Consider the following 54,693-nt stretch of genomic DNA (forward strand, 5'->3'; position numbering starts at 1 on the left):
GTTCCGCTGTCCTGCGCGGCGTGTCTCAGCTCAGCGTCGGTCAGTGGTGGCGCATTATAGGGAGTTTTTCGGCCCTGACAATAGTTTTTTTGAAAAAAATTATCGTTTGCTGCATTACACAGCAAAACACCGACTTATACCAAGTTACACACAAGGTTATCAACAGAGCGATATTTTACTAAAAATTCTCGAGCATCGCGCAAACGTTTGCGTTACAATCTCAGCGGAAAAAATAGCCATGTGCTTTTTTCTGTTTGTTTTGAAATGTTATTGTGGAAAGCCATTTTTTATCCGAATGGCGTTTTTTTGGCCTAAAAGGTAACTATTTCTCTCAATAACACATTCTTGTTTGATGAAATCCAAGGGATCACACCAATGCAACAGCTTCGTCCAATCCGTCGTGCCCTGCTGAGTGTTTCTGACAAAGCGGGTATTGTTGAATTTGCTAATGCCTTATCTAATCGCGGTGTTGAACTGCTTTCAACGGGAGGAACCGCCCGCCTGTTGGCTGAGGCTGGCCTGAATGTCACTGAAGTTTCCGACCATACTGGTTTTCCTGAAATGATGGATGGCCGGGTGAAAACACTTCATCCTAAAGTACATGGCGGCATTCTTGGCAGGCGTGGGCAGGATGATGCAGTAATGGAGCAACATCAGATTGCACCTATTGATATGGTAGTCGTTAATCTTTATCCCTTTGCCCAGACCGTCGCAAAACCGGATTGCTCTCTGGAAGATGCTGTAGAGAATATTGATATTGGTGGCCCGACAATGGTTCGCTCTGCGGCCAAAAACCATAAAGATGTTGCGATTGTTGTCAACGCACAGGATTACAACAAGATTATTGAGGAAATGGACAACCATCAGAATTCCCTCACTCAACCCACTCGTTTCGATTTAGCTATCAAAGCATTTGAGCATACCGCTGCTTATGACAGTATGATTGCCAACTATTTTGGCAAACTGGTTCCGGCTTATCATGGCGATAACGATCAACCATCAGGGAAATTCCCACGCACATTAAATCTCAACTTCATTAAGAAGCAGGATATGCGCTACGGCGAGAACAGCCATCAGGATGCTGCTTTCTATATAGAAGAGAAGATCACAGAAGCCTCTGTCGCTACAGCAACACAATTACAGGGCAAAGCACTTTCCTATAATAATATCGCAGACACTGATGCCGCTCTGGAATGTGTAAAAACTTTCGCCGAACCAGCTTGTGTCATTGTCAAACATGCTAATCCTTGCGGAGTAGCGATCGGAGCGGATATTCGTACCGCTTATGATCGGGCATTCAAAACTGACCCAACATCCGCATTTGGCGGGATTATCGCGTTTAACCGTGAGCTGGATGCTGACACGGCTAAAATCATTATTGAGCGCCAGTTTGTCGAAGTTATTATTGCTCCTTCTATTAATAAAGAAGCACTGCCTATTCTGGCAACCAAGCAAAATGTCCGCGTTCTGTCATGTGGTGAATGGAATTCAGCGGTTGCCGGTCTGGATTTTAAGCGCGTTAATGGTGGTTTATTGGTACAGGATCGCGATTTAGGCATGGTAACAGAAGCAGAATTGCAGGTGGTTTCCAAACGACAGCCAACAGAGCAGGAAATGCAGGCTGCCTTATTTTGCTGGAAAGTGGCTAAATTCGTTAAATCTAATGCTATCGTTTATGCCAAAGATAATATGACTATTGGCATTGGTGCAGGCCAGATGAGCCGGGTTTACTCCGCTAAAATTGCAGGTATTAAGGCCGGGGATGAAGGTCTGGAAGTTCAGGGATGTGCGATGGCTTCTGACGCTTTCTTCCCATTCCGCGATGGTATTGATGCCGCGGCTTCTGTCGGCGTGACTTGCGTGATCCAGCCGGGTGGCTCTATTCGCGATGATGAGGTCATTGCGGCTGCTGATGAACATGGTATTGCCATGATTTTCACCGGAATGCGTCATTTCCGCCACTAATCCCCCTAACACTTATACCCAATGGATTTCAAGTTGCATCGCGACGGCAAGGGAACTAATCCCCGGGAGCATAGATAACTATGTGACTGGGGTGAGTGAGAGCAGCCAACAAAGAGGCAACTTGAAAGACGAAGGGTATATAATGAGAGATAATAATGAATATACTAATCATCGGTAATGGTGGACGGGAACACGCACTTGCATGGAAAGCCGCACAATCTCCACTGGCAGAGCTGGTTTACGTTGCTCCGGGAAATGCTGGAACGGCTCTGGAACCTAATTTGAAAAATGTGGATATTGCCGCAACAGATATCGAGGGGTTAGTGGCATTTGCTCAAAGCCACCATATTGATCTCACAATTGTAGGGCCAGAAACACCGCTGGTTATTGGCGTGGTTGATGCTTTCCAACAGGCTGGGCTGACAATTTTTGGCCCGACTAAAGCCGCCGCGCAATTGGAAGGATCTAAAGCCTTCACTAAAGATTTCCTTGCTCGCCATCATATTCCAACAGCGACTTACCAGAATTTCACCGAAATAGACCCCGCGCTCGCTTATCTGGAAAAAACAGGTGCTCCGGTTGTCATTAAGGCCGATGGGCTAGCGGCAGGTAAAGGCGTCGTTGTCGCCATGACAATGGAAGAAGCACAGAATGCAGTTAAAGATATGCTGGCGGGTAATGCGTTTGGCGATGCCGGTCACAGGATTGTTATTGAAGAGTTTCTGGATGGAGAGGAAGCCAGTTTTATTGTCATGGTGGATGGTAAAAATGTGGTTCCTATGGCAACCAGTCAGGATCATAAGCGGGTAGGTGATGGCGATACCGGGCCAAATACTGGTGGAATGGGCGCGTATTCTCCTGCTCCTATAGTCACGGATGAGGTTCACCAGCGGGTCATGGAAAAAGTCATTTATCCGACCATTAAAGGCATGGCTGCTGAAGGAAATACTTATGTCGGTTTTCTGTATGCCGGTTTGATGATTGATAAACAGGGTGAACCGAAAGTCATCGAATTTAACTGCCGCTTTGGTGATCCTGAAACGCAGCCTATTATGATGCGCCTGCGTTCCGACTTAGTGGAGCTGTGTCTTGCCGGGGCAAAAGGCCAGTTAGATGGAAAAACCTCTGAGTGGGATAACCGTTCTGCTCTGGGTATCGTGTTAGCTTCAAGCGGTTATCCGGCTGATTATTCTAAAGGCGATATCATTAGTGGCCTGAATCAAGAACCGCAAGCAGGGGAAAAAGTTTTCCATGCCGGAACGGCTTTGAAAGATAAAGACGTGGTCACTGCCGGTGGCCGTGTGTTGTGTGTTACAGCATTGGGAGACAATATCGCTGAAGCTCAGACAAAAGCCTACCTGAGAGCAGAAAAGATTAACTGGAAAGGCTGCTTTTATCGCAAAGACATTGGCTACCGTGCTATTGCTCGTCTGAAATAACAATATTCAGAAAAAAAGCCAGAAATAAAAAGTCGGCGAAAGTAACTGGATTACAGCTTATCTTTCGTCGGCTCCCAAAGACAAAAATCGTCATTGGCAACTAATAATAACTGTTTACCTTCTGGTGCTTCCAGCCAGGCAATAGTGAGTATGCCATAACTGTTTTTACTTCTTTCTTCGAGCCATGCCTGTGACTGAGGGTCAAACTCAATCGATATTTTCGCGCCTGAACAGGTAGTCACTTCACTGTTCTGCCAGTGCCCCTGCATCAGTTTTACCTTCCCGGCAATGAGAACATCGCTGGTTTCTTTTATTCGGCTGGCCTCAAACAATGACCTGATGATGTCATCGTTGGAAAGTTGCTCGCGATGCCCATCAAACTCGCGTTGCATAAAAACAACGTTGTCGTTTTTATCTAACCGCAGGATTTCCTCTGTTGGATTATCATTAAATACATTGCGGCGCATCTGCCATAAATGACCCTGACGGTATTCGTAGAAAGTAACAGTGGTGTTTTTGTGTTGGTAAGGGCTGTAAACGCTCATGATAACCTGAGGTTTACTGTTTTGATCATTCAGACGCCATAAGCGGATAACGCCGCCATCGGTAATGAAGCCACTGGCACTGAAAGTGGGTTCTTTCGGTTTGACTGAGCAGGCGCTGAGCAATGAGATTAACCCCAATGCTAACAGCCCCTGTATCATCAACAAAAGGGGCGTTGACTTCCCCTCTTTTTTCTTTTTTCGCAATACGATTACTTGACTGCGTCTTTCAGAGCTTTACCAGCAGAGAAAGCAGGTACGTTTGCAGCTGCAATTTTGATTTCTTTACCAGTCTGTGGGTTACGACCAGTACGCTCTGCACGATGATTAACTTTGAAAGTACCAAAGCCAACCAGTTGTACTGCATCACCGCTTTTCAGAGATTCGGTGATTGCAGCCAAAGTTGATTCCAGGGCAGCTTTAGCCTGAGTTTTGGTCAGATCAGCACCTGCTGCGATTGCATCAACTAATTCAGTCTTATTCATAGATTATCCTTACAGTGTGTTTATCGTTTGCAAAGCATCGAGTGCGACGGATATGCCGATTTGACAGCACCCCTGCATACACGCACCGATAGCCACTTCTTTTCGCCCTCAATTTAGAACAGAGTGAGGGCAAATGTGAAGTCTTTAAATCCGGCAAATCAAGCACTAAGTCACGTTTTATAACTTATTGCTCTAAATTTATGCCGATATTGCTGACTCCGCACTCACGGAGGTCAGCCTTTAATCCTTTAATTAATTCTATGTCCCGTTCTTCGCAGTTCGCCAATAAACGGTAAATCTCCCATTGAATATCCCATTCCTCTTCAATGGCAGGCAATGCCTTTAATTCATCCTCTGTCATTTCGTGACCAGCCTGCGTCATTTCCAGCATGGCGACAGTACGGATGGATATTTCACTGACGGCTATTGCATGCTCTAACGTTGAACCACTCAAACGCGAATGAATGACTTCACCTAATGCAATACACGCATCAATTGCTGGATACACACCATAAATATCATAGCTATCTGCTGATGGGATAATGGCTTCCAATTTTTCCAGCTGGTTATCAAAATTTACTTTTGCATCTTTGACAACTAATGTCTCCCACACCAGATCAAGAATTCGGCGATATTGTGCAGGATCAGCAAACTCAGTCTGATGGCAAAACGTGTGATAATTCGGATACATCCGCTCACATAGACTAGCCATAAAAGTCAGATGTTGCCAACTTTCAAGCTTCTCCAACCTCAGGTGAATCGGGTTCTTTAACATTAGTCGTTACTCATGATGCCTAATTTGCGCCGAAGTTTACCTGAAAATCAAGAATATCCACATATTTCCGCCTCAATTAAAGACTTTTCTGCATTGTTTGCCTAAAAAATACTCTATTTGAGGCTATTCCATCAGCCCAACGGGTCGGTTCAGGTAACCTATATCCTTTCATACAGTGTTCAACCCAACCAATGGCGCTGTCAATACTGACCTTATGACCAATGGAAATATAGAGTGGATTACACCTTTTTTTGCTCCGCCAGACCAAACCTATCTGTTCACCATGATCGATCAGTGGCTGACGGCTTCCCACTACATCTCCGACAGGAGCATGTTCACCACACAGACGACTTTTAGCTACCCCGATTGTCGGAACATCCACCAGCAAACCAAAATGGCTGGCAATGCCGAAACGTCTTGGGTGAGCTATCCCCTGACCATCAACCATCACCAGATCAGGACGTAAGTTTAACTTACTCCATGCTTCGAGCAATGCCGGATATTCACGAAATGAGAGTAAACCGGGAATATAGGGAAGTACAGTCGCCGTTCTCGCGATTTGGTATTCTGCCAGCTCAAGAGTGGGATAACGTAAAACAGCGATGGCGGCACGGGTTATCGTGCCGTTTTCTTCAAACCCAACGTCAGCCCCTGCAATGAATTCCGGGATAAAAGAAGCTGGAAGCACATCATGGCGAATCACCAATTGTGCTTTCTCTGTCTGTTCCTGACGTAGTGCTTTAGTGTTGTACATAGATTTTATTGATGGTATTTCGCTGATAACCGGTGCACTGCTTCGACAAAAGCCCCTGCATGCTCTGGCGGAACGTCCTGATGAATACCATGCCCCAGATTGAAAACATGCCCATTACCTGTACCAAAGTCTTGCAGGATGGTCGAAACTTCCTGTTCAATCCGTGCTGGCTGAGCATACAGCATAGATGGATCCATATTCCCCTGTAGGGCGACTTTATCTCCGACACGACGACGAGCATCAGCAATATTCGTTGTCCAGTCCAGCCCAAGAGCATCACAGCCAGTTGCAGCCATCGCCTCAAGCCATTGCCCCCCCCCTTTTGTAAATAGGGTGACAGGTACTCGGCGGCCTTCATTCTCGCGGATCAGCCCATCGACAATCTTATGCATATATCGCAGGGAAAACTCCTGATAATCGCGCTGGGACAAAACTCCTCCCCATGTATCGAAAATCATGACAGATTGTGCGCCTGCTTTAATCTGGGCGTTCAGATATAGAATAACGCTATCAGCCAATTTATCCAGCAACAGATGAAGTGTCGCCGGCTCAGCATACATCATGGCTTTGATCTTAGTAAACGCCTTACTGCTTCCGCCTTCGACCATATAGGTTGCCAGTGTCCACGGGCTGCCGGAAAAACCAATCAGAGGAACCTGCCCTGCCAGTGCCTTGCGTATCGCACGGACAGCATCCATGACATAACCCAGCTCCATCTCCGGATCAGGAACAGGTAACTTTTCTACATCGGCATGGTTAAGGATTGGCGACTGAAAACGCGGGCCTTCACCAGCTTCGAAATACAGCCCTAACCCCATTGCATCAGGAATGGTCAAAATATCGGAAAACAGAATGGCCGCATCCAGTGGAAAACGTCGCAAAGGCTGAAGTGTCACTTCACAGGCCAGTTCAGTATTTTTGCACAACGAGATGAAATCCCCCGCCTCCTGCCGTGTTGCTTTATATTCAGGTAAATATCGTCCTGCCTGCCGCATCATCCATACCGGAGTGATATCAACTGGCTGACGTAATAAGGCACGCAGATAACGGTCGTTTTTCAACTCATTCATGACAGGCTCCCTTGATTATCGACAAAAAGCGCCCGCATGATAACACGTCAAAAGCCTAACTTCCGTTGTGACTGCCAATAAATAAACGTTCGGTCATCAATCACCAACCTAAGATGAAAAAAATTTATGTATGGGTTCACAAAACCAGGAACAAGAACTAGGCACTCCGGTCTATTGCTCTCATTATGTTAACCTTGTGTTACAGGTATGTAGCGCGCAGGCAATCTGATATCTCACATTGCCATAATCCTTCACCGTTCGCGCTTTTCAGTTAATCGTTGGATGAATTGGTTTACGTTAGTTAATTGACGGTCGTTCATGGACTTTAGTTAAGCGACCATCGTCAATCGACTGTCTCAAAGCTCTTATAAAGTCATTTTCATTGATAAATAACCTATAAAATTTACATGGAGGAGTTTCGACTGATGCGTTTATCCATTTTAGTACTGGCTATTGGCTTAGCATTAGGCACTCAGGCGCAAGCCGAAGAAAATAAACGGGGCTCTGACCACACTAACGTATCAGGTGGCCAGATAAAGGAGGTAAGTGTGACCGATGAAGTTGACCAACAACAAGATAAGAATAATCCTTTCTTCTATACCAGCGTACTCCCCTTTCAGGCACCTCCGTTTGATAAAATAAAAGAAACAGATTACTCACCTGCAATCACGGCCGGTATTAAACAGAAGCTGCAAGAAGTGGGGAAGATCGCCAATAATCCCGTACCGCCTGACTTTGAAAATACCTTTATCGCACTGGAGAAAACCGGTACGACGCTGGATCGGGTAACAAACGTATTTTGGGCGATGACCTCAGCAAATACGACAGACGGGTTACAAAAACTCAGTGAGGAAATGTCACCAAAACTGGCAGCAATGAATGATGAGATTATGCTGAACAGTAAACTGTTCAACCGCATCAAAACCGTTTACCAACAGCGTGAAACACTGAATCTGGACTCCGAATCGCTCCGTCTGGTAGAAGTCATTTATAAGCAATTCGAATTAGCGGGTGCCAATTTATCTGATGCCGACAAAATAAAAATGAAAGCATTAAATCAGGAAGCGGCAACCCTGCGTACTCAATTTACCAATAAATTGCTAGCAGCAACCAAAGATGGCGCTTTGACGATTAAGGATAAAACTCTGCTGGCCGGGTTGTCCGATGGCGAAATGGCTGCAGCAGCACAGGCTGCCAGTGAACGTAAGCTGGATAACCAATGGCTGTTCGTATTACAGAACACGACCCAGCAACCGATTCTGCAAGATCTGAAAGATCGCGATACACGTAAGGCGCTATTCGAAGCATCGTGGAACCGGGCTGAAAAAGGGGATGATAACGACACACGCCAAACGCTGGCCCGATTAGCAAAAATCCGTGCTGAGCAGGCTAAGCTACTAGGTTTCAAAGATTACGCATCATGGAAGCTGCAAAGCCAGATGGCAAAAACTCCGGAAGTCGCATTGAAGTTTTTACGTGATATTGTTCCTGCTGCAACTGCACGCGCTGAACGTGAAGCAAAAGATATTCAGGCCGTGATTGACCAGCAAAAAGGCGGCTTCAAAGTGGAAGCATGGGATTGGCCGTTCTATGCCGAACAGGTACGCAAGGCAAGGTATGATTTGGACGAGTCCCAGATTAAGCCCTATTTCGAACTGAATAATGTCCTGAATAACGGCGTGTTCTACGCCGCCAACCTGCTATATGGCATTACCTTTAAAGAGCGCAAAGACATTCCGGTTTATCATCCCGATGTCCACGTGTATGAAGTTTTCGATAAGGACGGGCAACAACTGGCGTTGTTCTATTCCGATTACTTTAAGCGTGACAATAAAGCCGGTGGCGCCTGGATGAGTAATTTTGTCGATCAGTCCAGACTCTTCGGAACCAAACCGGTAATTTACAACGTTGCCAACTTTACTAAACCGGCTCCGGGCCAGCCAGCACTGTTATCGTATGATGACGTGATCACAATATTCCATGAATTTGGACATGCGTTACACGGCATGTTTGCCGATCAGGAATACCCGACTCTGTCAGGAACCAGTACTGCTCGTGACTTTGTGGAGTTCCCATCACAAATTAATGAATACTGGGCCCGTGATCCCAAGGTATTTGCGAATTACGCCAGACATTACCAAACCGGTGAAGTCATGCCGCAGGCACTGATGGATAAAATCAATCAGGCGGATAAATTTAACAAAGGTTATCAAATGACCGAGTTACTGTCAGCCGCACTACTGGATATGCACTGGCATATGCTGGCCGCAGATAAGCCGCAGCAGGACGTGAATAAATTTGAAGCCGCATCTTTGCAAGAAGATAAGATCCATCTCAACTACGTGCCGCCACGCTACCGTTCCAGTTACTTCAAACACATTTGGGGCGGTGGTTATGCTGCCGGTTATTATGCCTATCTGTGGACAGAAATGCTGGCGGACGATGCGTTTGCATGGTTTACCGAGCATGGCGGTCTGACAAGAGAAAATGGTCAGATTTTCCGCGATAAGATATTGTCACGCGGCAATAGTACAGATTTGGAAAAACTGTATATAGACTGGCGAGGTAAGCCACCAAGTACTGAATCTATGCTGAAAAACCGGGGTCTTACGGAACAAGAATAACTAAGTATAGCTAAAGGCTGAGAGTTACCTGATATAAAACACCGGGTAACTCTCATGAATTTTAAGTATTCACTATCAATACTGACGACATAGTGCGACCGTTTCCTCAATCAGACGACGGGCAATCGTATCAGGCCCGGGGATCAGGGGAAGATCATCATATCGATACCAATCCGCACTGATTAGCTCAACGGGGTCGTGCTCAATATCTCCACTCTCATAATCAGCCAGAAATCCCATCATCAGTGAATGCGGAAAAGGCCACGGCTGAGAAGTAACATACCGCAGGTTACGGATTTTTATCCCACTCTCTTCCATCACTTCGCGGTGTACTGTCTCTTCCAGTGTTTCCCCCACTTCCACAAACCCAGCCAGCACCGTATGCATACCATTGCGATGGCGCTGATGTTGTGCCAGTAAAATGTGATCTTCACGGCGGATACCGACAATAATGCAGGGAGCAATTTGCGGATAATAGCGTTCATCGCAATGGTGACACAGGCAGGCCCACTCGTGCTCAGTCTGCTGCATTTCATGACCGCAATACCCACAGTAACGATGTGAGCGGTAAAACTCAGCCAACTGGACTCCGCGCCCTACCAACTGAAATAATTGAGGATCCTGCTCTGCAATCCGGCGGGGAGAATACATATCTGATGCCATCTTATGACGGACAAGCCACACTACTTCCCCCAACCACTCGCCGATAGCGTAGGCGACAAGGCCCTGCAATGACCAGCTCTCGGCAGTTCCCAGTGGTAAGTCTCCCTGCGGAAGCCAAACTCTGTTTTCAAGACTGACAATCCACCAGCCTCGTTCTATACCTGTCAGTTTTTTTTGCATCATTGGTTCCATCATGTGTTGTGTCATATGCTGTGCTCATTAAGAATATCTTAACCAAGTCAGTGTTAATTAAATGTTAACCAGCATTCATATACAGGATCTATATGAACGCATACAATATTTTTTTGCACGACTTTCTTTGTCGTGTTTTGAACGCATTCTGACATAGACCTCGTCCTGATATGCGTTGACATTTATTAATGCCTGACGATGTACTTCATCAGAGGCCGATATTTCTTATATATTTCATAAGATCACATTAGTAGGTGACATTTTACAAATAACCATCCCTGATACATTGCATTCACTAATAGGAATGATTTTAGTTTAATAAAGACACCTGAGTTAACCCCGGTTTTTGTGATTGCAGATTAAGGATTACGATAGCAAATGTTTCAGGGAAATAGTCAAACAAGAAAGAGCAACACTGGTTATTCCTACCGGAAAAACAAGCGAAAATCGGATAAGAAGATTGATAACGGTTTATACCATCACCGTCATTGAGTGGAAAATACGATTAATCAACACAAAATTACGCCAGCATACTGGCACTGGCGTTTATCATTGTCTGGCGACCCATGTGAACGGAATAAGCCATGAATACAAAACGACGTTGTAATAGCTATTGGCTAACAAGAGACTGGCTGTAAATGATGAGCGCAAGCACTCCCTGTTGTTCCACAACCCAGACTCAGTATTTTCATATCAATTTACCTTACACAGCCAAACGTAGCTATTATCAACCTCCAGTACTATTTCTTCTATTACATTTAGGCAACTTCTTTCGAAAATTTCCATATAATCTGCACGAGTTCGTGGTACAAGCCCTTGTAGTCGATGAATATAATCAAACCCTCTAGCGAAAATATTATTGATGCTATTCCCTTTCTCATTAGTAACAGTATCAAATAAAATAATAAACTTCAGGTTAGGGAATAAATTCCGATAATCATTAAATAGTTTTTCTAATCTTTCATTTGGCTCAATATGATGTGTAAAGAAAGTAAATAATATAGCTTCAACGGATGGGTTAATCTCATTAATTATAGTAACATCCTGTTGTTTAAATTTTATCTCACTTGCTCCAGAATATGTTTCTCTCAGATTTTTATTTGCAAGCTCAATGGCATTAGCATTAATATCCATACCAATACCATTAAAACCAAATTGGCGACAAATATTAATCAACCTCAAACCTGCGCCACATCCCATATCACACAAGGTGCCACTAATATCAAGTTGACTAAAAATATTTTCCATATGTTTATCAATAAAATACCCGCCTATCTCGGCTGAGTATTTGGCTACACTAGCGCCATCATAAGGGAGAACATTGTAATTCCCATCAAATATCTCTTCTTGTTTAGATAATAAATCTCTATATGCATATAACCATAATTTGAAAATAGGTAATTTCTTTTTTATCTCCTCAACACTTATTTGTAATTGGCATATACCATCGACCACAGTCAATATACCACCGTCTTTTAAAGACGTAATTACAGCATCAACATAAGAAAGTTTTTTCTTATAATGTTCTCTAAGTTCGGATTCAACTATTCGGCCATTTTTATCAAAGTGGTCAAATAAATTCATATGTTCTGCTAACATAACTGCTTTACTTATTATATTACCAGAAAATGCGACATCTAGATTATCCTGTTTATTCATTTTCAATCACTTCCAAATAATTTAACATGATCAATCTCTTGCTCAAACAAGATGATAATTACAATGTTTATTTGAGCTGGAATAAGATATTTTTGTGAACAGCATTCCGGATTACCTATTATGTAATAGTGTTTATTGTGTAGTTCAGAAATCATTTCTTGGTTACTTTTGAAATATCGGATATTAAAATATTATATTTCAAACTTTCCAATAAGTAAGTATATCCATCAGTAAATTTGAATTTACAATTAAAACCTTCAGCTTCAGTTATTATATTTTTCAGTTAAAATTTTCATTACCACATTAATTAATTATAATTATTCCATTCTTCTACCATGGAATATTATTATTTTTTAAAACACCATTCCACTGGTAAATTGTTAAACTTTTATTATGGGCATGTAATTACATAACGATACGTTACTTCGTGATAACGTATTTCACGGAAAATCTAAGTTAAAATAACTTTATCGTGTATTTTTAACTCAGTCAATATGGCTATTTCTTAAAACCATTAATGTATATATTAAATATAAAATGCGTAATATATTTTTTGATAAAATATCACACCTATTACATGATAATCAGGAAAGAAACTCAGTAGAGTAAGTCCGCCATTCGCTTACAATCCACCCTCTTTATCGTATTCTGCCTGCAATCTGTTATATTAACGACGTTTCTGGATGTTCACTAAATGCTTGATTCTCTTTCAGCCAACCAACCCTATCGATTTTGGGTTTGAGGAATAGCGACTATGTCACAGCAAATTGCCATATTTGATCTGGACGACACCCTGATCCGTGGGGATTCCAGTCTACTCTGGACGAATTATTTATGGGAAAAGCAGATCATTACTGACCCCCGCTTTATAGAAGCAGATCAGAAAATGATATCGGATTACAGTGCGGGGAAACTGAATATGCAGGAATATCTGTCAGTCAGTTTACAGGCTCTTTGCCAAATACCCCATGAACAAGTTGATATCTGGCTGACAGATTTTGTGGAAACAACAATCAAGCCTCTCTTCTATCCCGCTGCGAAAACACAATTAGATATTTACCGCCAACAAAATATTCCCGTCATTATCATTTCTGCTACTGTTTCTTTCGTGGTGAAAAAAATCGCGGCTGCATTTGGCGTAAATAACGCAATGGGGATTGATATGGTCATGAAAGAGGGTTGTTATACCGGTGATATTGACGGTATCCCGACTTTCCGTGAAGGGAAAGTTACCCGCTTACAGCAATGGCTGGCAGAACAGAACTTATCGCCACAACATATCTCTTTTTACACAGACTCAGCAAACGACTTACCGATGTGTTTCTTTGCCAGTGAAGTATTTACCGTGAATCCGGATATGAAATTGCAGTCAGCAGCAGAAAAACATGGCTGGAAGCAATTGAGCTGGGCGTTAGCGCCACGGAGTTAATACCTGACATCTGGCCAATACAAAAGGCTCAGTTTTCCGGTTGCAGTTTCCATAATCCCCTTTATACTCTGGGGTGTTTTCTTGTCGGAGTGCCTAGCGTTCAGCGTATATCACGATGGACACAGGCTGAGACCGTTTATTCGGGATCCGCAGAACCTGATCGGGCTAATACCCGCGAAGGGAACAAGAGTAATCCCTCTGCTGATGTGACTTATTATTTCTGTACAGACCTTCTGCCAGATAACACCGTTCAGCAATCATCATTACTCCCTGCGAGCTCCAGACAAGCAATTTTCTCAACTTAAGCCTGATACAGGCGATTACACAGTCAGGAATTTGCTATGTCTAATGCTATTACTAACGAAACCGTTACCTCCACCGCTGATATTATCCCAACAACCGATATCTCCCCTAAATCCCATCCGGCACGTCCACGTAAAGCCCAACGGGATGCTGCACAGGAATTTATCAATTCAATTCAGGGTGTCACCTTCCCCAATTCACGTCGTATCTATCTGGAAGGTTCACGCGAGGATATTCAGGTTCCGATGCGTGAAATTCAGGTCTCTCCTACGCTGGTTGGCGGCACAAAAGAAGAGCCTCAGTTTGAGGAAAATGAACCCGTACCTGTTTATGATACTTCCGGCCCTTATGGCGACCCTGAAGCCGTACTGGACGTACACGCCGGTTTGCAGAAAATCCGCCAGCCGTGGATTGAAGAGCGCAAAGACACAGAGCCAGTCACAACCCTCAGTTCTGATTTTACCCAACAGCGCCTTGCTGATGCCGGGCTGGATCACCTGCGTTTTCACCGTCGTCCCCACCCTTTGAAAGCAAAAGTGGGCGAATGCGTTACCCAGTTACACTACGCTCGTAAAGGCATTATCACGCCGGAGATGGAATTTATTGCTCTGCGGGAAAATATGGGGCGTGAACGCATCCGTGGTGAAATTCTCCTCCAGCAGCATCCGGGGCAAAGTTTCGGGGCCAACTTACCGGAAAACATTACGCCGGAATTTGTTCGTCAGGAAGTCGCTGCGGGTCGGGCGATTATTCCTGCCAACATTAACCATCCAGAATCCGAACCGATGATTATCGGACGCAACTTTCTGGTGAAAGTGAATGCCAATATCGGTAATTCTTCCGTGACCTCTTCCATTGAAGAAGAAGTTGAGAAGCTGATCTGGTCTACCCGCTGGGGCGCGGATACCGTGATGGATCTTTCCACCGGGCGCTATATCCACGAAACCCGTGAATGGATACTGCGTAATAGCCCGGTGCCAATCGGCACAGTCCCCATCTATCAGGCGCTGGAAAAAGTCAACGGCATTGCGGAAAATCTGACGTGGGAAATGTTCCGCGATACGTTACTGGAACAGGCGGAACAGGGAGTCGATTATTTTACTATTCACGCCGGCGTTCTGCTGCGCTATGTCCCGATGACCGCCAAACGACTGACAGGCATTGTCTCCCGCGGTGGTTCCATTATGGCTAAATGGTGTCTCTCCCATCATCAGGAAAACTTCCTCTATACCCATTTCCGTGAAATTTGTGAAATCTGCGCTGCTTACGATGTTTCCCTTTCTCTGGGAGATGGCTTGCGTCCCGGCTCCATTCAGGATGCCAATGATGAAGCTCAGTTTTCTGAACTGCATACGCTGGGTGAACTGACCAAAATCGCCTGGGAATATGATGTTCAGGTGATGATCGAAGGGCCGGGGCATATTCCGATGCAGTTAATCCGTCGCAATATGACGGAAGAGCTGGAACACTGCCACGAAGCGCCTTTCTACACATTAGGGCCACTGACAACCGATATCGCGCCGGGTTATGACCATTTCACCTCCGGTATTGGGGCGGCTATGATTGGCTGGTTCGGTTGCGCCATGCTCTGTTATGTCACGCCCAAAGAGCACCTTGGCCTGCCAAACAAAGAAGATGTGAAACAAGGACTTATCACGTACAAAATCGCAGCTCATGCAGCGGATTTAGCGAAAGGCCATCCCGGTGCTCAAATCCGCGATAACGCCATGTCAAAAGCGCGTTTTGAATTCCGCTGGGAAGACCAGTTTAATCTGGCCCTTGATCCTGACACCGCCCGCGCTTATCACGACGAAACATTGCCACAGGAATCCGGTAAAGTTGCCCATTTCTGCTCCATGTGCGGACCAAAATTCTGCTCAATGAAAATTACACAGGATGTACGGGACTATGTTGCGAAAAACCAAGCAGCAAAACTGGAACAACAATCGGGTATGGAACAGATGTCCGAAGAATTTCGGTCTCATGGCAGCGAACTGTATCACCGGGCTGAGGATATCAACGATGTCAAATCAGTCTGAAGCGATTTTATCTGAAACCGTTTGCCCTGAAACAGCCTCCTTTGCGCCAACCGAACATCGGTTGGGGTTATATCCCGTGGTGGACTCACTGATATGGATTGAGCGGTTACTGAAAGCAGGTGTCAGAACGCTGCAACTGCGTATTAAAGATCTGCCCGAAGATCAGGTAGAACATGATATCCGGCAGGCGATTGCATTGGGGAAGCAATACAACGCGCGCCTTTTTATCAACGATTACTGGCGTCTGGCAATTAAACACCGTGCTTATGGCGTTCATCTGGGGCAGGAGGATTTAGATATTGCTGATCTCAGTGCCATCCGACAAGCCGGGCTTCGGCTGGGGATCTCCACCCATGACGAGCAGGAACTGGCGCGGGCAAAAGCCCTGCGCCCATCCTACATTGCACTGGGGCATATTTTCCCGACCACCACCAAAGAGATGCCCTCATCGCCACAGGGTTTAATCGCCCTGAAACATCAGGTAGAAATCACCCCTGAATTCCCGACAGTGGCTATTGGTGGTATTTCACTGGAAAGAGTAGCTGATGTAGTCGCGACCGGTGTCGGTGGTGTAGCGCTGGTCAGTGCCATCACCAAAGCAAAAGACTGGCGACAGGCAACAGCCAGATTGCTTCATTTGGTTGAAAGGACACCTGACAAAAACGTTGAAGAAAATGATCGGAGGCGCTTATGTTGAACGATCAGGAATTTATGCGATACAGCCGTCAATTATTATTGGAAGATATCGGCCCGGACGGACAGGAAAAATTAAAAAACGGCAAAGTGTTAATCATCGGGATGGGGGGATTAGGCTCTCCCGCCGCACTATACCTCGCAGCAGCGGGAGTGGGGCACCTTTATCTTGCCGATGATGACCAATTACATATCTCAAATCTGCAACGCCAGATCCTCTATCGCACGGCTGACATTCCCGCAGGTAAGGCCACGCTGGCGGCACAAAAACTGACTGAACTAAATCCGTTGGTTCATACAACCGTCATTAATGAACGGCTGGATGAAAAATCACTGACAAACCTCGTCCGACAGGTCGATCTGATACTGGATTGCTGCGATAACATGGCAACCCGCCATGCTATTAACGCCGCCTGTATCGAAACCGGTAAACCTCTTATCAGTGGCAGCGCCGTCGGTTTCAGTGGTCAGCTTATGGTATTCGAACCGCCTTACCAGCATGGCTGTTATGCCTGCCTCTATCCCGATCAGGAAGAGCCTCAGCGTAACTGCCGCACTGCGGGTGTTTTAGGGCCAGTGGTCGGTGTGATTGGGACGTTACAGGCGCTGGAAGCTATTAAAATGCTGGCGGGTCTCCCTTCTTATCTGAATGGAAAACTGCGACTGTTTGATGGCAGAAAACAGAACTGGAGTACGTTACAACTGACACCCTCACCACAATGTCGGGTATGCGGAACGCACCCCATCATTGATAAAACTGCGGGTACAGATAAAACCGTTTCAGGAACAGAAATCGTATGAACATTATTGTCAACGATCAAACGATCACACTGGATACGCCGACAGATAATCCCATGACAGTTCAGCAGTTACTGGAACATATGCAACGTCCCCAGTCAGGTACTGCACTGGCTATTAACCAGACCATCATCCCCCGCTCAGAATGGCATACCCACCAGCTCAGTGACGGGGATAATATCCTGCTGTTTCAGGCCATTGCAGGGGGCTAATGCCGGAGGTTAACCATGTTAAAAATTGCTGATACCACCTTTCATTCCCGTCTGTTTACAGGCACAGGAAAATTTGCCAATGCCGGACTGATGATTGAAGCCATTCGCGCCTCCGGTAGCCAGTTAGTCACAATGGCGATGAAACGGATTGACCTGCAAGGCAAAGATGATGGCATTCTCACCCCCTTGCAGGAGTTGGGGGTTAAACTCCTGCCAAATACTTCCGGAGCAAAAACCGCAGAAGAGGCGGTTTTTGCTGCTCGCCTTGCGCGGGAGGCGCTGGGCACTAACTGGGTCAAGCTGGAAATCCACCCTGACGTGAAATATCTGTTACCTGATCCGATAGAAACCCTGAAAGGAGCGGAACAGTTAGTCAGAGAAGGTTTTGTGGTTCTGCCTTACTGTGGCGCAGATCCGGTTCTGTGCCGCCGTCTGGAAGAAGTGGGTTGTGCCGCTGTCATGCCATTGGGAGCACCTATTGGTTCAAATAAGGGCTTACTCACCCGGGATTTCCTGCACATTATCATTGAGCAATCCAATGTTCCTGTGGTTGTCGATGCCGGTATTGGTGCTCCAAGCCATGCGCTGGCAGCCATTGAAATGGGAGCCGATGCTGTACTGGTCAATACTGCAATCGCCGTTGCCCGTAATCCGGCCAAAATGGCGCAGGCATTCAAAACCGCCATTGAGGCAGGCGAACTAGCTCATCAGGCAGGAGTGGCAAGCCAGAAATCCCATGCAGAAGCCTCCAGCCCGCTGACCGATTTTCTGGGGGCTTTATGAACAGCAATACCGTGGCCGAACAGACTTTCCGCCATCGCTGGCAACAGTTGGACTGGGATGACATTACGCTGAGCATCAATAGTAAAACCCGCCATGATGTTGAGCACGCTCTAAATCGTGAATGCCTGACACTGAATGATTTTATGGCTCTGCTCTCACCCGCAGCCCTTCCCTACCTAGAACCATTGGCACAGCGGGCACAACAATTAACCCGTCAGCGATTTGGTAATACCGTGGGATTTTATATCCCACTTTACCTTTCCAATCTGTGCGCCAATGACTGTACCTATTGTGGTTTTTCCATGAGTAACCACATCAAACGTAAAACGCTCAATGAACAGGAGGTCGAGGCTGAATGTCAGGCCCTGAAAAAGCTGGGGTTTGAGCATATTCTGCTGGTAACAGGGGAGCATCAGAAAAAGGTCGGAATGGATTATTTTCGCCATTACCTTCCCTTAATACACCGTTATTTCAGTTCAGTCACAATGGAAGTTCAGCCATTAGCGCAAGAGGAATATGCCGAACTGAAAACACTGGGATTAGATGCTGTACTGGTCTATCAAGAAACCTACCACGAACCGAGTTATCAGTTGCACCATCTCAGGGGGAAAAAACAGGATTTTCACTGGCGGCTGGAAACCCCTGAGCGGCTAGGGCGGGCCGGCATTGATAAAATTGGTCTGGGCGCATTAATCGGGTTATCACCCCACTGGCGAACTGATTGCTATATGGTGGCAGAACACCTGTTTTTCCTGCAAAAACAGTTCTGGAAAAGCCGTTACTCCATCTCCTTTCCACGCCTGCGTCCCTGTGCTGGCGGGATTGAACCCGCATCCCTGATGAATGATGCAGAACTGGTACAACTGATCTGCGCATTCCGCCTGCTGGCACCGGATGTTGAACTTTCTCTTTCTACCCGTGAGTCACCTTATTTCCGTGATCATGTTGTACCTCTGGCGATAAACAGTGTCAGTGCCGGTTCTAAGACTCAGCCGGGTGGTTATGTCGAAAATGACCATCACGAACTGGAGCAATTCTCTCCGAATGACCATCGCTCTGTGAAACAGGTTGCCGAAGCACTGGTCAGATCGGGCTTACAGCCAGTCTGGAAAGACTGGGATAGTTATTTGGGGAGACAGGGATAAGAAATAAGCTGATGCCCTTCATCCAGATTGCATATTGGATGAGGGGTCATCGCCTCAAGACTTATTAAAAACGATCTTCTTTATTCAGATAGCTTTTTATTTTTTTTCGGTATTTACAAACTAATAAAACCAATACCAAGAGACTGCTATAAAAAATAAATTTAACGATACTTCCCGCGATGACAATACAGAATAAAACCCCGATAACCATAAAAAAATTAAAGATATTTTCCATTATCCATCTTAAAAATGTAAATATGCCTTTTATGATGTGATAAATACATTCCAGTAGTGCCGCGAAAAACTCCAACAAATCTTCCATTTGCATCTCCTTTTCCGTAATACCTTTATTTTACTTTTTATATTCGGGTATAAATCCATCATAAAAGCATTTTATCTGACCGGTTTGTAGCCATTCCACTAACTCAAATCATGCAAAGGCTTGTTCAAGGATGGCATCAGTTTGAATTCAGAAAACTTCACCTGCAACCCTTCTCGCTCTGGTGAACAACACATCGCACCAACAAACACTCGTTGCCCATTGTGTTGGCTGATAGTAAAAGGGGATAACCGCAACAAAGGCCACTGCTTACCATCTGTGGAATATTGCAGCCGGATAGCACCTTCCTGATAGGTCAGCCGCAACCAGAATTTCTCTGAGTTACCCGAAAAAATCCCTATCGCCCAGTCAGAATAAGGTGCGGTTAATACACTGCCGATTGTTGCCTTGCCATCGGCATATTCAATACCGGCTTTCAGCCAATGCTGTTCATCCACCAGCAACATAACGCCTGCCTGATCGTATAACTGCTCAAAACGCCCTTCAATACAGAGCTGAAACGTGAACCCTTCTTTAATAAGTAAATCGTCAACATAGCAGCCAAAAACATGACCACTGTGGCGCTGAAAGCCATACCATGTATCACGCCAAAAGTCGGTTTTATTATCAGTTACCACGCTCAGTGCATTATCCTGACGTTGCCATAAAGCAGGCTCATTAAGCCAATGACAGTGCAATAAATTCATCAGTAGCCCCTTTTTATTTATGAAATCATCAGAAATATCACCTTGAGAACATTTTACTGGACACCTAATCCCATCATTTTCATTAAATTCTGCGCCTGTTGAATAGCTTCCTGACGATGCGTAATACCCATTTTCTGATACAGATTGCGGATATGTGTCTTAATCGTTGTCGCAGCCACTTCCAGTTCAGTCGCTATTTGTTCATTGCTGTAACCAGAATAAATTAACCCTAATACCTGCCATTCACGTTGGGTTAATGGACTATTGCGAATAAGTTCAGGTACATCGGGATGAGTAAGAAGCTGTTCAACAAATGTTTCATCAAAATGCGCAAATTTATGCCGATGCTGACGATTAATTTCACGCAGAATACGCTGTGCCCGGTGTTGTTCAAAATCAGGCAGAATATTGAGCTGGATAAGCTGGCGTAATTGCAGGGCCATCAACTCGCCCTCAAGCACAAAGTGACTGATAAACCCCGTGCGATTAGCCAATTTCAGCGCTTCTATCAGCACCTGTTGCGCTTCAGCCTTGCGACCAAGCTGCCAGTGGAGCAGGTTGCACAGCAACAAATTGCGGTTTAAGTCACTGACCAACTCCAGTTTTACCGCATACTGATTCAGCATGTTTAAAATGCTTTCCGCCTCTTCATACTGACCAAGCAATATCTGAGCACGGGCAATATTACGCCACTGATTCTGATTGAAGTGATTACTGAAACTTTCGGGTTTCTCAGCCTGATCCAGCCATTGAGCCACTGCAATATTATCCTCCAGATGCTGCCAGATAATGATCCGCAATTTATCCGTATTCGTTCTCCAGTCCCGATGATAATGCCCATTACTCAACAAATTTTCACAACGGGTTAAATGACGGCGGGCATTATCAATATCTCCCCGGATTAAGGAACATTTCGCCAGTTGAGACAGACATTGCAATTGTTGCTGAGGCTGAAAGTTAGACAGCACCTCCAGACCACGCCGGGCAGCTTCCTCTGATTCATCAATACGTGCCCAACACCACAGAAGCTGGGAGCGAATACGCAACAGAAACTCATGCATCGGTAGCTGTTCCATATGTTGTTCACGAACCAGAGCAAAAGCGTGTTTTTGGGTTTCATAAGCACCCTGTAAATACCCCTGCGCCAGTAAAATTTCGCTTTGCTGTAATAATGCCCATAAAGCATAGTGGTAGACATGACAGCGGCGGGCCAACTGCTCCGTCTGCTTCATCAATGCTAATGCCTGAGACAGCGCCCCCTTACAGTGCAACACTTCCCCTTTCACTGACATCGCGACAATACGGCCATATTCATTATCAGGCAGCAGAGCAGCCAGTGCTTTTTCAGCCAGTAAATCAGCGTCATCCGGTCGGCCATCATTAATCGCAACCTGAGCACGCAATGCATCAAACTCTCCCAGTAGTTCAGCTTCAATCGTTATCTGTTTTTGCTTCAACGATTGCTCTGCCTGATTCAGTAATGCATTAACCTCATAATGACGATGCTGGCTCTGCGCCAGCCATGCCTGTAACAGCACCAGACGCGGGTTTTCCAAGAGCTGTTCATAAGGCAACGCATTCATGCACTCTTCCAGTAGCGACAGTTGACTCTGATTGAACAGTTCCCACGCATATTGCAGCAAAATATCGCACAATAACTTCGTATCCCCTGCTGCCAAAGCATGATGAATAGCTTCTCCCGGATACCCCTGCATCAACCAGCCTTCTGCCGCCATACTATGCAGCTTAGGCAGATCAGCTGCCATTTCCCAATGACAACGCTGCCGAAGAAATGATGCGAACAAGGGATGAAAACAAAACCATTCTCCGAAATCATCCATGCGCTGGATAAATAACCCCTGACGCTCAATATCTTCAAGGCATTGCTGACCATTCTCCATGCCCGTCAGACAAACAATTAACCCATCATTCATTGAACGCAGGATAGAACTGCGCAATAAAAATTCTCGCGTTTCCTGATCAACACGGTTTAAAACTTCATCCACCAAATAATCAGACAAATGGCCGGCATTAATACCTGAGAGACGTTTGGCCGATATTTCTGCTGTATTACCGGCCTGACGGGCAGACAGAGCAATCAACTGCAATGCTGTTGCCCAGCCTGCCACGTCATGACATAACTGCCTGCAATTATCCGCGTCCAATGGGCTGGGCAACCGTTTATCAAAAAATTGCTGAGCCTCCTGATAGTTAAACGCTAACTGCTGGCTGTCAAACTCCAGTAATTGCTCACGCACCCGTAAGTTAGCGACCCCCAGAGACGGTAATTGACGGGAAAGAATAATCAGTGTGAGATTTTCCGGCTGATGACGGAGAAAAAAACGCATGGCTTCATGGATAAGATTATTTACTATCAGGTGATAATCATCGATCACCAGAAACAATGACTGTTTCCATTCATTCAATTCAATAAACAACTGTGCGAACAGCGCCGATAAACTGGCATACTGGTGTTTCTGCGCCAGAACCTCACTTTTGACACAATGCCCCTGTGTGGCCTGTTGAATCGCAGCAATCAGATAACTGGCAAAACGCTCCGGCTGATTATCACTATCATCCAGAGAATACCACCCCAGATTACCCTGCCCTGCCGCCCATTGTGACATCAGCGTAGTTTTTCCATACCCTGCCGGGCTGGTTGCCAATACCAAACGATAATTCTGTGCTTCATTAAGCTGCGCTAACAGGCGCTCACGCATGACCATATGATTGAGGCGAAGGGGGCGACTGAGTTTCGATGGGATAAGCATTGATTTCCTCCCCTCACAAGCAATGAGTAGAACTGATCCCTGTAACTTTGTTGTCATGTTATTGAGAAATACAAATCAGTAACATTCATAAATAAACACCCAAATTTAGAGAAACGTGAGCTATTTGCAATTAGGTTGATTGATTAGATTGTGTTAAGTTGCACCCTGTCACATTCTTTAACTGAAACGTTTCTTTTTCCTGAATAAATTGCGAAAGCGCACGAAAAAATAGCTACGCCCTGATACTCATCCCCGCGAATATCCTGACAGGATGATGTTTCTTGTCCACTGAACCTTCAGCATATCAGACTCAATAATCTCCATATTTTCCTTATTCAGTGACAGGATGCAGACGCCATGAAAAAGCCCCAACTTGATAAAGCCGAATTCCAGGCTGCGCTGACCCGGCAGTTGCAGCGTTTTGGCCTTGATTTAGCACAGGGAGTAACAACACATCAGTGGTGGCAAACGATCAGTGCCACTCTTTTGGAATTACTGCCTGCTTATCGCCAAAACAATCACCACCAAAACAATCACCATCAAATTGATAATCTTCCGCCGACCGATGGCCCAAAAGGCAAGAAACGGCACGTAAACTACATTTCAATGGAGTTCCTGATCGGTCGTTTAACGGGTAACAACCTGCTGAATCTTGGCTGGTATGATGATGTTCAGGCGTATTTAGCCGAATATGGTGTGGCATTAAGTGATGTTCTGGAAGAAGAAACTGATCCTGCCTTGGGCAATGGCGGTTTAGGCCGTCTGGCTGCTTGTTTTCTTGATTCAATGGCGACCATTAATCAACCGGCAATCGGCTACGGTCTTAATTATCAGTATGGGCTGTTCCGGCAATCCTTCGAGCAAGGGTTACAAATTGAAACTCCGGATGACTGGGAGCGCAATACCTATCCATGGTTTTACCGCAATATACAACTGAATGTTGATGTTAGTTTCGGCGGTGAAATGGTCACAACAACCGACGGAGGTGAAATCTGGCGACCGGCTTTTACCCTGACCGGGGAAGCATGGGATCTTCCTGTCGTAGGTTATAATAATGGTGTTATACAGCCGCTGCGCCTGTGGCAAGCAACATATGATAATCCCTTTGATTTATCACTGTTCAATGATGGTCAGTTCCTTCATGCGGAACAGCAGGGCATAGAAGCCACCAGCCTGACCAAAGTTCTTTATCCGAATGATAACCATCGGGCTGGAAAACGCCTCCGCCTGATGCAGCAATATTTTCAGTGTGCCTGTGCTGTGGCTGATATTCTGCGTCGCCACCAGCTGGCTGGTCGCAAAATACAGGAGCTGCCGCAATACGAAGTGATACAGCTCAACGATACTCACCCCACAATCGCTATTCCTGAAATGATGCGCCTGCTGATTGATGATCACCAACTAGATTGGGATACTGCATGGAGCATTACCGGGCAAACCTTCGCTTATACTAATCACACCCTGTTACCGGAAGGTTTGGAACGTTGGGATGAACATCTCATCATCGAATTACTGCCGCGCCACCATCGTATTATTCAGGAAATAAACAATCGTTTTCGTAAAACGGTAGAAAAAAACTGGCCGGGTAACCAACAAATATGGGAAAAACTGGCAGTCATCCATGATAATCAGGTGAGAATGGCTAATCTTTGTGTTGTAGCCTGCTTTGCGATTAACGGTGTTGCCGCATTGCATTCATCTTTGATTGTGACGGATCTCTTCCCTGAATATCACCAATTGTGGCCTCAAAAATTCCATAACGTTACCAATGGCGTTACACCACGTCGCTGGTTAAAACAGTGTAATCCAGCACTCTCTTCACTGATTGATCAGACATTAGGCCATGAATGGCTCAGCGATATTACTGAACTAAAAAGACTCGAACCCTACGCTGCTGATGCTGCTTTTCGTGAGGCTTATCGCACCGTCAAACAGAACAATAAAATCCGCCTTTCCAACTACATCAATAAAACAATGGGGCTGAAGCTAGACCCTCATGCCATTTTCGACTTACAGATCAAACGGTTGCATGAGTACAAACGCCAACATTTAAACCTGCTGCATATCCTCTCACTTTATCGACAGATTCAGGAAAATCCGGCACTGGATATTTACCCGCGTGTTTTTCTGTTTGGTGCAAAAGCGGCTCCCGGCTACTATCTGGCAAAAAATATTATTTCAGCCATCAACCACGCAGCCGAAAAAATCAACCATGATCCGATCGTACGAGATCGCATAAAAATCGCCTTCATTCCTGATTACAATGTTTCAAAAGCTGAATTGATGATCCCGGCTGCCGATGTATCAGAACAAATCTCCACAGCAGGAAAAGAAGCCTCCGGTACAGGTAACATGAAACTTGCCTTGAACGGAGCACTGACTATTGGGACTCTGGATGGTGCAAATGTCGAAATTGCCGAACAGGTTGGCAACGACAACATTTTTATCTTCGGACATACAGTGGAAGAAACAAAAACCTTACTGAGAGAGGGTTATGATCCCAAAAACATTCTCCAACAAAATAAGCAATTACAACAAATGCTGGATTCCCTCGCCAGCGGTGAGTTCAGTCACGGAGATAAACAGGCATTTGATTTAATGCTGCACAGCCTGATTGATGGTGGTGACCCTTATTTAGTATTAGCTGATTTTGCATCTTACTGCGCCGCACATCAGCAGATTGATGAACTCTACCGTAATACCCCGCACTGGACACAAAGTACGATCCTTAATACTGCCCGTATGGGAACATTCAGTTCCGACAGAACTATTCAGGATTATCAACAACATATCTGGCAGGTTAAGCAGGTTAAATAGAGGATCATAATGGAAAACAAAAGCCTTGAGGATTTAGCGACAGAAGCTGGCATTGCCACTGAATACATTAATGCCTATGGCAAACCACAGGCTATTCCTGCTCAGATAAGGCATAAGATCCTGCAAACCATGGAAGAAAATATACCGGTCAAAAAGCCGGTTTCTGATCCATCGGTTTCAGCCTTACCCACAGTGAAGGTATTAATTATTGGTCAGTCATTCACTTTTACGCTGAATACTTCTGCCCAATATCAGTGGCAAATACAGACAGAACAAGGAACAAGCCTGCGTGGAAATTGCCAATATCAACTGATACTGCCAGCCTCTTTGCCTCTGGGTTATCATACGCTGAGTTTAGTCCCCTCATCAGGCCCCAAAGACTCGGTACAACGCCATGTTATGCAGATCATCATCGCACCGGAACGCTGTTACGAACCAGAATCACTGATAAAAGGCAGCAAATTGTGGGGAGCCTGCATCCAGCTTTATACCCTGCGTTCCGAAACTAACTGGGGAATGGGTGATTTTGGCGATCTGAAAAAAATGTTACGGGAACTGGCACAACGCGGAGGCGCTTTTATTGGCCTGAATCCACTCCATGCGATGTATCCTGCCATACCTGAAAACACCAGCCCTTATAGCCCTTCATCCCGCCACTGGTTGAATATCATTTATATCGATGTCAGTCAGGTAGAAGACTTCCAATCCAGTGCCAACGCTCAAAAGTGGTGGTTGATGCCGGAAACCCAGCACAGAATTCAGAGTGTCCGCCAAACAGAATGGGTTGACTATTCCGGTGTGATGGCACTGAAAATGACAGCGTTACGTTTGGCTTATCAACAATTCAATACCCGAACTGATACCGATCCCTTATATCTCTCATTCCGTCAATTCATTAATCAAAGCGGTAAAAGCCTGTACTCTCAGGCTGTCTATGATGCCCTGCATTACAAACTATACAGCGAAAGTCACACCTATTGGGGTTGGCCCATCTGGCCTGAAAAATACCGCGATCCAGATAGTGATACTGTACAGGCGTTTTGTGACACCAACCCACAGGAAGTGGAGTTCTTTCTTTGGTTACAATGGATTGCTGACAGGCAACTGGCTGACTGTTTTCGTGAAAGTCAGAACCATGCTATGCCGATTGGTATTTATCGTGATCTGGCCGTTGGCGTGGCACAAGGTGGTTCAGAAACCTGGAATAACCGAGAACTCTATTGTATGAAAGCATCTATTGGTGCTCCGCCTGATATCATGGGACCACTGGGACAAAATTGGGGGCTTCCTCCAATGAACCCTCATGTGTTACAGGCTCAGAATTATCAGCCTTTTATTCAATTACTACGTAGTAATATGCGTCACTGTGGAGCATTACGCATTGATCATATTATGGCACTGCTCAGGCTTTGGTGGATCCCTCAGGGAGAAGCCGCAGCTCAAGGCGTTTATGTCCATTATCCTGTTGATGATTTACTGGCGATATTGGCATTGGAAAGCCAGCGTCATTGTTGCATGGTGATAGGCGAAGATTTAGGAATAGTACCAGAAGAGATTGTTGGAAAATTACGTGACCGTGGTGTCTATTCTTATAAGGTTTTTTATTTTGAGCGCGATGGACAAGGTGAATTTAAGCCACCTGAGAAATATCAGACACAAGCCATGGCAGCTATCACTACCCATGATTTACCAACATTATGTGGGTTTTGGCAAAGTGGCGATCTGAAACTGGGTGAATCAATTGGGTTATATCCTGATAAGGTATTACTCGCTGAGTTATATCATGAACGCGAACACTGTAAGCAAAAACTATTACAGAGTTTAAATCATCATGGTTATCTCTCTGAATCAGAAAATATAGCAAACACACTAACCCCATTGCAGCCAAAGACATCTCCATCACAAATACCAACGTCCGTTAATCAAGGAATACACTATTATCTCGCTAGCTGTACCAGTGCCTTGTTGGGCTTACAACCTGAGGACTGGCTGGGTATGGAAAATCCTGTCAATGTCCCGGGCACAACCATGGAATATCCTAATTGGAGACGTAAATTAACCGTCACATTGGAAGACATGTTCAAAAATACAGACATAAATAATTTATTGGAAACAATAAATAAACACAGAAGAAGAGTGTCATAACGACAAGCAAAACAGGCAAAAATATTAAACTTCGTACCCTTTATACAGGTACGAAGTTTTGCTTTACCTTTACTCTTTGATGAATTTCGAACAGACCGTCACCCCTTCACACCACCGGCTGTCAATCCTCCGACTAACCAACGCTGGGCAAGTAAGAAAACTACTGTAATAGGTATAGCAGAAAGTACAGCAGCGGCGGCAAAGTCACCCCAGAGGTAATTTTGTGGGTGGAGATATTGCTGCATGCCCACAGCTAATGTGTAATTATCCACATCCCTTAACAATAGTGAAGCGACTGGTACTTCAGTAATCGCACCAATAAAAGACAGGATAAATACCACCGCTAATATCGGGACAGAAAGCGGCAACAGTATCAAACGAAAAACCTGCCACGATGTTGCACCATCCAGCATGGCTGCCTCTTCTAAAGAACGATCTAACGTTTCAAAATAACCTTTTATCGTCCACACATGTAGCGCAATCCCACCCAGATAGGCAAAAATCACACCACCGTGGGTATTCAGACCGAGAAAAGGAATATATTCCCCCAAACGATCAAGCAAGGCATACAAGGCCACTAACGACAAGACAGCGGGAAACATTTGAAAAATAAGCATTCCTTTTAATAAGGTATTTTTGCCACGAAAACGCATGCGAGCAAAAGCATAGGCACACGTTGTTGACAGCGCAACAATACCAGTCGCAGTAATTAATGCGACTTTTACAGAGTTCCATAACCACAGTATTACCGGGAACGGAGGAGGAGTAATGCGCCCATCAGAGGATTCAACACTATAGCCCAGCGCCAATTTCCAGTGTTCCCAGGAAATCGACTCAGGGATCAAACTGCCCGTCGCGAAATTCCCCGGTCGTAAAGAGATAGCAATGACCATGAGTAATGGAAATAAAATCGAGGCGATAAAAATCAGCATGAATATATGCGTTGCCCATATTCGCCACCGTTGTGCTCTAGATTGGACCATCGCCATGCCACTACCTCCCTAATCAAATTTAATTCGTGTCGTTTTCAGATTAATGATTGCCAAAGCTCCCACCAGCAAGAAGATTAATGTTGCTATTGCCGCCGCTAATCCAAAGTCTTGTCCTCCATCGCCCTCAAAAGCAATACGATAGGTATAGCTAACTAATAGATCGGTATAACCCGCTGGTGTCGTTGTCCCAATATGGTCCGGCCTGCCGTTGGTAAGTAATTGTATGAGAACAAAGTTATTGAAGTTAAAAGCAAAGCTAGCAATCATCAATGGCGTCAGAGGCTTAATTAACAAAGGAAAAGTGATATAACAGAAATTCTGTAGCGGCCCTGCACCATCCATCGCGGAGGCTTCATACAGATCATCAGGAATCGCTTTCAGCAGCCCCATACAAAGGATCATCATGTAGGGATAACCCAGCCATGTATTAACAATAATCAGCATAGTTCTGGCTAGAGTCGGGTCAGTGAACCAGTCTGGTTTCAAACCAAATAGCCCATTAAGCAGTAGATTTACTTCACCAAAGCTTTGGTTAAATAACCCTTTGAAAATCAAGATAGAAATAAAGGAAGGTACGGCATAAGGTAAGATAAGCAATACACGGTAAATAGCCCTGCCCTTAAGAGCTTCCCACTGCACAATGCAAGCCAGAATCATGCCCAGTGCCACAGTCAATATTACCGTTAACAGAGAAAAGAGTACCGTCCAGACAAAAATGGAGAGAAAAGGTTTTTGAATCCCTTCATCCTGAATAACCCGCAGGAAATTTTTCCAGCCAATGGAAACCGTAAACCCGGGACTCAACGTCCCATCACTCCATTCCCCTTTTGCATCAATGGATTGGTAAAAACCCGTCTCCATATTCGGGCGATATTTTACACCTGTCTGATTATCAATCAGGGTGTGACTATCTTTCTCCAGAGTATAAAGGGAATGTATACCGGAAAACTGCCGCAAAGAGCTCATGCTCAGTCTACTGTTATCAGGCAGAATTACTGTAACTTGCCCTAATGCCTGCCGGTTCTGCGTAATGGTACGCAATGTGGCAGCGTCATGATTAAAGCGGGTTACCTGCTCATATAATGGCAGAATGATTTTTCCTTTATCTGATAAAGAAAAAGGCTCTGATACCAATACATTCGAACTATCAGCGGCATTTAATACCAAAATCCACTGTTGATCCTGAGGGTAAAGTTTGAAATTAAATGACTGGCCTGTTTGATATTGTCTACTCATCAATACGGCCTGAGCCCGCTCAAGGGTGAGTTGGTTGGTACTGCTATAGTTTGTAAAAGCAATCGTAATGGTACAAATAAGCGGGAACAGGACAAACAATAGCATTGCGGCAATACCCGGGTAGGTATAACGCCAGGCATAAGACTTACTATTAGCGAAAACATAGACGCCACTACCCAGTAATACCAGTATCAGAATTGCAAACAGGTATTCCCCCTGTGCGTACATCAAAACAATCAAATAACCGGTAAAAGACAGGCTCAGCCCCACCGCAAACCATTTCAGGACAGAACGTGGCCACCATACACTTTTGTTCAATCTTGCTGACATTATGCACTTCCTGTTACTAGAAATTTATTACCTGCGAGCCTATTTCTACGAACCTGTTTTACTGAGATTCAATGAGAAAATCTTTTCTCCGATAAACAAAAAGCCTCCTTCAAAATCAGGAGACTAATGCACATTTATTTCACAATTCGAGCCTCTGCATCATTGAGAGCCGCATCTACAGGTTGTCGACCGCTGACCGCATTAAGTACAGCACTACGCATGGCATACCAAAAGCTACTCATTTGTGAAATGTTCGGCATGATTTCGCCTTTCTGAGCATTGTCCATCGTGGCAGCAATGCGTGGATCTTTGGCAAGAATATCCTGATAAGACTTCAACGCTACCGCACCCAACGGCTTATCCTTATCCATCATTGCTAAGCCATCATTAGTCAGCAGGTAGTTTTCCAGAAACTCCTTGGCCAGTTCTTTATTGGGGCTGGCTGCGTTAATTCCTGCGCTTAAAATGCCAACAAAAGGTTTAGAAGGCTGGCCTTTAAAAGTTGGTAGCAGAGTAACACCGTAATTAATTTTACTTTTGTCGATATTCCCCCATGACCAAGGGCCATTAATAGTCATTGCTGTCGTGCCTTTATTAAAAGCGGCTTCAGCAATCGAATAATCAGTATCAGCACTAAGGTGTTTGTTTTTTACCATACTGACTAAAAATCCCAGACCAGCTTTAGAACCAGTATGATTTACTCCGCTATCTTTAATATCGTAGGTATCACCCTGCCTCTTAAAAGCATATCCACCATCAGCAGCAATCAGGGGCCAGACGAAATAAGGCTCCTGAAGATTGAACATGATCGCATTTTTCCCCTGCTTTTTTAGCTCGTTATCTAACATAGGAATTTCTTCCCATGTTAAGGGTGGTGACTTAACCAAATCCTTATTGTAAATGAGAGAAAGAGCTTCAACCGCAATAGGGTAGCCAATCAATTTGCCCTCATAACGAACAGCATCCCAGGTAAAGGGAAATAATTTGTCCATGAAATTATTATCAGGTGTAACCTCAGCCAGTAACCCCGACTGTGCGTAGCCCCCAAAGCGGTCATGTGCCCAGAAAATGATATCCGGACCATCTCCGACCGCCGCAATCTGAGGATATTTTTCTTCCAGTTTATCGGGATGTTCAACACTGACTGAAATCCCCGTATCCTGCATGAATCTGTCACCAACCTGCGCCAGACCGTTATATCCCTTATCCCCATTGATCCAAATTACCAGCTTACCTTCTTCCAGTTTTGCGAAAGCAGGAACAGAAAGTACCCATGCAGATAAAACGGAAAGCATCAGTGCACGAGCACCTATTTTTGAGATTCTTTTTGTCATCATTCCGTCCTTTTCAGTATTTGCTGATTTAAGATGAATTTTTCACTACACCGCCAGAAAATATTTCACAGTGTGCAATTAATAGAAAGCAGACTCATCCTCCCCCTGTCTACGCCTCTCATCAAATGAGTGTGAACGTGATTACAAAAGCACTGTAAACCATGCCAACAGCCTTAAAAACGCACCAATTTCTGGAACTAAAATCACATTTTATTTCCAGAAATATCAAGGGATTTTGTAATCCTACTAATCTCATCCTCCTAATCCCTCCCCCATAAAAAACGATAAAATGGAGGATTTTTATTCCTGTTATTTTGCACACAATCCTGCCATCTACTTTTCACTACAAACCAGGATGGCAACTCCGAGGGAAACATATGTCCAGCGTCACACTTCGTAATGTATCTAAGGCTTATGGTGAAAATGTTATTTCCAGAAATCTCAATCTTGAGATTGATGAAGGAGAGTTTGTGGTTTTTGTTGGTCCATCGGGATGTGGAAAATCGACTTTATTAAGGATGATTGCCGGTCTGGAAGATGTTACGTCCGGTGAAATGCTGATTGCAGGCCAAGTAATAAATGATGTGCCGCCCGCTAAACGTAGTATCGGCATGGTTTTTCAATCTTATGCACTTTACCCCCATTTATCCGTAGCAGATAACATGTCTTTCGGCCTGAAACTGGCAGGGATTAAAAAAAGTGAGATTCAAAAACGGGTAGAGCAGGTCGCAGAAACTCTCCAGCTAGCTCATCTATTGGATCGCCGTCCAAAAGCACTATCTGGTGGCCAGCGTCAGCGAGTGGCTATTGGCCGTACTCTGGTCGCCGAACCCAATATTTTTCTACTGGACGAACCTCTCTCCAATCTGGACGCTGCCCTGAGAGTTCAGATGCGTATCGAAATTTCACGTCTGCATAAGCGGCTGCAACGCACCATGATCTACGTCACCCATGATCAAACCGAGGCCATGACATTAGCAGACAAAATCGTTGTATTGGATGCCGGCAATATTGCTCAGGTTGGTAAACCTCTCGAAATTTATCACTACCCGGCTAATCGTTTTGTAGCCAGTTTCATGGGCTCGCCAAAGATGAATTTCTTACCAGTCAAAGTCTCTGCAACCGCTGTTGATCAAGTACAGATCAGCCTGCCTAATGGGCAACATGTCTGGCTTCCGGTAGAAAGTAAGGGAGTTACCGTCGGGAGTAATGTGTCTCTGGGTATCCGGCCGGAACACCTTTTACCCAGCGATGTCGCTGACGTAACACTGACAGGAACTGTACAGATAGTAGAGCAGTTAGGAAGTGAAACTCATATCCATATCCACATATCAACTATCCGTCAAAATCTCGTTTATCTCCAGCCTGATATTGTTCTTGTAGAAGAAGGGGCGACCTTCACTATCGGATTAGCCCCTCATCGTTGTCATCTGTTTAGGGAAGACGGAACAGCATGTCGGCGTTTATACAGAGAACCAGGGGTTTAAACCTCGTCATAAAAAAATAACAGGAGAACAATTATGCGCATCTTACCTCTCTCATTACCCGTGCTGGCTGGATTATTTTCCATGCAGGCCGCTGCGGTAGACTTCCACGGTTATGCCCGTTCAGGTATCGGCTGGACAGGACGTGGCGGTGAGCAAACATGTGCTCAAAGTACAGGGGCACAGAGTAAATACCGCCTCGGAAATGAGTGTGAAACCTATGCTGAATTAAAATTAGGACAAGAATTATGGCAGCAAGAAGATAAACGCTTCTATTTCGATACCAATCTTGCCTACAGCGCGGCTCAGAAAAGCGATAATGAATCGGTCAACCCAGTATTCCGTGAAGTGAATGTACAGGCAACTAACCTGATTGACTGGTTGCCCGGTTCAACACTGTGGGCCGGTAAGCGTTTTTATCAACGCCATGATGTACATATGATCGATTTCTATTATTGGGATATTTCTGGTCCCGGAGCCGGTTTGGAAAATATTGATCTTGATTTTGGCAAACTTTCTCTTGCCGTGACACGCAATACTGAAAGTGGAGGTTCATATCGCTGGGTTAGTAATAAAAATCAAAATACCGAAACCTCTAATGATGTTTTTGATGTCCGGCTGGCTGCTCTCCCCATCAACAGCGGTGGTATGCTGGAATTAGGTGTCGATTACGGGCGGGCTAATCCACGTAAGGGTTATCATTTGGCCAAAAACGCTTCTAAAGATGGGGTAATGCTAACGGCTGAACATACCCAAAGTATGTTGGATGGGTTCAATAAACTTGTTGTTCAGTATGCGACTGACTCTATGACTTCCAATAATAATGGTCGTTCCGCGGGAGCCAGTACCGACAATAATGGTCATATGCTGCGTGTGATAAATCATGGAGCTATCAATCTGGCTGAAAAATGGGACTTAATGTACGTCGCCATGTACCAAAATATTGATCGCGATAATCGTAATGGAACCATTTGGTATACCGCAGGTATCCGCCCAATGTATAAATGGACCCCCACCATGAGTACATTAATGGAAGTTGGCTACGATAATGTCAAATCTCAGCGTACCAAAGCGATTAACGACCAGTACAAAATCACTCTGGCCCAACAATGGCAGGCAGGTGATAGCATCTGGTCCCGTCCGGCGATTCGTTTGTACACCACTTATGCTAAATGGAATGAAAAATGGGGTTATGCCAATAAAACTCCCGGTTATAACGATGGGTTAGCTTATCGTGACACAACTGCTCACCATTTCAGCCGTGGTAAGAATGATGAGTTCACGTTTGGTGCTCAATTTGAAGCCTGGTGGTAATTTCGGGTAAGGGTAAACGATGAAAACCAAACTAATTACTCTCTTCTTTATCAGTATTTTCTCCTGCATAAGCCTCCCCTTAGTGGCTTATGCAGCAGGTACTGTATCTGAGAAGGCTATGATTAATCCGGAAATAAACAACAGCGTTGCTTATTCCATACCTGTTTCTGTTTTACAGAAGCAGGTATGGAAACCGATAAAGACCCCGGCAATGCACACAATTGTTCTCAGTCGGACTTCACCTCAGATTAACGAAGGAAATATTCAGGGAGCAGTTGCCACTCTTGCTTTACCGGCCAGTCAGGGTGCACTGAAAATGACGTTAAGCAGCCTGATAAAAGATAAGCAGGTCTATTTACCTAACGTGTTGGTGTTTGATGAAAAATTTCAGCCTGTTGCACTTTATGCAAGCCATTCTTTTTCCTATCAACAACCGGGGATCTTCTCGGGGGAAAGGGTTGAAAGAACATTAAAAATAACACCAGTGTCAGGGCAGAAAAATATATATTTGCTGATTTACACTACCCATACAGACCTGCAAACATCGACCAAAATGGTTGATCCAGCCAAAGCCTATGCTCAGGGAGTAGGTAACGCGGTTCCCAATATTCCAGACCCAGTAGCTCGCCATGTTGATACCGGAATTTTAACGCTGAAAGTGACGTCAGAACGAACTACCGAAAACGTATTGGCTGACCATTCTCTCGTAGATCGAAAGCCTAATAGGGTGCCTAAATCTATTTCCGGTGAAACAGAACAGCACTTCAATGAGGCTATCAAGAAAGCGATCAAAAATGGAGATATCAATAAAGCACTGACTCTGTTAGACGAAGCTGAACGCCTTGGTTCATCAAGTGCACGAGAAACATTTATCAAAATGATAAAGAGTAAAGGATCTACCTGAACCGGTACGCATTAAAGCCACCCGTTTAGTAGGAAGAAAACGGATGGCTTTAATCATTATTACTCATCATATTTAGTCATTAAATTCTGTATTTACGATTGACTCAACCAGCACTTTACCACTACATGTGAGTTTAATTTTGTCATTGTCAAAGAATAGCAACTGACGCTTTGCCAAATCACATAATTTATTATAAATACGTTTGTTTTCTTTTATCGCATGACCAAATCTCTGCCGGTGAACATCATTATCTACCGGCTGGCAGGTCGATAACGCCATTTTAATAGCATTCGACTCCTGCCTTTCTGCTGACATACCCGTCACAGAAGCAACAGGCAAAATATGATTATTCACTGCTTCGCGATAACACTTGTAATCAGTGAGATTCACCATTTCAGCGGAACGGCATTTCGAACTGCCACCCAATCCAATAGCAACTTCCGGATGTTGTTTATCCTGATCAGTAATAATACCTTTCCACTTTTCTGGCTCTGTATCTTTGCGATAAAAATACATTGTCGGATGTTCAGAATAATGGCTATCAAATAAATTATCGATAACATTGCGCATCTGATACTGCTCACCGAGGCTCGGAAACATACCCGCAGAAAATTTACTGCCTTTATTGGCTCCGGTGTCAATACGGTTTGTTCCAGCAGATGTTGTTTCAACCGGTGTAATTTCAATTGGCATAATTTTCTTTTGCCACAATGCTTTTTTTTCCTCTGAGACCCCCGTCCGCGTCTCCATGAAATCTTTTATATGCAGCTTCGAACAGACAATATGAGACAACTCCAGTTCCAGCGCTTTTCTGATGTCATACTCAACATCTTCAACTCTCTGCTGTAATAAACCATAAATTAAATCTACGCTGGTCCACTCAATGCCGGCTTCTCGAGCATTCTTTATCACCTCGAAACACTCCCCAGAAGAGTGCTTCCTGCCAGAAGAATAAATAATGTCATCGTTGAAAGACTGAGCACCAAAAGACAGTTTACTGAACCCTAGTTTGTGCAGGAAAGCCAGATAATGGCTGTCTAAAGTACCCGGCTCTCCTTCGAATCTTAGTGTTGCATGACTAAAGTTAAAGTGTTCCCGGTAAAACACCATTAACCGTTCCAATTCATCAAAAGGTAATAGTGATGGTGTCCCTCCGAAAATATTAAATTCACCGATTGGCACACTCGCCAGATTAGGCACTTTTCGCAGCCACATTCTGGCTTCCATGATATTGAGGTCGACGACTTCCTTAAATACCTGAGATGACTCTTCTCTGTGTGGCCTGACCACAATCTTAGGAAACTGACAAAAATGACAAATATATCGGCAGGTAGGTATATAGGCCCAGAGATGAATGGGATATCCGGTAGAAAGTTCACTATTCAATGCTTCAAGAAAGCGCTGATGCGGGTAATTTTCAATATCTCCGGGGAAAATATGACATCCGAATGGGTCACGATAAACATAAGAAAGAAGGGATTGATTACGCTGATCAGAAAGTACATCAATAATATCGGGCCGTGGATATTTTTCGTCTATTTTATTCAGTGAATATAGTGCTTGTTCTATCATCAGAAAACCCCTCCATTAGCAAAATAGTTATGGGCTGTTCCGGATTCCCTGTCCTCACAGAAGTAGTAAACATAATTGATAAATTTATCTGGCTGCTGCTTCAAAATAGCGTCAAGACAAGGCGGTAACTCCGGCGGATAGCCTATACTTTGATCCACATGTTTACGCAGGCTGGCGAATATTTGCTGTCTGAATTCGAAATAAAGCCGGTAGGATGGCGTTTTATAAGCGTGTATCGGTTTAAAGTCGATAATACGGGCGGTCGATTTTATTTCATGAATGCGTTCATACAGTTTCTGAGCCACCGGAGCCGTAAAAAAATCAATGATGGCGTCTTTCTGTAATAAATCAGGATTAAGCAATAAAGGTAATATAATATTTTTAGGCACGTAATCTTTGATGGAATAATCCCATGCCATTTTCCCCTCTTCTGGTGAGAGATCCCCATACGGTATATTTTCATCCGGTGGCCGGATATCTTTCATGGTGATAATGCCATCAGCCCCATAAGCCTTGCCGATGATCACTTCACCCAGCAAGTTATCGACCCGCCTACTATTAATCTCAACTCTGGAGTAATGCGCATAAGTTGGCTTACCACCATAAGCAATAACTTTAATACCGAAATCCCAGTCATCCGACAGATGTTGCACAAACGCGCCATCATGTAATTGGTAAAAAATTTCGATGCCCCCCACCTTATCGTATAAGTCCCTTTCAACAGCAAAACCTTTGCCATCAGGAAAGCCACCAAATAGAGAGAAAGAAAACTCACGACAAAGTAATGTCTTTCTTATCTGTTCATACAAAACAGGACGATGTAAAAACTTTTCGGGATCATAGAAATAATTACACGTCCCCAAATCAGCCTTATCCATCATCATTTTTTTTATGAGTTGATAAACCCATTGATTATCAACCGTACAATCTGCATCAGCAGACAGAATATAAAAGCGTTGCACCAGCTGATATTTCTTATCCCGCTCTTTACTCCTCTGACTGGCAAAATCCATTCCACATTTTCTGGCGGAAGAAACACCCTGCTGTTTTTCTTCTATAACATACAGATTCAATAACGGATTAGCTTCTCTAAATTTTTTAATAACGTTCAGGGAGTTGTCTGTTGAGTTATTATCAACAATAACAACTTCATAAGCGTCCTTATTTAATTCCCCTGATTCATCATATTGGTTAAAAAGAGAAGTTAATACAATATTCAATCTTTTTTCTTCATTAAAGACAGGTAACACAACAGAAATAACGACATCTTTTTTCATCACTTCATTCATCACATTCACCTTTTATCTGAAAAGAAAATGTCATCCAGAATACGATGAGACAATAGCTCTCTCCCTAATTTGTAATTATGCTCCGCATATCTTTTCATATTTACTGGATCTTTGAGCAATGCATAAACTTCATTAATAAACGCTTTATCCGGTACTCCATCATTTTCTTTGCTGATATTCATCACTGGAGAAAGGAAACCTTTATTACCATACACCTCATCATAATATTCATAGCTGGTCGTGATATAACATTTACTTTGACAGATGGCTTCCCCGATAGGATTCCCGTAGCTATCATAATCATATGAAGTCAAGAATGATATTAAATCTGCTGAATGTATCAGATCCTCAACTGTAAATTCGGATGTATTATGATAAAAATCATGGCATAAGCTACCGACAAATATAACATAATCTTCTACATCATAATTTTTCACCATCTCCCTTAACTGATGATAATGACATACATCTTCATTAGTGTTACCCGCCACAAGTAAATATATTTTTATATCGTCCTGACTGAATAGTCTGTTAAGCTCTTTAATCAGGATAATATCTCTGTCTAATCTCTTCTGTGGAATAATTCTGGTGATTCTGGATATAACCACATCATTTTTTCTGATACCAAATCGATGCCTGATATTTTTCCTGGAAGTCAGGCGCTCAAAGTTATAATTATTTGGTAGGACATTGATATCTAAATCATATCCACACCATTCTAATAAGTGTGCTTTTGAAGTCTGGTTTAAAGTAAAGTATTTTATATACGGTGAGTCAACCGGTTTTATCGCAAATTCGTAAGGTGGTGAGCCATACTTTTCAGCGGATGTCTCACTATTCCACATCAAATCATGATCACGCCAAAGAACAAATTTATCAAGATCAAATTGTTGCCCATATTTATCGATAGCTTTATACAAGGCTTTGGTATAAACGATATTTTCTGGAATAGTTCCATTTTCTACAATGAGATAACCAATGCGATTCTTCAGCCAGAAGGCCAGGATTGAATCCGAAAGCGTATCAGAAACTTCTTCAACCCTTTCTTTTAAGTTTCTTAATTCACTCTCTTCAACCGCCTTATTATTTCTTATCATGGCATCAAAAACATCAGTAAGAAAATTGATATTATAATCAGGAATATCAAAAATATTTGCAACTCTGACCAGCTCTAATAACTCACCAAATAATGAGCATTCATCTTTATATTCTTTATTGAAATTTCCTTTATCAATTTTTATATCATAACCTAAATCCATGAAAATTCTTTTCTTATTGTTTTTCAAAAAACCTGCAAGTTTAATTGATTCAACAACAATTCCGGACATCGGAACGCCATCAAAAGAGATTATTAACACATTATAATCATCTTGAATATTCACGCTCACCTCCACATAATTTAATAATTAAATGGAAACAATCATATATAATATTTTCAAGCTAAACTGACAGGGTATTATTTCATGAAAACATGATCAAAAATAGCGAACTATGATATTTATAATAAAATCCCATTAATACAGAGAGTTCTATACACTTACCTTAAAATCAATCTAAATATATCATTTTTTGCTATTTATCTTAGAAAAAGGAATATCTCTTGGTTTATTGGCTATCATTTTTGCCATTTTTTCAATGGAATCTGTCCGCAATATATATAGCCGCTTCAAAGAAAAGGGATTGTCTCCCAATTTAACTTTTCCCTGCACAGTAGTAACTGCTAAATGAAAACCTGCATTTCTAGCCGCTTTCATCGCTGACATATTATATCCGCCAAAAGGGTAGGAAAGATAAATTACATGGGGGTTAAATTGTGATAATGCCCGGCGGGAGCGTTCAAAGTCATACAGAATATTCCGGTATGAACGCTTGAATAATATGGGTTTCTTATTTTTACCTAATCGATGCAAGAAATGAGTATGGGATTGAAAATCAAAAACATGCTGCATAGATAACAATTCATTAAGACTCAAAAATTGTAGGTTATTGGGATTCCATTTCTGAGGATGGCGTTTGATTCGGGATGAGATGATAAAAAGTGTCGCCTTTTGTTCATTTTTTTTCAGTATTGGGTAAGCATAACGATACACTGACTTCAATCCATCATCAAAAGTCAAAGCAACAACTTTCGCCGGCAGGTTAATTGCACCTTTTAAGTATCCCTCCAACTCATAGAGTGAAATCGTAGTGTAACCAGCCTGTTTTAAGTAATCCATTTGATTACGGAAGGCGTTCAAAGAGGTGGTTGTTGATGTATGCAGAAAACGCTTATTCTCTTTCTCCTCAAGGATATGATGGTATGTCAGCACAGGTATGCCATTATCCTGTTCAGCATCCTGAGCACGAATATAGCCCAGCCGTCCTCCCAGATTAATTTCATACCAAATATTATGCTTAATATCCTGTACCTTATCCTGAATTGGATAGCGGAGATCTGCCGCCAGTACTGCCATTGGCTTACTATCGGCTTTCAGCGTGCTGTAAACCTTCGTTGCCTGAAAGGTAGCTAAACCCTGAGCGATTTTATTATTGAGAATGGGGAAAGGATCACTGGGGAATGAGGCTTTTTTTATTTCTTTTAAATGGTTTTTAGCAATGTAACCTTTCCCATTACCAAACCTAAATACGTAATAATCGCTGTCTTCTCCTTCATCCTGCGCTACTTTCAGGCTCTGCCCGTCCCTGAAAATGCCAACCTGAATCACATGTTCTCCAACCAAGGCATAAATTTCGCTGTCTCTGATGACCTCCATATAATGATAGCTTCCCCCATCAGGCTGATACGCTGCGACCTGATTGGCGAAAAAGAATAACGACAGCAAGAAAATCATGGCAGCAACATTAACGATTTGTCTCATTCTGTTTTCCACCCAAAATAAAAATGCCCTCTACCAGAGAGGGCATTTTATGATTAGTGATACGAATTATGTATCCTACTCATCATGGTGTTACTCGTTAGAGCTGCTACCGAAACCTGCATTCAACAATTCAGCAAGGTTTGCAGTGGCTTCGTCGACAGTCACTTGTGGTGCTTCAACCACTTCGTTTTCGTGACGACGGCGCATACGATCCTGATGGTAAGCATAACCTGTACCCGCAGGGATCAGACGACCCACAATGACGTTCTCTTTCAGGCCACGCAATTCATCACGTTTACCTGCAACAGCTGCTTCAGTCAGTACGCGGGTTGTTTCCTGGAACGACGCCGCAGAGATGAAGGATTCTGTTGCCAGTGATGCTTTGGTAATACCCAGCAGATCACGGTGGAAGGTCGCAGGGACTTTGCCATCTTGATCCAGTTTACGGTTAGCAACTTTAACGCGTGCGTATTCAACCTGCTCGCCTTCAAGGAATTCAGAGCTTCCCGCGCTTGCAATGGTCACTTTACGCAGCATCTGACGAACGATAACTTCAATGTGTTTATCGTTAATCTTAACGCCTTGCAGACGGTAAACTTCCTGAACTTCGTTAGTGATGTAACGAGCAACGGCATGAACGCCACGCAGACGCAGAATGTCGTGTGGAGATTCTGGACCATCGGAGATCACGTCACCACGTTCAACAACCTCACCTTCGAATACGTTGAGCTGACGCCATTTAGGGATCATCTCTTCGTAAGCATCACTACCATCCAGTGGGCTGATTACCAGACGACGTTTACCTTTAGTTTCTTTACCGAAGGAAACGATACCGCTGATTTCTGCCAGGATAGCAGGCTCTTTCGGACGACGTGCTTCGAACAGGTCTGCAACGCGTGGCAGACCACCGGTGATATCTTTAGTACCGCCAGATTCCTGAGGAATACGAGCCAGCGTGTCACCCGCAGAGATAGTTATGCCATCTTCCAGCTGAACAATCGCTTTACCCGGCAGGAAGTACTGAGCAGGCATATCTGTACCCGGGATCAGAACGTCGTTACCCTGAGCATCAACGATTTTCAGTGCCGGACGCAGGTCTTTACCGCTACCGGTACGCTCTGCACTGTCCAGAACCACCAGTGATGAAAGGCCGGTCAGTTCGTCCGTCTGACGGGTAATGGTCTGGCCATCTACCATGTCAGAGAACTGGATGATACCGGACACTTCACTCACGACTGGCATGGTGTGTGGATCCCAGTTAGCAACGGTTTCGCCGCCGGCAACTTTCTCGCCATCACCTTTTGACAATACGGAGCCGTAAGGCACTTTATAGCTTTCTTTAGTACGGCCGAAATCGTCAATCAGGCGCAATTCGGTATTACGGGAAGTAATAACCAGTTTGCCCGCTGAGTTGGTAACGAATTTCGCGTTGGTCAGTTTCAATTGACCTTTGTTACGTACCTGAATGCTGGATTCTGCTGCCGCACGAGATGCCGCACCACCGATGTGGAACGTACGCATCGTCAGCTGTGTACCCGGCTCACCGATTGACTGTGCCGCGATAACACCAACTGCTTCACCTTTGTTGATGATATGACCACGAGCAAGGTCACGTCCGTAACAGTTCGCACAGACACCGAAGTCAGTTTCACAACTAACTACAGAACGTACTTTCACGCTATCAACGGAGTTTTCTTCTAACAGATCACACCATTTTTCGTTCAGCAGAGTGTTACGTGGAACCAGAATGTCCGCAGAACCTGGTTTCAGAACGTCTTCAGCAGTCACACGACCCAGTACACGCTCACGCAGAGGTTCTTTAACGTCACCACCTTCGATAACCGGAGTCATCATGATGCCATTATGCGTACCACAGTCATCTTCAGTAACAACCAGATCCTGAGCAACGTCAACCAGACGACGAGTCAGATAACCGGAGTTCGCAGTTTTCAGTGCGGTATCCGCAAGACCTTTACGAGCACCGTGGGTTGAGATGAAGTACTGAAGTACGTTCAGACCTTCACGGAAGTTCGCGGTGATTGGAGTTTCGATGATGGAGCCATCTGGCGTTGCCATCAGACCACGCATACCCGCCAACTGACGAATCTGAGCAGCAGAACCACGAGCACCGGAGTCGGCCATCATAAAGATGTTGTTGAAGGAAACCTGTTGTTCTTCTTCGCCTTTGCTGTTAATCACAGTCTCAGAAGAGAGGTTTTCCATCATCGCTTTAGCGACACGTTCGTTCGCCGCCGCCCAGATATCGATAACTTTGTTATAGCGTTCGCCCGCAGTTACCAGACCTGACTGGAACTGTTCCTGAATTTCAGCAACTTCAGCTTCTGCTTCCGCGATGATGCCTTCTTTCTTCTCAGGAATAACCATGTCGTCAATACCTACGGATACCCCTGAACGGGCAGCGTAAGCAAAACCGGTGTACATGGTCTGGTCAGCTAAGATAACGGTTGGTTTCAGGCCCAGCACACGGTAACAGGTATTCAGCATCTTAGAGATCGCTTTTTTACCCAGTGGCTGGTTAATCAGTGAGTATGGCAGACCACGCGGTACAATCATCCACAGGATGGCACGACCGATAGTGGTATCAACCAGACCTGTATTAACCGTAACGTTGCCTTCGCCATCTCTCACTTCTTCAGTGATACGAACTTTGACACGGGCATGCAGAGAAGCCAGACCTGCGCGGTATACGCGTTCTGCTTCTTTAGGACCGGTCAGAACCATGCCTTCGCCTTTCGCGTTAACACAGTCACGGGTCATGTAGTACAGACCCAATACAACGTCCTGAGATGGAACGATGATTGGTTCACCGCTCGCCGGAGACAGGATGTTGTTGGTAGACATCATCAGCGCACGCGCTTCCAACTGGGCTTCCAGTGTCAACGGTACGTGAACAGCCATCTGGTCACCATCGAAGTCGGCGTTATAAGCCGCACACACCAATGGGTGCAACTGAATCGCTTTACCTTCGATCAGAACCGGTTCAAACGCCTGAATACCCAGACGGTGAAGGGTTGGTGCACGGTTCAGCAGAACCGGGTGCTCACGGATAACCTCATCAAGGATATCCCATACAACCGCTTCTTCGCGTTCAACCATTTTCTTGGCTGCTTTGATGGTAGTCGCCAGACCACGCAGTTCCAGTTTGCCGTAGATGAATGGTTTGAACAGCTCCAGTGCCATCTTCTTAGGAAGACCACACTGATGCAGGCGCAGGTATGGACCTACGGTAATTACAGAACGGCCTGAGTAGTCAACACGTTTACCCAACAGGTTCTGACGGAAACGACCCTGTTTACCCTTGATCATATCAGCCAGGGATTTCAGAGGACGCTTGTTAGAACCCGTGATTGCGCGACCACGACGACCGTTGTCCAGCAATGCATCAACCGCTTCCTGCAACATACGTTTTTCGTTACGTACGATGATGTCTGGCGCAGCCAGATCCAGCAGGCGTTTCAGACGGTTGTTACGGTTGATAACGCGACGATACAGATCGTTCAGGTCAGACGTTGCGAAACGGCCGCCATCCAGAGGAACCAATGGACGCAGATCCGGTGGCAGAACTGGCAGAACAGTCAGAACCATCCACTCTGGTTTGTTACCAGACTGAATGAAAGCTTCCAGCAGCTTGATGCGCTTGGTCAGTTTCTTACGCTTGGTTTCAGAGTTGGTTTCGTTCAGCTCTTCACGCAGAGTTTCACATTCGTTTTCCAGATCGATGTTTTTCAACAAAGACTGGATCGCTTCTGCGCCCATTTTTGCGTCGAACTCATCACCGAACTCTTCCAGTGCATCCAGATACTGCTCTTCAGTCAGGATCTGACTGCGCTCAAGACTGGTCATGCCGCCTTCTACAACCACATAGGATTCGAAGTACAGTACGCGTTCGATGTCGCGCAGTGGCATATCCAGCAGCAAGCCGATACGGGATGGCAGTGATTTCAGGAACCAGATGTGAGCAGTCGGAGATGCCAGTTCAATGTGACCCATACGTTCACGGCGAACTTTAGTCTGGGTGACTTCAACACCACACTTCTCACAAATCACACCACGGTGTTTTAAGCGCTTGTATTTACCACACAAGCATTCGTAATCTTTTACCGGCCCGAAAATACGCGCACAGAAAAGACCGTCACGCTCAGGTTTGAACGTACGGTAGTTAATGGTTTCCGGCTTTTTTACTTCCCCGAATGACCACGAACGGATCATATCTGGAGAGGCCAGAGCAATTTTGATCGCATCAAACTCTTCGGTCTTGGTTTGCGCTTTCAGAAACTTCAATAAGTCTTTCACGAAATGGCTCCTGTCGGAGTTAGACCTGTTAGGTGAGTGGCCCATGCCACTCCCCCCTTGTAACCAGTGTAACCACTGGCTGGCAGACTGCCCAATCCTATGTTATTTCAACATAAGGCGGGCAGTGCCAGCGGAAAACGATTTATTATTCGTCTTCCAGCTCGATGTTGATACCCAAGGAACGGATCTCTTTCAGCAATACGTTGAAAGACTCCGGCATACCTGGTTCCATCTGGTGGTTACCGTCCACGATGTTTTTATACATCTTGGTACGACCGTTAACATCATCAGACTTAACGGTAAGCATTTCTTGCAGAGTATAGGCAGCACCGTATGCTTCCAGTGCCCACACTTCCATCTCCCCGAAACGCTGACCACCGAACTGCGCTTTACCACCCAGCGGCTGCTGAGTAACCAAGCTGTAAGAACCGGTAGAACGGGCGTGCATCTTGTCATCAACCAAGTGGTTCAATTTCAGCATGTACATGTAACCAACGGTTACCTGACGCTCGAATTGCTCACCAGTACGGCCGTCAAACAGTGTGATCTGACCGGAAGTCGGCAGGCCACCCAGTTTCAACAGCTCTTTGATTTCAGTCTCTTTCGCACCGTCGAAGACTGGCGTTGCGATTGGCATACCTTTTTTCAGGTTTTCAGCCAGACGCATGACTTCGTCGTCAGTGAAAGTATTCAAATCAACTTTCTGACGGGTGTCATCACCCAGATCATAAGCTTTCTGGATAAATTCACGCAGTTTGGCAACTTCCTGCTGCTGTTTCAGCATTGCATTGATCTTGTCACCAATGCCCTTCGCCGCCATACCCAGGTGAGTTTCCAGAATCTGACCGATGTTCATACGTGATGGTACGCCCAGCGGGTTCAGTACGATGTCAACAGGAGTACCATTTTCATCGTAAGGCATGTCTTCGATTGGGTTGATCTTAGAGATTACACCCTTGTTACCGTGACGACCTGCCATCTTATCACCAGGCTGGATCTGACGTTTCACTGCCAGATAAACCTTAACGATTTTCAGTACGCCAGGTGCTAAATCATCACCCTGAGTGATCTTACGACGTTTAGCATCCAGTTTTTTCTCGAACTCAGCTTTCAGTTCGTCATACTGTTCTGCCAACTGTTCCAACTGATTCTGTTTATCTTCATCAGCCAGACCCAGTTCTAACCAGCGCTCACGTGGCAGCTTGTCTAATTTTTCCGCTTCAATTCCACCGGAAACCAGTGCAGAACGAATACGGGCAAACAGACCAGCTTCGAAAATACGCAGTTCTTCAGTCAGGTCTTTCTTCGCCTGACGCAGCTGCATTTCTTCGATTTCCAGAGCACGCTTGTCTTTTTCTACGCCATCACGGGTAAAGACCTGTACGTCGATAACAGTACCGGAAACACCGTTTGGTACACGCAGTGATGAATCTTTAACATCAGACGCTTTTTCACCAAAGATTGCACGCAACAGTTTTTCTTCTGGCGTTAACTGAGTTTCACCTTTTGGTGTCACTTTACCGACCAGAATGTCGCCACCTTTCACTTCCGCACCGATATAAACGATACCGGATTCGTCCAGTTTAGACAGAGCTGCTTCACCCACGTTAGGGATGTCAGCAGTGATCTCTTCAGGCCCCAGTTTAGTATCACGGGATACACAAGCCAGTTCCTGAATGTGAATAGTAGTGAAACGGTCTTCCTGAACAACACGTTCAGATACGAGGATGGAGTCCTCGAAGTTATAACCATTCCATGGCATGAACGCCACGCGCATGTTCTGACCCAGTGCCAGCTCACCCAAATCGGTGGATGGACCATCAGCCAGAACGTCACCACGTTCTACCATCTCGCCCAGAGACACACATGGCATCTGGTTGATACAGGTATTCTGGTTAGAACGGGTGTACTTGGTCAGGTTATAGATATCAATGCCCGCTTCACCAGCGTACATTTCATCTTCATTAACCTTAATCACGATACGGGATGCGTCAACGTACTGAACCACACCGCCACGTTTAGCAACGGAGGTTACACCGGAGTCAACTGCTACCGCACGCTCCATACCTGTTCCGACCAGCGGCTTGTCTGCACGCAGAGTTGGAACCGCCTGACGTTGCATGTTCGCACCCATCAATGCACGGTTGGCGTCATCGTGTTCAAGGAATGGGATCAGGGAAGCACCGACGGACACGATCTGTTGTGTCGAAACGTCCATGTACTGAACCTGATCACGGCTGAACAAGCTGGATTCGTCATAATGACGGCAAGTTACCAGTTCTTCGATGAAGTGGCCTTCTTCGTCCAGTGCGGAGTTAGCCTGCGCAATGACGTAGTTACCTTCTTCAATCGCTGACAGGTAATGAATCTCATCTGTTACCACGCCGTCACGTACTAAACGATAAGGGGTTTCAAGGAAACCATATTCGTTGGTACGAGCATAAACAGACAGGGAGTTAATCAGACCGATGTTTGGACCTTCAGGCGTTTCGATTGGACATACACGACCATAGTGAGTCGGGTGTACGTCTCGAACTTCAAAGCCTGCACGTTCACGGGTCAGACCGCCCGGGCCCAAAGCAGAAATACGACGTTTATGAGTGATTTCAGACAGTGGGTTGTTCTGGTCCATAAACTGAGACAGCTGGCTGGAACCAAAGAACTCTTTCACTGCTGCTGAAATTGGCTTGGCGTTGATCATATCCTGAGGCATCAGGGTATCCAGATCGCCCAGAGACAAGCGCTCTTTCACCGCACGCTCTACACGTACCAGACCTACACGGAACTGGTTTTCAGCCATTTCACCAACGGAGCGGATACGACGGTTGCCTAAGTGGTCGATATCATCCACTTCGCCTTTACCGTTACGGATATCGATAAGCTTCTTCATGACATCAATGATGTCAGCTTTGCTCAGGATACCGGAACCTTCAATCTCTTCACGATCCAGTGAACGGTTGAACTTCATACGGCCAACAGCAGACAGATCATAACGATCTTCAGAGAAGAACAGGTTCTCAAACAGATTTTCTGCTGCTTCACGTGTTGGTGGTTCACCCGGACGCATCATGCGGTAGATTTCAACCAATGCGCTCAAGCGGTCGTTGGTTGGGTCAATACGCAGAGTCTCGGAGATGTATGCACCGTGGTCCAAGTCGTTGGTGAACAGGGTCTCAATAGTTTTATGACCTGATTGGCTCAAACGTGCCAGCAGATCCAAAGAGAGTTCCATGTTCGCAGCACAGATGATTTCACCCGTGTTCTGATCGATGTAATCTCTTGCAACAACTTTACCCGCGATATATTCAACAGGCACCTCAATGCGGTCTACCTGATCTTTTTCTAACTGGCGGATATGACGTGCAGTGATACGACGGCCTTTTTCAACATACAGTTTGCCGTTCGCTTCAATATCAAATGAAGCTGTCTCACCACGCAGACGTTCTGGTACCAGAGTCATCTGCAATTTGTTGTCGCGAATTTCGAACGTGGTCTTGTCGAAGAACAGATTCAGAATGTCTTCGCTCGTGTAATCCATCGCGCGCAGAATAATCGAAGCCGGTAATTTACGACGGCGGTCGATACGCACAAACAGATTATCTTTAGGATCGAATTCGAAATCCAGCCATGAACCACGGTAAGGAATGATACGTGCATTATACAGTACCTTACCGGATGAATGGGTTTTACCCTTATCGCTGTCAAAGAAAACGCCTGGGCTACGATGTAACTGAGATACGATTACGCGCTCAGTACCGTTGATAACGAAAGTACCGTTATCAGTCATGAGTGGAATTTCACCCATGTAGACTTCTTGTTCTTTGATGTCTTTTACTGTGCCTTCAGGCGCTTCACGCTCATAAATCACCAGACGCAGTTTAACGCGCAGTGGAGCGGAATAAGTCACGCCACGTATCTGACACTCTTGAACATCAAAAACAGGTTCGCCAAGACGGTAGCTTACATATTGCAGCTCAGAACTGCCGCTGTAACTCTGAATTGGGAACACAGAACGGAAGGCCGCTTCCAGTCCATTCTGGCCTTCAGGATCTTGCTCGATAAACTTCTGGAACGAGTCAAGTTGGATAGAAAGAAGGTATGGTACATCCAAAACTTGTGGACGTTTACCAAAATCCTTACGAATACGTTTTTTCTCGGTATAGGAGTAAACCATAGGGTTCCTCAGCTCGCTGATAAGTGACCCACTCTGTCCGCCCTTAAGGACAGCACTCTGCAACACTATTTTTTCGAACAGAAAATAGAATATTTTCCGTAATACTCATTGCTATTACTCTTAAATCATTTCATTGCGTTACCTTACTACCGAGCTACCCGAGTGGATCGTAGCTGAGAACACAGTATATTAAGTCGTCAATAGGAAGGAGTATTTGGGTTGATTAGTAGCCAAACAGTGTGAAATGCTACTAACACCCTGCATGTGCTCTGCAAGGCAATCTTTTTGTAAAGTAATCCTTGTGAAACAAGCTCTTTACAAAACTACAAGCTGCCTTACAGCGCAAAAAGGCTGGCGATTAAAAAATCGCCAGCCGCCAGCCTTGAAAATCAGGCTGCGAACTTCAAACTGATCTTACTTGATCTCAACAGAAGCACCTGCTTCTTCCAGAGATTTTTTCAGAGCTTCAGCGTCGTCTTTGCTGATGCCTTCTTTCAGTGCTGCTGGTGCGCTTTCAACCAGGTCTTTAGCTTCTTTCAGACCCAGGCCAGTTGCGCCACGTACTGCTTTGATTACAGCAACTTTGTTAGCGCCAACGCCAGTCAGGATTACGTCGAATTCAGTTTTTTCTTCAACTGCTTCAGCAGCACCACCAACTACAGCAACAGCTGCAGCAGCAGAAACGCCGAATTTTTCTTCCATCATGCTGATCAGTTCAACAACGTCCATTACAGACATTTCTGCAACTGCGTCCAGAATTTGTTCTTTAGTGATAGACATAACAAGTGTTCCTAAAATTCAGAAATAATTTATACGTTAAAAAGCAACGAAGGAAATAAGCAATTAAGCAGCTTCTTTCTGATCGCGTAGCGCAGCCAGAGTGCGAACCAGTTTGCCTGCAGCGGCTTCTTTCATGGTTGACATCAGGCGTGCGATTGCTTCTTCGTAAGTTGGGAGTGTAGCCAGACGATCGATGTCCGAACCTGGGATAAACTCACCTTCAAAGGCTGCTGCTTTAATCTCGAATGCTGGGTTCGCTTTCGCGAAATCTTTGAACAGACGAGCAGCGGCGCCCGGATGTTCGTTAGAAAAAGCAATCAAGGTTGGACCAACAAACGCTTCTTTCAGGCACTCATACTCAGTACCTTCAACAGCACGACGCATCAGAGTGTTACGAACAACACGCATGTAAACGCCAGCTTCGCGACCTGCTTTACGCAGTTCAGTCATTTTATCTACAGTAACGCCGCGAGAATCCGCAACAACCGCAGACAGCGCGCCTTTGGCTACTTCGCTGACTTCAGCAACAATCGCTTGTTTGTCTTGAAGATTTAGTGCCATTAGCTTCTTGCTCCTGGATTAACCGGGCAAACCCGGGACTCACTTCACTCAGAACATGAAATATGCCTGAGCGCTGAAACACGGTGAGCAGAATCCAGAAATTAAATTTCATTTGGCTCTGTCACCGTCTACGCAGGATATTAAGTAAGTAATTTATCTACGTACTTACGCCTGCGGTCTTGGACGGGGCTTGGATTAGGCCAAGCTCCAACCGAAAACTGTGATTTGCCCTGAACAAATTTTATGCGCCAATTATTATAAATTGTTATAAATCTGTTCAGTCAAATTCGAAGCGTCAGATTTTAGACAAATCTGACGCCGAGGTAAAGCGTTATTCGCTTTCAGCCTAAATTATTAAGCTGTTACGGTGTTCAGACCAGACTGGTCAATCGCAACACCTGCGCCCATGGTAGTGGACAGGCTAACTTTCTTAACGTAAACGCCTTTAGCTGAAGATGGCTTCGCTTTTTTCAGCGCAACCAGCAGAGCTTCCAGGTTTTCTTTCAGTTTGTCAGCGTCAAAGTCAACTTTACCGATGGTGGTGTGGATGATACCGTTCTTGTCGTTACGGTAACGAACCTGACCCGCTTTAGCGTTTTGTACAGCTTCAGCAACGTTAGGAGTTACAGTACCAACTTTCGGGTTTGGCATCAGACCACGTGGGCCCAGAATTTGGCCCAATTGACCAACAACGCGCATTGCATCTGGAGATGCGATAACTACGTCGAAGTTCATTTCGCCTTTCTTAATCTGTTCAGCCAGATCTTCCATACCTACCAGTTCTGCGCCAGCAGCTTTAGCCGCTTCAGCGTTTGCGCCCTGGGTAAATACAGCAACACGTACTGAACGACCGGTACCGTGTGGCAGTACAGTCGCGCCACGAACGTTCTGGTCAGATTTACGAGCATCGATGCCAAGATTAACAGCTACGTCAACGCTTTCTACGAACTTAGCAGTAGCCAGTTCTTTCAGCAGAGCAACGGCTTCGTTGATGTCATACTGTTTAGTTGCATCAACTTTTTCACGAATAGTGCGCATGCGCTTAGTCAGTTTAGCCATTGATTAACCCTCCACTACCAGGCCCATGGAACGAGCAGTACCTTCGATTGAACGCATCATTGCGTCAACATCAGCACCAGTCATATCCGCAGCTTTAGTTTCAGCAATTTCACGAATCTGAGCGCTGGTTACTTTACCAACTTTCTCTTTGTTCGGTTTGCCGGAACCAGATTTAACGCCTGCTGCTTTTTTCAGCAGAACCGCCGCTGGTGGGGTTTTGGTAACGAAAGTGAAAGAACGGTCTGCATAAACAGTGATAACAACTGGAATTGGCAGGCCTTTTTCAATGCTTTCAGTTTTAGCATTGAACGCTTTACAGAATTCCATGATGTTCACACCCTGCTGACCCAGTGCTGGACCAACTGGTGGGCTTGGGTTAGCCATACCCGCTGCTACTTGCAGCTTAACGTAGGCTTGTACTTTCTTAGCCATCTATATTTCCTCTATATGGGTGTTATCGCCTCAGAAAAGAGGCTCCCCTAACGTTTCAGGCCCCGCCTAATATTAAATCAGGCAAAACCACAAAAAATTATGTCTGTCATCAGACTTAGTTGCCTATCCGGATAAGCTAAAATAGCATCCGAATAAAAACAAAAGGCGCGAAATTGTATGCTAATTTCACACCCTTTGCAAGCAAAACAGCTCAATTAAGCATCAGATTAAGCTTTCTCGACCTGACTGAAATCCAGCTCAACTGGCGTAGCACGACCAAAGATAGAAACCGAAACTTTCAGGCGGCTCTTCTCGTAATCGACTTCTTCTACAACACCATTGAAGTCTGCAAATGGGCCATCGCTGACGCGGACCATTTCGCCTGGTTCGAACAAAGTTTTTGGACGTGGTTTATCACCAACCTGCTGAAGACGATTCATAATAGCATCGACTTCTTTATCACTGATTGGTGCAGGACGGTCAGATGTACCGCCAATAAAACCCATTACGCGAGGTACACTGCGAACCAGATGCCATGTTGCATCGTTCATTACCATTTGTACCAAGACATAGCCCGGGAAGAATTTACGCTCGCTTTTACGACGCTGGCCACTGCGGATCTCAACAACTTCTTCTGTCGGCACCATAACTTCACCGAAAGAGTCTTCCATATCGTGTAATTTGATATGTTCACGCAGAGATTGGGCTACGCGACCTTCAAACCCAGAAAATGCCTGTATGACATACCAACGCTTTTTTGGGGATTCAGACATTCTTAAAACCTCAGGCCTGTAATAAATGAAACTAAACGCACCAGAATACCATCAAGCCCCCACAAAATCAGCGACATGACAGCCGTTACTGCGGCAACAATCAGTGTTGTATGCAGGGCTTCCTGGCGAGTTGGCCAAATGACTTTACGCATTTCGACGCGAGATTCGCGGGCAAATGCTAATGCAGCTTTACCTTTCGCAGTCAACAATGCAACTGCTCCTGCAAGGGCAACAATAGCAACAACGGCTATCGCGCGCAGGGGCAGGTTATACTCCCGGTAATAGTAATTACCCACAATAGCAACCACCAGCAGCACTGCTACCAATAGCCATTTTGCTATATCAAGACCACGCCCGCTTTCTTGAGCATTGCTATTCGCACTCATAAACCAACCTGTAACTATATGTAAGTAACTATGATGTAAATAGATAGCCAGCTTGCCTCGCAAGAGCAAAACAAATCAGACCGAACCCAAAAATAATTGTAATTGTATCTGACTCGGCGTCATAATTCAGCAGGACTTTTTGTATCTATTCGCCTGAAAGCGAACTTATTAAGAAGAGTTCTCTTAAAGCTGCTTGTCTGAAAACAGGCAGATACCAAAGCCTATCCGTTGTATCAGAGCCTATCTCACCAATAATTCAGTACAACTATTTGATGTACCCATCAACAACTATTGATGAGATAGGTTCTTCTTAAGACAACGTATAAAAAGGGCATCTATCGATGCCCTTCCAAAATGAACACATTAAAAAAATTATGCGATCACTTTAGCAACAACACCAGCACCAACAGTACGGCCGCCTTCACGGATTGCGAAACGCAGACCTTCGTCCATTGCGATTGGAGCAATCAGAGTAACTACCATGTTGATGTTGTCACCTGGCATTACCATCTCAACGCCTTCTGGCAGTTCGATAGTACCGGTTACGTCAGTTGTACGGAAGTAGAACTGTG

40 protein-coding genes, 2 pseudogenes and 1 riboswitch are annotated in these 54,693 nt (G+C 44.9%); of the genes and pseudogenes, 17 read left to right on the forward strand and 25 right to left on the reverse strand.

Annotated elements, in window-relative coordinates; all coding sequences use genetic code 11:
• The 3 genes from AACS90_RS08050 to purD form a co-directional block, all read left to right on the forward strand.
• On the forward strand, window positions 1-322 hold a 322-nt coding region (locus AACS90_RS08050; protein WP_206601822.1), incomplete at its 5' end, for a hypothetical protein.
• A 53-nt stretch (window positions 323-375) separates the two neighbouring features.
• Entirely contained in the window at window positions 376-1,965 is a 1,590-nt protein-coding gene (gene purH / locus AACS90_RS08055; protein WP_099120209.1) for a bifunctional phosphoribosylaminoimidazolecarboxamide formyltransferase/IMP cyclohydrolase, read from the forward strand.
• 155 nt (window positions 1,966-2,120) lie between these two features.
• The gene (purD, locus tag AACS90_RS08060; RefSeq protein WP_099120210.1) at window positions 2,121-3,404 is read left to right on the forward strand and encodes a phosphoribosylamine--glycine ligase; all 1,284 of its coding nucleotides are present in this window, start codon (window positions 2,121-2,123) and stop codon (window positions 3,402-3,404) included.
• A gap of 50 nt (window positions 3,405-3,454) precedes the next feature.
• Here purD and AACS90_RS08065 read toward each other — a convergent pair whose 3' ends face one another.
• The 5 genes from AACS90_RS08065 to hemE all read right to left on the reverse strand — a co-directional run bounded on the left by AACS90_RS08065 (window position 3,455) and on the right by hemE (window position 7,030).
• Window positions 3,455-4,108, reverse strand: a complete 654-nt coding sequence (locus AACS90_RS08065) for a DUF1481 domain-containing protein (protein WP_099120211.1) — start codon at window positions 4,106-4,108, stop codon at window positions 3,455-3,457.
• Between the two features lie 50 nt (window positions 4,109-4,158).
• Complete coding sequence (hupA, locus tag AACS90_RS08070) at window positions 4,159-4,431, reverse strand: nucleoid-associated protein HU-alpha (protein WP_099109277.1); 273 nt, start codon at window positions 4,429-4,431, stop codon at window positions 4,159-4,161.
• 184 nt (window positions 4,432-4,615) lie between these two features.
• Window positions 4,616-5,206 (reverse strand): YjaG family protein, encoded by a 591-nt coding sequence (locus AACS90_RS08075; RefSeq protein WP_099120212.1) that lies wholly within the window; start codon window positions 5,204-5,206, stop codon window positions 4,616-4,618.
• Between the two features lie 76 nt (window positions 5,207-5,282).
• On the reverse strand, window positions 5,283-5,960 hold the full coding sequence (gene nfi, locus AACS90_RS08080) for a deoxyribonuclease V (RefSeq protein ID WP_099120213.1): 678 nt from the start codon (window positions 5,958-5,960) through the stop codon (window positions 5,283-5,285).
• A 5-nt stretch (window positions 5,961-5,965) separates the two neighbouring features.
• Complete coding sequence (hemE, locus tag AACS90_RS08085; RefSeq protein ID WP_099120214.1) at window positions 5,966-7,030, reverse strand: uroporphyrinogen decarboxylase; 1,065 nt, start codon at window positions 7,028-7,030, stop codon at window positions 5,966-5,968.
• 425 nt (window positions 7,031-7,455) lie between these two features.
• Here hemE and dcp point away from each other — a divergent pair, with 425 nt between their 5' ends.
• On the forward strand, window positions 7,456-9,654 hold the full coding sequence (dcp, locus tag AACS90_RS08090) for a peptidyl-dipeptidase Dcp (RefSeq protein ID WP_099120215.1): 2,199 nt from the start codon (window positions 7,456-7,458) through the stop codon (window positions 9,652-9,654).
• Window positions 9,655-9,729: 75 nt separating this feature from the next.
• Here dcp and nudC read toward each other — a convergent pair whose 3' ends face one another.
• The gene (nudC, locus tag AACS90_RS08095) at window positions 9,730-10,497 is read right to left on the reverse strand and encodes an NAD(+) diphosphatase (protein WP_193757123.1); all 768 of its coding nucleotides are present in this window, start codon (window positions 10,495-10,497) and stop codon (window positions 9,730-9,732) included.
• 373 nt (window positions 10,498-10,870) lie between these two features.
• Between nudC and AACS90_RS08100 the strand changes: the two are divergent.
• A pseudogene (locus tag AACS90_RS08100) lies at window positions 10,871-11,081 on the forward strand (IS5/IS1182 family transposase); the annotation flags it as partial.
• Window positions 11,082-11,202: 121 nt separating this feature from the next.
• Here the strand turns inward: AACS90_RS08100 and AACS90_RS08105 are convergent.
• The gene (locus tag AACS90_RS08105) at window positions 11,203-12,168 is read right to left on the reverse strand and encodes a class I SAM-dependent methyltransferase (RefSeq protein WP_099120216.1); all 966 of its coding nucleotides are present in this window, start codon (window positions 12,166-12,168) and stop codon (window positions 11,203-11,205) included.
• Between the two features lie 754 nt (window positions 12,169-12,922).
• On the opposite strand from AACS90_RS08105, the gene AACS90_RS08110 reads away from it, so the two are divergent.
• From AACS90_RS08110 to thiH, 7 genes are all read left to right on the forward strand, one after another.
• Complete coding sequence (locus tag AACS90_RS08110; protein ID WP_099120217.1) at window positions 12,923-13,597, forward strand: HAD family hydrolase; 675 nt, start codon at window positions 12,923-12,925, stop codon at window positions 13,595-13,597.
• 75 nt (window positions 13,598-13,672) lie between these two features.
• Window positions 13,673-13,797: riboswitch (TPP riboswitch) on the forward strand.
• 141 nt (window positions 13,798-13,938) lie between these two features.
• Window positions 13,939-15,939 carry a phosphomethylpyrimidine synthase ThiC gene (gene thiC, locus AACS90_RS08115; RefSeq protein WP_099120218.1) on the forward strand — a complete coding sequence of 667 codons (2,001 nt, stop codon included), beginning with the start codon at window positions 13,939-13,941 and terminating at the stop codon, window positions 15,937-15,939.
• A complete protein-coding gene (thiE, locus tag AACS90_RS08120) occupies window positions 15,923-16,636 on the forward strand; it encodes a thiamine phosphate synthase (protein WP_099120219.1) in 714 nt (237 codons plus the stop codon). The genes thiC and thiE overlap by 17 nt, the downstream gene beginning before the upstream one ends.
• Entirely contained in the window at window positions 16,630-17,433 is an 804-nt protein-coding gene (locus tag AACS90_RS08125; protein ID WP_099120220.1) for a HesA/MoeB/ThiF family protein, read from the forward strand. Before thiE ends, AACS90_RS08125 begins: the two co-directional genes overlap by 7 nt.
• Window positions 17,430-17,642 (forward strand): sulfur carrier protein ThiS, encoded by a 213-nt coding sequence (gene thiS, locus AACS90_RS08130; protein ID WP_099120221.1) that lies wholly within the window; start codon window positions 17,430-17,432, stop codon window positions 17,640-17,642. The genes AACS90_RS08125 and thiS overlap by 4 nt, the downstream gene beginning before the upstream one ends.
• 15 nt (window positions 17,643-17,657) lie before the next feature.
• Window positions 17,658-18,425, forward strand: a complete 768-nt coding sequence (locus AACS90_RS08135) for a thiazole synthase (RefSeq protein WP_099120222.1) — start codon at window positions 17,658-17,660, stop codon at window positions 18,423-18,425.
• Entirely contained in the window at window positions 18,422-19,570 is a 1,149-nt protein-coding gene (thiH, locus tag AACS90_RS08140; protein ID WP_099120223.1) for a 2-iminoacetate synthase ThiH, read from the forward strand. Before AACS90_RS08135 ends, thiH begins: the two co-directional genes overlap by 4 nt.
• Window positions 19,571-19,990: 420 nt before the next feature.
• Here thiH and AACS90_RS08145 read toward each other — a convergent pair whose 3' ends face one another.
• A complete protein-coding gene (locus AACS90_RS08145; RefSeq protein ID WP_099120225.1) occupies window positions 19,991-20,596 on the reverse strand; it encodes a DUF1349 domain-containing protein in 606 nt (201 codons plus the stop codon).
• Window positions 20,597-20,649: 53 nt separating this feature from the next.
• A complete protein-coding gene (gene malT / locus AACS90_RS08150; protein WP_099120226.1) occupies window positions 20,650-23,367 on the reverse strand; it encodes an HTH-type transcriptional regulator MalT in 2,718 nt (905 codons plus the stop codon).
• Between the two features lie 357 nt (window positions 23,368-23,724).
• Between malT and malP the strand changes: the two genes are divergently transcribed.
• The gene (gene malP, locus AACS90_RS08155) at window positions 23,725-26,184 is read left to right on the forward strand and encodes a maltodextrin phosphorylase (RefSeq protein WP_099120227.1); all 2,460 of its coding nucleotides are present in this window, start codon (window positions 23,725-23,727) and stop codon (window positions 26,182-26,184) included.
• A gap of 9 nt (window positions 26,185-26,193) precedes the next feature.
• The gene (malQ, locus tag AACS90_RS08160) at window positions 26,194-28,329 is read left to right on the forward strand and encodes a 4-alpha-glucanotransferase (RefSeq protein WP_099120228.1); all 2,136 of its coding nucleotides are present in this window, start codon (window positions 26,194-26,196) and stop codon (window positions 28,327-28,329) included.
• Between the two features lie 98 nt (window positions 28,330-28,427).
• On the opposite strand, the gene malG is transcribed toward malQ, so the two are convergent.
• From malG to malE, 3 genes are all read right to left on the reverse strand, one after another.
• On the reverse strand, window positions 28,428-29,318 hold the full coding sequence (gene malG / locus AACS90_RS08165) for a maltose ABC transporter permease MalG (protein ID WP_099120229.1): 891 nt from the start codon (window positions 29,316-29,318) through the stop codon (window positions 28,428-28,430).
• Window positions 29,319-29,330: 12 nt separating this feature from the next.
• Window positions 29,331-30,887, reverse strand: coding sequence for a maltose ABC transporter permease MalF (gene malF, locus AACS90_RS08170; protein ID WP_099120230.1), 1,557 nt, complete (start codon window positions 30,885-30,887; stop codon window positions 29,331-29,333).
• Window positions 30,888-31,021: 134 nt separating this feature from the next.
• The gene (malE, locus tag AACS90_RS08175; protein ID WP_099120231.1) at window positions 31,022-32,221 is read right to left on the reverse strand and encodes a maltose/maltodextrin ABC transporter substrate-binding protein MalE; all 1,200 of its coding nucleotides are present in this window, start codon (window positions 32,219-32,221) and stop codon (window positions 31,022-31,024) included.
• Between the two features lie 377 nt (window positions 32,222-32,598).
• Between malE and malK the strand changes: the two genes are divergently transcribed.
• Genes malK through AACS90_RS08190 form a run of 3 tightly spaced genes read left to right on the forward strand, consistent with a single transcriptional unit; the run spans window position 32,599 to window position 35,923 of the window.
• Window positions 32,599-33,708, forward strand: coding sequence for a maltose/maltodextrin ABC transporter ATP-binding protein MalK (malK, locus tag AACS90_RS08180; RefSeq protein WP_099120232.1), 1,110 nt, complete (start codon window positions 32,599-32,601; stop codon window positions 33,706-33,708).
• 33 nt (window positions 33,709-33,741) lie between these two features.
• Complete coding sequence (locus AACS90_RS08185) at window positions 33,742-35,019, forward strand: maltoporin (protein WP_099120233.1); 1,278 nt, start codon at window positions 33,742-33,744, stop codon at window positions 35,017-35,019.
• A gap of 19 nt (window positions 35,020-35,038) precedes the next feature.
• Complete coding sequence (locus tag AACS90_RS08190; protein WP_099120234.1) at window positions 35,039-35,923, forward strand: MalM family protein; 885 nt, start codon at window positions 35,039-35,041, stop codon at window positions 35,921-35,923.
• A gap of 72 nt (window positions 35,924-35,995) precedes the next feature.
• Here AACS90_RS08190 and AACS90_RS08195 read toward each other — a convergent pair whose 3' ends face one another.
• The 13 genes and pseudogenes from AACS90_RS08195 to tuf all read right to left on the reverse strand — a co-directional run.
• A complete protein-coding gene (locus AACS90_RS08195) occupies window positions 35,996-37,495 on the reverse strand; it encodes a radical SAM protein (protein WP_099120235.1) in 1,500 nt (499 codons plus the stop codon).
• Window positions 37,495-38,784 carry a glycosyltransferase gene (locus tag AACS90_RS08200; protein ID WP_241538161.1) on the reverse strand — a complete coding sequence of 430 codons (1,290 nt, stop codon included), beginning with the start codon at window positions 38,782-38,784 and terminating at the stop codon, window positions 37,495-37,497. The genes AACS90_RS08195 and AACS90_RS08200 overlap by 1 nt, the downstream gene beginning before the upstream one ends.
• A gap of 5 nt (window positions 38,785-38,789) precedes the next feature.
• Window positions 38,790-40,166, reverse strand: a complete 1,377-nt coding sequence (locus AACS90_RS08205) for a glycosyltransferase (protein WP_099120236.1) — start codon at window positions 40,164-40,166, stop codon at window positions 38,790-38,792.
• A 180-nt stretch (window positions 40,167-40,346) separates the two neighbouring features.
• Window positions 40,347-41,642, reverse strand: a complete 1,296-nt coding sequence (locus AACS90_RS08210; protein ID WP_099120237.1) for a polysaccharide deacetylase family protein — start codon at window positions 41,640-41,642, stop codon at window positions 40,347-40,349.
• A gap of 90 nt (window positions 41,643-41,732) precedes the next feature.
• Entirely contained in the window at window positions 41,733-45,956 is a 4,224-nt protein-coding gene (gene rpoC / locus AACS90_RS08215) for a DNA-directed RNA polymerase subunit beta' (protein WP_099120238.1), read from the reverse strand.
• 145 nt (window positions 45,957-46,101) lie between these two features.
• Window positions 46,102-50,130, reverse strand: coding sequence for a DNA-directed RNA polymerase subunit beta (gene rpoB / locus AACS90_RS08220; protein WP_099120239.1), 4,029 nt, complete (start codon window positions 50,128-50,130; stop codon window positions 46,102-46,104).
• Between the two features lie 414 nt (window positions 50,131-50,544).
• Window positions 50,545-50,910 carry a 50S ribosomal protein L7/L12 gene (gene rplL, locus AACS90_RS08225; protein ID WP_038237923.1) on the reverse strand — a complete coding sequence of 122 codons (366 nt, stop codon included), beginning with the start codon at window positions 50,908-50,910 and terminating at the stop codon, window positions 50,545-50,547.
• Between the two features lie 63 nt (window positions 50,911-50,973).
• Window positions 50,974-51,471, reverse strand: coding sequence for a 50S ribosomal protein L10 (gene rplJ, locus AACS90_RS08230; protein ID WP_099109249.1), 498 nt, complete (start codon window positions 51,469-51,471; stop codon window positions 50,974-50,976).
• A gap of 354 nt (window positions 51,472-51,825) precedes the next feature.
• The gene (gene rplA, locus AACS90_RS08235; protein ID WP_099120240.1) at window positions 51,826-52,530 is read right to left on the reverse strand and encodes a 50S ribosomal protein L1; all 705 of its coding nucleotides are present in this window, start codon (window positions 52,528-52,530) and stop codon (window positions 51,826-51,828) included.
• Between the two features lie 3 nt (window positions 52,531-52,533).
• Window positions 52,534-52,962: a 50S ribosomal protein L11 gene (gene rplK / locus AACS90_RS08240; RefSeq protein WP_010848553.1), complete on the reverse strand. Its 429-nt coding sequence runs from the start codon at window positions 52,960-52,962 to the stop codon at window positions 52,534-52,536.
• A gap of 227 nt (window positions 52,963-53,189) precedes the next feature.
• Window positions 53,190-53,735, reverse strand: coding sequence for a transcription termination/antitermination protein NusG (gene nusG / locus AACS90_RS08245; protein ID WP_099109247.1), 546 nt, complete (start codon window positions 53,733-53,735; stop codon window positions 53,190-53,192).
• A gap of 2 nt (window positions 53,736-53,737) precedes the next feature.
• Window positions 53,738-54,121: a preprotein translocase subunit SecE gene (gene secE / locus AACS90_RS08250; RefSeq protein ID WP_099109246.1), complete on the reverse strand. Its 384-nt coding sequence runs from the start codon at window positions 54,119-54,121 to the stop codon at window positions 53,738-53,740.
• 372 nt (window positions 54,122-54,493) lie between these two features.
• Window positions 54,494-54,693 (reverse strand): annotated as a pseudogene (gene tuf / locus AACS90_RS08255) (elongation factor Tu); the annotation flags it as partial.

The sequence above is a fragment of the Xenorhabdus sp. KK7.4 genome (assembly GCF_963876465.1).
Taxonomy (GTDB): Bacteria; Pseudomonadota; Gammaproteobacteria; order Enterobacterales; family Enterobacteriaceae; genus Xenorhabdus; species Xenorhabdus stockiae.

What these genes read in the sequence shown, in the direction of transcription:
- purH (WP_099120209.1), top strand. Translation starts at nt 376, where the DNA reads ATGCAACAGCTTCGTCCAATCCGTCGTGCCCTGCTGAGTGTTTCTGAC.
- purD (WP_099120210.1), top strand. Translation starts at nt 2,121, where the DNA reads ATGAATATACTAATCATCGGTAATGGTGGACGGGAACACGCACTTGCA.
- AACS90_RS08065 (WP_099120211.1), bottom strand. Translation starts at nt 4,108, where the DNA reads ATGATACAGGGGCTGTTAGCATTGGGGTTAATCTCATTGCTCAGCGCC.
- hupA (WP_099109277.1), bottom strand. Translation starts at nt 4,431, where the DNA reads ATGAATAAGACTGAATTAGTTGATGCAATCGCAGCAGGTGCTGATCTG.
- AACS90_RS08075 (WP_099120212.1), bottom strand. Translation starts at nt 5,206, where the DNA reads ATGTTAAAGAACCCGATTCACCTGAGGTTGGAGAAGCTTGAAAGTTGG.
- nfi (WP_099120213.1), bottom strand. Translation starts at nt 5,960, where the DNA reads ATGTACAACACTAAAGCACTACGTCAGGAACAGACAGAGAAAGCACAA.
- hemE (WP_099120214.1), bottom strand. Translation starts at nt 7,030, where the DNA reads ATGAATGAGTTGAAAAACGACCGTTATCTGCGTGCCTTATTACGTCAG.
- dcp (WP_099120215.1), top strand. Translation starts at nt 7,456, where the DNA reads ATGCGTTTATCCATTTTAGTACTGGCTATTGGCTTAGCATTAGGCACT.
- nudC (WP_193757123.1), bottom strand. Translation starts at nt 10,497, where the DNA reads ATGCAAAAAAAACTGACAGGTATAGAACGAGGCTGGTGGATTGTCAGT.
- AACS90_RS08105 (WP_099120216.1), bottom strand. Translation starts at nt 12,168, where the DNA reads ATGAATAAACAGGATAATCTAGATGTCGCATTTTCTGGTAATATAATA.
- AACS90_RS08110 (WP_099120217.1), top strand. Translation starts at nt 12,923, where the DNA reads ATGTCACAGCAAATTGCCATATTTGATCTGGACGACACCCTGATCCGT.
- thiC (WP_099120218.1), top strand. Translation starts at nt 13,939, where the DNA reads ATGTCTAATGCTATTACTAACGAAACCGTTACCTCCACCGCTGATATT.
- thiE (WP_099120219.1), top strand. Translation starts at nt 15,923, where the DNA reads ATGTCAAATCAGTCTGAAGCGATTTTATCTGAAACCGTTTGCCCTGAA.
- AACS90_RS08125 (WP_099120220.1), top strand. Translation starts at nt 16,630, where the DNA reads ATGTTGAACGATCAGGAATTTATGCGATACAGCCGTCAATTATTATTG.
- thiS (WP_099120221.1), top strand. Translation starts at nt 17,430, where the DNA reads ATGAACATTATTGTCAACGATCAAACGATCACACTGGATACGCCGACA.
- AACS90_RS08135 (WP_099120222.1), top strand. Translation starts at nt 17,658, where the DNA reads ATGTTAAAAATTGCTGATACCACCTTTCATTCCCGTCTGTTTACAGGC.
- thiH (WP_099120223.1), top strand. Translation starts at nt 18,422, where the DNA reads ATGAACAGCAATACCGTGGCCGAACAGACTTTCCGCCATCGCTGGCAA.
- AACS90_RS08145 (WP_099120225.1), bottom strand. Translation starts at nt 20,596, where the DNA reads ATGAATTTATTGCACTGTCATTGGCTTAATGAGCCTGCTTTATGGCAA.
- malT (WP_099120226.1), bottom strand. Translation starts at nt 23,367, where the DNA reads ATGCTTATCCCATCGAAACTCAGTCGCCCCCTTCGCCTCAATCATATG.
- malP (WP_099120227.1), top strand. Translation starts at nt 23,725, where the DNA reads ATGAAAAAGCCCCAACTTGATAAAGCCGAATTCCAGGCTGCGCTGACC.
- malQ (WP_099120228.1), top strand. Translation starts at nt 26,194, where the DNA reads ATGGAAAACAAAAGCCTTGAGGATTTAGCGACAGAAGCTGGCATTGCC.
- malG (WP_099120229.1), bottom strand. Translation starts at nt 29,318, where the DNA reads ATGGCGATGGTCCAATCTAGAGCACAACGGTGGCGAATATGGGCAACG.
- malF (WP_099120230.1), bottom strand. Translation starts at nt 30,887, where the DNA reads ATGTCAGCAAGATTGAACAAAAGTGTATGGTGGCCACGTTCTGTCCTG.
- malE (WP_099120231.1), bottom strand. Translation starts at nt 32,221, where the DNA reads ATGACAAAAAGAATCTCAAAAATAGGTGCTCGTGCACTGATGCTTTCC.
- malK (WP_099120232.1), top strand. Translation starts at nt 32,599, where the DNA reads ATGTCCAGCGTCACACTTCGTAATGTATCTAAGGCTTATGGTGAAAAT.
- AACS90_RS08185 (WP_099120233.1), top strand. Translation starts at nt 33,742, where the DNA reads ATGCGCATCTTACCTCTCTCATTACCCGTGCTGGCTGGATTATTTTCC.
- AACS90_RS08190 (WP_099120234.1), top strand. Translation starts at nt 35,039, where the DNA reads ATGAAAACCAAACTAATTACTCTCTTCTTTATCAGTATTTTCTCCTGC.
- AACS90_RS08195 (WP_099120235.1), bottom strand. Translation starts at nt 37,495, where the DNA reads ATGATAGAACAAGCACTATATTCACTGAATAAAATAGACGAAAAATAT.
- AACS90_RS08200 (WP_241538161.1), bottom strand. Translation starts at nt 38,784, where the DNA reads ATGAATGAAGTGATGAAAAAAGATGTCGTTATTTCTGTTGTGTTACCT.
- AACS90_RS08210 (WP_099120237.1), bottom strand. Translation starts at nt 41,642, where the DNA reads ATGAGACAAATCGTTAATGTTGCTGCCATGATTTTCTTGCTGTCGTTA.
- rpoB (WP_099120239.1), bottom strand. Translation starts at nt 50,130, where the DNA reads ATGGTTTACTCCTATACCGAGAAAAAACGTATTCGTAAGGATTTTGGT.
- rplL (WP_038237923.1), bottom strand. Translation starts at nt 50,910, where the DNA reads ATGTCTATCACTAAAGAACAAATTCTGGACGCAGTTGCAGAAATGTCT.
- rplJ (WP_099109249.1), bottom strand. Translation starts at nt 51,471, where the DNA reads ATGGCACTAAATCTTCAAGACAAACAAGCGATTGTTGCTGAAGTCAGC.
- rplA (WP_099120240.1), bottom strand. Translation starts at nt 52,530, where the DNA reads ATGGCTAAACTGACTAAGCGCATGCGCACTATTCGTGAAAAAGTTGAT.
- rplK (WP_010848553.1), bottom strand. Translation starts at nt 52,962, where the DNA reads ATGGCTAAGAAAGTACAAGCCTACGTTAAGCTGCAAGTAGCAGCGGGT.
- nusG (WP_099109247.1), bottom strand. Translation starts at nt 53,735, where the DNA reads ATGTCTGAATCCCCAAAAAAGCGTTGGTATGTCATACAGGCATTTTCT.
- secE (WP_099109246.1), bottom strand. Translation starts at nt 54,121, where the DNA reads ATGAGTGCGAATAGCAATGCTCAAGAAAGCGGGCGTGGTCTTGATATA.